Raw genomic sequence first — 57,671 nt, 5'->3', positions numbered from 1 at the left:
ACCACCGATCTGCGCACCGCACGCCGACGCCTGCGCGAGGTCGAGGACCGCGAGCAGGAGCCCATCGCCATCATCGGGATGAGCTGCCGCTACCCGGGCGGGGTCGAGTCGCCGGAAGACCTCTGGCAGCTGGTGTCCGAGGGCCGCGACGCCGTGGTGGAGTTCCCGTCCGACCGCGGCTGGGACGTCGAATCGCTCTACGACCCCGACCCGGACCACGCGGGCACCTCGATCACCCGGCACGGCGGCTTCCTCCAGGGAGCCACGGGCTTCGACCCGGCGTTCTTCGGGCTCAGCCCGCGCGAGGCTCTGGCGACGGACCCGCAGCAGCGGCTGCTCCTCGAAACCTCCTGGGAGGCGTTCGAGCGCGCCGGCATCGACCCGGCGCAGGCCAGGGACACCAGGACCGGCGTGTTCGCGGGCGTCATGTACAACGACTACGCGACACGCCTTCCGCAGGCGCCCGAAGGGTTCGAGGGCTTCCTCGCCAACGGCAGCGCGGGCAGCATCGCCTCCGGCCGGATCGCCTACACGCTCGGCCTCGTCGGGCCCGCCGTGACGGTGGACACGGCGTGCTCGTCGTCGCTCGTCGCCCTGCACCTCGCGATGGTGGCGCTGCGCCGCGACGAGTGCTCCCTCGCGCTCGCGGGCGGTGCCACCTTCATGTCCACGCCGCGTACGTTCGTCGAGTACAGCAGGCAGCGCGCCCTGTCCGTGGACGGCCGCTGCAAGGCGTTCTCCGACAGCGCCGACGGCACCGGCTGGGGCGAGGGCGTCGGCATGCTCCTGGTGGAGCGGCTTTCCGACGCGCAGCGCAACGGACACCCCATTCTCGCGGTCGTCCGTGGCTCGGCGGTGAACCAGGACGGCGCCTCCCACGGCCTGACCGCACCGAACGGCCCGTCCCAGCAGACGGTGATCAATCAGGCGCTGAAGAGCGCACGCCTCACCCCCGCGCAGGTGGACGCCGTCGAGGCGCACGGCACCGGCACCACACTCGGCGACCCGATCGAGGCGCAGGCCCTCATCGCGACCTACGGCGCCGAGCGGGACGCGGACCGGCCGCTGTGGCTGGGCTCGCTGAAGTCGAACATCGGTCACTCCCAGGCGGCGGCCGGGGCCGGCGGCATCATCAAGATGGTCATGGCGATGCGGCACGGCGTGCTGCCCAAGACCCTGCACGTCGACGAGCCGAGCAGCCACGTCGACTGGTCGGCGGGCGCCGTGGAGCTGCTGACGGAGGGTCAGCAGTGGCCGCGGACGGATGAACCGCGCCGCGCCGGTGTCTCCTCGTTCGGCGTCAGCGGCACGAACGCCCACGTCATCCTGGAGGAGGCACCCGCTACCGAACCGGCACCCGCAGTGGCCGACGATCTGACGGCCCCGGCCGTCACTCCGTGGGTGCTGTCCGCCCGGACCCCCGACGCGCTGCGCGCGCAGGCCGACCGTCTCCGGTCCGCCGTGGAGACCTCCGCCGACTTCGACCCCGCGGGCATCGGCTACTCACTGGCCACGACACGCTCCCTGTTCGAGCACCGCGCCGTACTCCTCGCCGAGGACCGGACCACCACCACCGACCGTCTCGCCGCGCTGGCCGAGGGGCGGGGTGGCTCCGGTGTCGTGGTCGGTGAGGCGACACCGCATCGGGTGGGTTTTCTGTTCTCGGGTCAGGGTTCGCAGCGGTTGGGTATGGGGCGTGAACTGGCTTCCCGTTTCCCGGTGTTCGGTGCGGCTCTGGATGCTGTGCTTGCGGAGTTCGGGCCTGAGGTCCGTGAGGTGTTGTTCGGTGAGGATGCCGACGCTCTGAATGAGACGGGGGTGACGCAGCCCGCGCTGTTCGCGGTTGAGGTGGCGTTGTTCCGTCTTCTTGAGTCGTGGGGTGTGCGCCCGGATGTGCTGGCGGGGCACTCGATTGGTGAGCTGGCCGCCGCGCATGTGGCTGGTGTGTGGTCGCTGACTGACGCCGTGAAGGTGGTGTCGGCGCGGGGTGCGCTGATGCAGGCCCTGCCGTCCGGTGGCGCGATGGTCGCGATTCAGGCGTCCGAAGACGAGGTCGCCGCGGATCTGCCGGAGACGGTGGGCATCGCTGCGGTGAACGGCCCGAACTCGGTGGTCATATCCGGTGTCGCCGCCGATGTCGAGGCGGTGGCCGAGCGGTGGCGCGAGGCGGGTCGGAAGGTGTCTCGCCTGAAGGTCAGTCATGCGTTCCACTCGCCGTTGATGGAGCCGATGCTCGACGAGTTCCGTCGGGTTTTGGAAGGCGTGTCGTACGAGGTGCCCGCGCTCCCCATCGTGTCGACGCTGACCGGTGAGCGGGCGACGGCCGAGGAGTTGACCTCGCCGGAGTACTGGGTGCGGCACGTGCGCGAGCCCGTGCGGTTCCACGACGCGGTGGTGGCACTGCGCGAGCAGGGTGTCGACGTCTTCCTGGAGGTCGGTCCCGGTGGCGTGCTCTCCGGTCTCGGGCAGCTCAACGCCCCGGAGGCCGCCTTCGTACCCGTGCTGCGCGGCGACCGCCCCGAACTCGTCGCCCTGACCACCGCCATCGGTCAACTGCACGTACGCGGTGTCCCGGTGGACCTGGCCGCCCTCTTCGACGGCAGCGGCGCCGGCCGGGTCGACCTGCCGACGTACGCGTTCCAGCGCGAGCACTACTGGCTGGACGCACCGGCCGTCGAGGAGAGCGCCGAGCGGATATCGCCGGTGGACGCGCGGTTCTGGGCGGCCGTGGAGGAGGGCGACCCCGCGGATCTCGCCCGCACGCTCGGTGTGTCGTCCGACGACCCGCTGAGTGCGGTGCTGCCCCGCCTGTCCGCGTGGCGCCAGAAGCAGCGGGACCGGTCCACCGCCGATGGCTGGCGGTACCGGGTCGAATGGCGGTCGGTGGCCGCCGGGAACAGGCGACTGGACGGTGCCTGGCTGGTCGTCGCTCCGACCGGTGAAGAGCGCGCCGAGTGGGTGCGCGAGTCGCTGACGCGCAATGGCGCGGACGACGTGCACGTGCTGCGTGTGGACGCGGGAGCGGTCGACTGGGCGGAGCAGTTGGGCGGTCTGCCGTCCATGAACGGCGTTGTCTCGCTGTTGGGGTTCGCCGAGGCGGGTGCGTCGACTGTGCCCGTGGGTGTCGCGGCCACGGTCGGGCTGCTGCAGGCTCTCGGCGACAGGGACGTACCGCTGTGGTCCCTGACATCGGGCGCGGTTTCGGTGGGCGGGAGTGACACCGTCGCCGGGTTCGAGCAGTCGATGCTGTGGGGTCTCGGCCGGGTCGCCGCGCTGGAACACCCCGGCCGCTGGGGCGGCCTGGTCGACCTGCCCGAGACGCAGGACGACCGGACCGGTGATCTGCTGGCTTCCGTGCTCGCCGAATCGGCAGAAGGCTCCGCCGAGACGATCGGCGAGGACCAGATCGCCCTGCGCGGCAACGAGATCCTCGGCCGCAGACTGGTGCCCGCCCCGCTGGGCGACGCCTCCGGGGAGAGCTGGTCGCCGCGCGGCACGGTCCTGGTAACCGGCGGCACCGGCGCCCTGGGCGGCCACGTGGCGCGCTGGCTTGCCACGCACGGAGCCGAGCACATCGTCCTTGCCGCCCGTCGTGGCAGGGCCGCCGCCGGGGCCGAGGAACTGGAGGCCGAGCTCGTCGAGTCGGGCGCCCGGGTCACGTTCGCCACCTGTGACGTGGCCGACCGGGACGCCGTCGCGGCGATGCTGGAGAGCGTCCCGCCGCTCGACGCGGTCGTGCACACGGCGGGCGTCGAGCGCTCGGCAGCCCTCGCCGACCTCGACCCGGACGACCTCACCGGGTTCGCCGAGGTCCTTGCGGCGAAGGCTGACGGCGCGCGGAACCTGCATGAGTTGCTCGCCGACACACAGTTGGACGCGTTCGTGCTGTTCTCGTCCATCGCCGGTGTGTGGGGCAGCGGCGGCCAGGCCGCCTACGGGGCCGCCAACGCCTACCTGGATGCCCTCGCGGACCACCGCAGGGCGGCGGGCCTTCCCGCCACAGCCGTCGCATGGGGCCCGTGGGGCGGTGGCGGCATGGTCGAGGACTCCGGGCAGGCCACCCACCTCCAGCGCCTCGGCCTGACCACCATGGCCCCCGACGCGGCGCTCGCGAGTCTCGGCTCGGCCATCGAGAACGGCGACGGCAAGATCACCGTCGCCGACGTCGACTGGACCCGGTTCGCCGGAGCCTTCATGGCGCAGCGTCCGAGCGCGCTCCTGAGTGAACTCCGCGAGGTCCGGGCCGCGTTCGACACGGCTCCCTCCGAGCGGAGCAGCGGAACGTCGGCTCTCGCGCAGCGCCTCGCGGGTCTTGACGAGTCCGAGCAGGAGCGGCAGCTCACCGACCTCGTACGGTCCGAGGCCGCCGCGGTACTCGGTCATTCCTCCGCCGACGCCTTCTCCGCGACTCGCGCCTTCAGGGAACTCGGCTTCGACTCGTTGACGGCCGTGGAACTGCGCGCCCGGCTCAGCCAGTCTACCGGCGTCGCCCTGCCCGCGGCCGTGGTGTTCGACTATCCGACGGCCGCCGCCCTGGCCGCCTACCTCCGCGTGGAACTGTCCGGAGCGACCCCTGCCGCCTCCGTCCCCAACGCCGTCTCCGGCGTGACCGACGAGCCGATCGCGATCGTGTCGATGGCCTGCCGGTTCCCGGGCGGTGTGGCGAGCCCCGAGGACCTGTGGCAGGTGCTCCTGTCGGGCGAGGACGCCGTGACGGAGTTCCCCACCGACCGCGGCTGGGACGTCGAGGCGCTGTACAACCCCGACCCGGACACGGCGAGCGTCGGCACGTCGTACTCCCGCATGGGCGCGTTCCTCGACCACGTCGCGGACTTCGACCCGACGCTCTTCGGGATCTCGCCGCGCGAGGCCCTTGCGATGGACCCGCAGCAGCGACTGCTCCTGGAGACCTCCTGGGAGGCGTTCGAGCGGGCGGGCATCGACCCGAACTCACTGCGGGGCAGCAGGTCGGGTGTGTTCGTCGGCACCAACGGCCAGGACTACACGACGCTGATGATGGCCGCGCCGGACAGCGTCGACGGCTACTTCGGCACCGGCAGCGCGGCAAGTGTCATCTCCGGCCGCCTGTCGTACACCTTCGGTCTCGAAGGCCCCGCGGTGACGGTGGACACGGCGTGCTCCTCGTCGCTGGTGGCCCTGCACCTGGCGGTACAGGCCCTGCAGAAGGGCGAGTGCGAGCTGGCGCTCGCGGGCGGCGTGACGGTGATGTCGACGCCCGCCGCGTTCGTGGAGTTCAGCCGCCAGCGCGGACTTTCGGTCGACGGCCGCTGCAAGGCCTTCGGGGCTGACGCGGACGGCACAGGCTGGGGCGAGGGCATCGGCATGCTGCTCGTCGAGCGCCTCTCGGACGCCCGGCGCAAGGGCCACCAAGTCCTCGCGGTCGTACGGGGATCCGCCGTCAACCAGGACGGCGCGTCCAACGGCCTGACCGCTCCGAATGGTCCCTCGCAGCAGCGCGTCATCCGGGCCGCGCTGGAGGCAACAGGCCTCACGCCGTCCGATGTGGACGCGGTCGAGGCGCATGGCACGGGTACCAAGCTGGGTGACCCGATCGAGGCGCAGGCGCTGCTCGCCACGTATGGCCAGGACCGTCCCGCCGACCGGCCGCTGTTGCTCGGCTCGATCAAGTCGAACATCGGTCACACGCAGGCCGCTGCCGGTGTCGCGGGCGTGATCAAGATGGTCATGGCGATGCGGGAGGGTGTGCTGCCGAAGACGCTGCACGCGGATGAGCCGTCACCGCATGTGGACTGGTCGGCGGGTGCGGTGGAGCTGCTCACCGATCGGCGTGAGTGGCCTGCTGCGGACCGGCCGTGGCGGGCGGGTGTGTCGTCGTTCGGGTTCAGCGGTACGAACGCCCACGCCATCATCGAGCAGGCCCCGGTAGCCGAACCCGAGGCAGCTCCGGAGCCGCTGCCGGCGGGCACGGTCGTCCCGTGGATGTTGTCGGCCAAGAGCCCCGAGGCGCTGCGGGAGCAGGCCGCACGGCTCAAGTCCTTCGTGGACGGAACGTCGGACCTTGCAGTGGCGGACGTGGCCCGTTCGCTGACGTTCTCGCGGGCGGCTCTTGAACACCGTGCGGTGGTGGTCGGCGCAGAGCTCGCCGAGTTCCAGTCGGCTCTGACCGCGCTGGCCGAGGGGCGGGGTGGCTCCGGTGTCGTGGTCGGTGAGGCGACACCGCATCGGGTGGGTTTTCTGTTCTCGGGTCAGGGTTCGCAGCGGTTGGGTATGGGGCGTGAACTGGCTTCCCGTTTCCCGGTGTTCGGCGAGGCTCTGGACGCCGTGCTTGCGGAGTTCGGGCCTGGGGTCCGTGAGGTGTTGTTCGGTGAGGATGCCGATGCGCTGAATGAGACGGGGGTGACGCAGCCTGCGTTGTTCGCGGTTGAGGTGGCGTTGTTCCGGCTTCTTGAGTCGTGGGGTGTGCGCCCTGATGTGCTGGCGGGGCACTCGATCGGTGAGCTGGCCGCGGCGCACGTGGCGGGTGTGTGGTCGCTGGCGGATGCCGCTGTTGTTGTGTCGGCGCGTGGTGCGTTGATGCAGGGGCTGCCGTCCGGTGGTGCGATGGTGGCGATCCAGGCGTCCGAGGTCGAGGTCGCGTCGGATCTGTCGGAGACCGTCGGTATCGCAGCGGTGAACGGCCCGACATCCGTGGTTGTTTCCGGTGTCGCCGCTGACATCGAGACGGTGGCCGAGCGGTGGCGCGAGGCGGGTCGGAAGGTGTCTCGCCTGAAGGTCAGCCATGCCTTCCACTCCCCGCTGATGGAGCCGATGCTCGACGACTTCCGCCGGGTCCTTGAAGGCGTCTCGTACGAGGTGCCCGCACTCCCCATCGTCTCGACGCTGACCGGTGTCCGCGCGTCCGCCGAGGAGCTGACGTCGCCCGGCTATTGGGTGCGGCACGTGCGGGAGTCGGTGCGGTTCGCCGACGCCGTCGGCACGCTCGTGGACGAGGGTGTGACGACGTTCGTCGAGGTCGGTCCCGGCGGCACACTGTCCGCCCTTGGCCAGGAGTCCGCGTCGGAAGCAGCCTTCGTACCCACGTTGCGTGGCGATCGCCCGGAGGCGGTCTCCGCGACGACGGCTGTCGGGCAGTTGCACGTACGCGGTGTCGAGGTGGACTGGGAGGCGTTCTTCGCGGGTCGTGGCGCGCGGCGCGTCGACCTGCCGACGTACGCCTTCCAGCGTGAGCGCTTCTGGCTGGACACTCCGGACGTGGACGACGCCGTCAAGGGCGCCGAGCGGATATCGCCGGTCGAGGCGCGCTTCTGGGAGGTCGTGGAAGAAGGCGACATCGCGGATCTCGCCCGCACGCTTGACGTGTCGTCCGACGACCCGTTGAGCGCCGTGCTGCCCCGCCTGTCCGCGTGGCGCCGCAAGCAGCGGGACCGGTCCACGGCCGATGGCTGGCGGTACCGGGTCGACTGGCGGTCGGTGGTCGCCGGTAGTCGGAAGCTGGACGGTGCCTGGCTGGTCGTCGCGGCGGCCGGTGAGGAGCGCGCCGCATGGGTCGGTGATGCGCTGATCCGCAATGGTGCGGACGTGCATGTCCTGTACCTGGACCCGGAAGGAGTCGACTGGACGGAGCAGTTGGGCGGTCTGCCGTCCTTGGCCGGAGTCGTCTCGCTGCTGGGGTTCGCCGACGCGGGTGCGTCGACTGTGCCCGTGGGTGTCGCGGCCACGGTTGGGCTGCTGCGGGCTCTGGGCGACAGGGACGTACCGCTGTGGTCCCTGACGTCGGGCGCGGTTTCGGCGGGCGGGAGTGACACCGTCGCCGGGTTCGAGCAGTCGATGCTGTGGGGCCTCGGCCGGGTCGCCGCGCTGGAGCAGCCGGCCCGCTGGGGCGGTCTCGTGGATCTGCCCGAGACGCAGGACGACCGGACCGGTGATCTGCTGGCTTCCGTGCTCGCCGGGACGAGCGGCGAGGACCAGGTCGCGCTGCGCGGTGGCAAGATCCTGAGCCGCAGACTGGTCACCGCGCCGGTGAGCAAGGCGTCCGGCGACGGCTGGTCGCCGCGCGGCACGGTCCTTGTCACCGGCGGCACCGGCGCACTGGGCGCACACGTCGCCAGATGGCTGGTGGGCAAGGGCGCCGAACATCTCCTGCTGACCAGCAGGCGTGGGCCTGAGGCCGATGGTGCGGATGAGCTGCGTGCGGAGCTGACCGCGCTGGGCGCCCGGGTCACGATCGCGGCCTGTGACGCGGCCGACCGGGATGCGCTGGCCGACGTGCTCGCGTCCGTACCCACCGAGTTCCCGCTCACCGCGGTCGTGCACGCGGCAGGCATCGAGCGCTCGGCCGCCATCGCCGACCTCGACCCGGACGACCTCGCCGAGTTCGCCGACGTACTGACGGCGAAGGCCGACGGCGCGCGGAACCTGCATGAGCTGCTCGCCGACACGCAGTTGGACGCGTTCGTGCTGTTCTCGTCCATCGCCGGTGTGTGGGGCAGCAGCGGGCAGGGCGCGTATGCGGCTGCCAACGCCTACCTCGACGCCCTCGCCGAACACCGCAGGGCGGCGGGCCTTCCCGCCACGGCCGTCGCATGGGGCCCGTGGGGCGGCGGCGGCATGGTCGCGACCGACGAGCAGGCCACGCAGCTGCACCGCTGGGGCCTTGCGACGATGGACCCGGATGTTGCTGTCGCCGGTCTGGCCACGGCCCTTGAGCGTGACGGTGACGGGAACGTCGTCGTCGCCGACGTCGACTGGACCCGGTTCGCGGGTACGTTCATGGCGCAGCGCCCGAGCGCGCTCCTCGGCGAACTCCCCGAGGTCCGCGCCGCGTTCGACGCCGCCCCCTCGGAAAAGGGCAGCACGTCGGCTCTCGCGCAGCGCCTCGCGGGTCTGGACGCAGCCGAGCAGGAGCGTCAGCTCACCGATCTGGTCCGCTACGAGGCTGCCGCGGTCCTGGGTCACGTGTCCGGCGACGCCTTCTCCCCGACGCGTGCGTTCAAGGAGCTCGGCTTCGACTCGTTGACGGCCGTGGAACTGCGCGCACGGCTCCGCGAGGCCACGGGCATCGCCCTGCCCGCGACCCTGGTGTTCGACTACCCGACGCCCGCCGCCCTGGCCGCCTATCTGCGCGGCGAGCTGTCCGGTGTGGACGCGACGCTCACCGCCTCCACCCCTGTCGCCGTCTCCGGCGTGACCGACGAGCCGATCGCGATCGTGTCGATGGCCTGCCGTTTCCCCGGCGGTGTGACAGGACCGGAGGGCCTGTGGGACTTCCTCCTGTCGGACGGCGACGCGGTGACGGAGTTCCCCACCGACCGCGGCTGGGACGTCGAGGCCCTGTACAACCCCGACCCGGACGCGGTGGGGACCACGTACCTGCGCTCCGGCGCGTTCATGTCGGACGTGAGCGGGTTCGACGCGGGCTTCTTCGGTATCTCGCCGCGCGAGGCCCTTGCGATGGACCCGCAGCAGCGCCTGCTGCTCGAGACCTCCTGGGAACTCCTCGAGCGCGCCGGGGTCGACTCGGCGTCGCTGCGCGGTGAGCGCGTCGGCGTGTTCGTCGGGTCGAACGCTCAGGACTACGGCCTTGTCCTCGGCGACGCCGCCGAGGATGTGGGCGGCTATGTGGCGACCGGCAACGCGGCCAGCGTGGCCTCGGGCCGCCTGTCGTACACGTTCGGCTTCGAAGGCCCCGCCGTCACGGTGGACACGGCGTGCTCGTCGTCCCTGGTGGCTCTGCACCTGGCGGTGCAGGCGCTGCGGACGGGGGAGTGCGAGCTCGCCCTTGCCGGTGGCGTGACGGTGATGTCGACGCCGGGTGCGTTCATCGAGTTCAGCCGCCAGCGCGGACTGTCGTTGGACGGCCGGTGCAAGGCGTTCGGCGCGGGCGCCGACGGCACCAGCTGGGGCGAGGGCGTCGGCATGCTCTTCGTCGAGCGGCTCTCTGACGCCCAGCGCAACGGGCACCCGGTCCTTGCCGTCATCCGTAGTTCGGCGGTGAACCAGGACGGCGCGTCGAATGGTCTGACCGCGCCGAACGGTCCCTCGCAGCAGCGCGTCATCCGCCAGGCGCTCGCCAGCGCGGGCCTCACGCCGTCCGATGTGGACGCGGTCGAGGCGCATGGCACGGGTACGAAGCTGGGCGACCCGATCGAGGCGCAGGCCCTCCTTGCCACTTACGGCCAGGACAGGCCCGTTGACCGGCCGTTGTTGCTCGGCTCGGTGAAGTCGAACATCGGCCACACCCAGGCCGCCGCGGGTGTCGCGGGCGTGATCAAGATGGTCATGGCGATGCGGCACGGCGTACTGCCCCGCACGCTGCACGCGGATGAGCCGTCACCGCACGTGGACTGGTCGGCGGGTGCGGTGGAGCTGCTCACCGATCGGCGTGAGTGGCCTGCTGCGGACCGGCCGTGGCGGGCGGGTGTGTCGTCGTTCGGGTTCAGCGGTACGAACGCCCACGCCATCATCGAGCAGGCCCCGGTAGCCGAACCCGAGGAAGCTCCGGAGCCGGCGCGTGAGGGTGGCCTGGTGCCGTGGGTGCTCTCGGCGGGCGACGAGGGCGCGTTGCGTGGCCAGGCCGAGCGCCTGCTGTCCCTGCTGGACGAGCACGCACCGGTCGACATCGGCTACTCGCTCGCGGCATCACGGTCGGTCCTTGACCACCGTGCCGTGGTGATGGCCGCCGACCGGTCCGAGTTCCTTGCGGCCTTGACGGCCGTGGCCGACGGCCGGACGACCGGTGCCGTGGTCGCGGGAGTCGCAGGCGAGCCCGGCCGGGTGGGATTCCTCTTCTCGGGCCAGGGTTCGCAGCGGCTCGGCATGGGCCGCGAACTGGCGTCCCGTTTCCCGGTGTTCGCCGAAGCACTGGACGAGGTTCTTGACGCGTTCGACCCGCAGGTGCGCGAGGTGCTGTTCGGCGAGGACGCCGACGCACTGAACGAGACCGGGGTGACCCAGCCCGCGCTGTTCGCCGTCGAGGTCGCCCTCTTCCGCCTCCTGAAGTCCTGGGGCGTGCGCCCCGATGTGCTGGCCGGTCACTCGATCGGTGAGCTGGCGGCGGCGTACGTGGCTGGTGTGTGGTCGTTGACGGATGCCGTGAAGGTGGTGTCGGCGCGGGGTGCGCTGATGCAGGCGCTGCCGACGGGTGGCGCGATGGTCGCGATCCAGGCCGCCGAGGCCGAGATCGCCTCCGACCTGCCGGAGACCGTGGGTATCGCCGCCGTCAACGGCCCGAACTCGGTCGTCGTCTCCGGTGTCGCCGCTGACGTCGATGCCGTCGCCGAGCGGTGGCGTGAGGCGGGGCGCAAGGTGTCACGGCTGATGGTCAGTCACGCGTTCCACTCGCCGTTGATGGAGCCGATGCTCGACGAGTTCCGTCGGGTTTTGGAAGGCGTGTCGTACGAGGCTCCCGCGCTCCCGATCGTCTCGACGCTGACAGGCCGGTTGGCCACCGCCGAAGAGCTCGCCTCGCCCGACTACTGGGTGCGGCACGTGCGCGAGTCCGTGCGGTTCCATGACGCGGTGGTGGCGCTGCGTGAGCAGGGCGCCGAGGTGTTCGTCGAGGTCGGTCCTGGCGGGACGTTGTCCGCGCTGGGGCTTGGCGGTGCGCCGGATGCGGTGTTCCTGCCCGCGCTGCGTGCGGACAGGTCCGAGGAGGCCGCGCTGGTGACCACGGTTGCCGCGCTGCATACCCGGGGTGTGACGGTCGACTGGGCCGCGTACTTCGCCGACAGCGGCGCCCAGCGCGTTGACCTGCCGACGTACGCCTTCCAGCACCAGCGCTACTGGATGGAGGCTCGGCCCGCCGTCGTCGAGGCCGCCACGAACGCGGACGAGGCGAAGTTCTGGGCCGCGGTGGACAGCGAGGAGGCGACCGCGCTCGCGTCGTCCCTGGGCATCACCGACGACGGGGCCACCGACTCGCTGCGCGCCGTGCTGCCGCTCCTGACGTCGTGGCGGCGTCGGAGCCACGAGAAGTCCACCCTTGACAAGTGGCGTTACACCGTCGGCTGGAAGTCGGTCGGTGTCCCCGCGACGAAGCCGCCCTCGGGCATCTGGCTGGTCGTGGCGCCCACCGGTGACGAGCGCGCCGCCGCGCTGGGAGAGCTGCTCGCGGCCGGTGGCCTGGCATTCGCCGTGGTCGAAGCCGACACGGCGACGAGCACGGACCGCGCGGGCCTTGCCGACGCGCTGCGCGCTGCCGTCACGCAGGTTCTCGCGAGCGAGGAAGAGATCGGCGGAGTCCTGTCGCTGCTGGCGTTCGACGAGTCGCCGCACTCCGACCACCCCGCTGTGCCGAACGGCGTGGCAGCCACCCTCGCGCTGATCCAGGCCCTCGGCGACGCGGACGTACAAGCGCCCCTGTGGTGTGCGACATCGGGTGCGGTGGCGGCGGTCGCGGACGACGCGGTCGCCGGGTTCGCGCAGTCGATGGTGTGGGGTCTCGGACGGGCCGCCGCGCTGGAACTCACCTCCCGCTGGGGCGGGTTGGTCGACCTTCCGGAGACGGTGGACGAGCGGGCGGCAGCACGGTTGTGCGGGCTGCTCGGCGGGTCGGAGGACCAGGTCGCCGTACGCGGGTCCGGTGTGCTCGCACGCCGCATCCGCCGGGCCGACCCGCTGGCCCCGGGCTCCGGCTCCGGCTGGACGCCGCGCGGCACGGTACTGGTGACCGGCGGTCTGGGCGCCCTTGGCGCCAGGGCCGCGCGCTGGTCCGCGGCGCACGGCGCCGAGCACCTCGTCCTCGTGAGCCGTCGCGGCATCGAGGCCGAGGGGGCGGCGGAGTTGGAGGCCGAGCTCGTCGACCTCGGCGCACGCGTCACGGTCGCCGCCGTCGACATCGCCGACCGGGACGGGCTCGCGGCCCTGCTCGACGGCCTGGCAGCCGCCGGAGACCAGGTCGACGCCGTCGTGCACACCGCGGGACTCAACGACAGCACCCCTGTCGAGGACACCGACCTCGCGCGCTTCGCCGACGTGGTCGGCGCCAAGGTGGCGGGCGCCGCGCATCTGCACGAACTGCTCGCCGACACACCGCTCGACGCGTTCCTCTCCTACTCCTCGATCGCCGGCATCTGGGGCAGCGGCGGCCAGGTCGGCTACAGCGCGGCCAACGCCTACCTCGACGCCCTCGCCGAGCACCGCACCGCACACGGCCTGCCGGGCACAGCTGTCGCCTGGGGTCCCTGGGGCGGGGGCGGCATGGCCGACGACGAAGCGCAGCGGCAACTCTCCCGGCGCGGGCTCCTGGCCCTTGAGCCCGAACTCGCGCTGGGCGCCATCGCCGACGCCGTCGGCGGCGGCACGGCGAGCACCGTCGTGGTGGACGTCGACTGGGAACGGTTCGCTCCCGCGTTCACCATCGGCAGGCCGAGCCCGCTGCTCACCGACCTCGCCGAAGCACGTGACGCGATCACGGGCCGGACCGCCGGGGCCGAAGGGGCTGCCGGATCCGCGGGGTCGGACGGGTCCGATCGGGAGGGTGCGGAGCTGCGTGGCCGGCTCACCGGTCTTGACGCGGCCAAGCAGGGCGAACTCGTACGCGGCCTGGTGGTGGCGCAGGCGGCCACCGTCCTCGGACACACCACGGCCGGTGCCGTCGATCCCGAACGGGCCTTCCGCGACCTGGGCTTCGACTCGCTGACCGCCGTGGAACTGCGCAACGGCCTCGCGGCCGCGTCCGGCCTGACCCTGCCCGCGACCGTGGTCTTCGACTACCCCACTCCCGCCGCGCTCGCCGACCACCTGCTGTCGGCGGTCCTGGAACCGCACGGCGAGTCGCCCCTGGCACCGACACCGGACACCGCACCGCCGGCCGTGACCGACGAGCCCATCGCGATCGTGGCGATGACGTGCCGCTACCCCGGTGGCGTCACAAGCCCGGAGGACCTGTGGCAGGTGCTCCTGTCGGGCGGCGACGCGGTGACGGACTTCCCTGCCGACCGCGGCTGGGACCTGGAGGCCCTGTACGACCCGGACCCCGCGGGCATCGGCACGACGTACTCGCGCAGGGGAGCCTTCCTCGACCGTGTCGCCGACTTCGACGCGACCTTCTTCGGGACCTCGCCGCGTGAGGCCCTCGCGATGGACCCGCAGCAGCGGCTGCTCCTCGAAACCTCCTGGGAGGCGTTCGAGCGGGCGGGCATCGACCCGAACTCGGTCCGCGGCGAAAGGGTCGGCGTGTTCGTCGGCTCGAACGTGCAGGACTACGGCCTCGTCCTCGGCGATGCCGTCGAGGACGTGGGCGGGCATGTGGCGACCGGCAGCGCGGCGAGCGTCATGTCCGGCCGCCTGTCGTACACGTTCGGCCTCGAAGGCCCGGCCGTCACGGTGGACACGGCGTGCTCGTCGTCCCTGGTCGCCCTGCACCTCGCGGCGCAGGCGCTGCGGTCGGGGGAATGTGAACTTGCCCTCGCGGGTGGTGTGACGGTGATGTCGACGCCGGGTGCGTTCATCGAGTTCAGCCGTCAGCGCGGACTGTCCGTGGACGGCCGCTGCAAGGCGTTCTCCGACAGCGCCGACGGCACAGGCTGGGGCGAGGGCGTCGGCATGCTCATCGTCGAGCGTCTCTCCGACGCCCGGCGCAACGGCCACCAAGTGCTGGCCCTCGTACGGGGATCCGCCGTCAACCAGGACGGCGCGTCCAACGGCCTGACCGCCCCGAACGGTCCCTCGCAGCAGCGCGTCATCCGCCAGGCGTTGGCGAGCGCGGGCCTCACGTCGTCCGATGTGGACGCGGTCGAGGCGCACGGCACCGGCACCACACTCGGCGACCCGATCGAGGCGCAGGCCCTGCTCGCCACCTACGGCCAGGGCCGCCCCGACGACCGCCCGCTGTTGCTCGGCTCGGTGAAGTCGAACATCGGTCACACGCAGGCCGCCGCCGGTGTCGCCGGTGTCATCAAGATGGTCATGGCGATGCGGCACGGCGTACTGCCGCAGACGCTGCACGTCACCGAACCGTCGTCGCACGTGGACTGGTCGGCCGGAGCGATGGAACTGCTCACCGACCGGCGCGAGTGGCCCGCCGTGGACCGGCCGTGGCGGGCGGGTGTGTCGTCGTTCGGGTTCAGCGGAACGAACGCGCACACCATCATCGAGCAGGCCCCCGAGACGACATCCCCCGCAATCGAATCGGCGGAGCCGTCGGAACCCGTTGTCGTGCCGTGGATCCTTTCGGCGCGATCCGCCGAAGCACTGCGGGAACAGGCTTCCCGCCTCCGCGAACAGTTCGAGGGCGCCGACACGACCGTGTCGGTCGCCGACATCGCCCACTCGCTGCGGTCCCGCTCGGTGTTCGACCACCGGGCCGTCGTGGTGGGTCTCGGCCGGGAGGAGTTCAGCACCGGTCTCGCCGCCCTGGCCGAAGGCCGCGAGGCGCCGAACGTCGTGACGGGTGCGGCCGAGAACCGCGGCACCGGCACGGTGTTCGTGTTCCCCGGCCACGGCACGCAGTGGGTCGGCATGGCCCTTGAACTCCTCGACTCCTCACCGGTGTTCCGTACGCGGATGGAGGAGTGCGCGGAGGCACTGGGCGAGTACGTCGACTGGTCGCTCCTCGACGCGATCCAGGACCCCGCCCTGATGGAGCGTCTCGACGTCGTTCAGCCCGCCCTGTTCGCCGTGATGGTGTCCCTCGCCGCCACCTGGCGGTCCTGGGGCGTCGAGCCGAGCGCCGTACTCGGCCACTCCCAGGGCGAGATCGCCGCGGCGTGCGTCGCGGGCGCCCTGTCCCTGAAGGACGCGGCACGCCTCGCCGTCCTGCGGAGCAAGGCGCTGACCGCCCTCGCGGGCCAGGGCGGCATGGTCTCCGTCGCGCTCGGCGTGGACGACGTACGGGAACTCATCGCGAGGTGGGAAGGACAGCTCGCCGTCGGCGTGGTGAACGGCCCCGCGTCGGTCGTCGTCTCCGGTGACGTCGCCGCGCTGGACGAGCTGATGGAGGTCTGCGCCGAACAGGGCGTATGGGCGCGGCGGGTCCAGGCGGACTACGCCCCGCACTCCCACCACGTCGAGCAGGTCGAGGCGGAGATCCTGGAGGGCCTTGCGGACGTGGCGCCGCGTTCCGGCGACGTGCCGTACTACTCGCCGCTGACCGGCGGCTGGCTGGACACCTGTGACCTGGACGCCTCGTACTGGTACCGCAGCCTGCGGCAGACGGTGGAGTTCGCGGACTCCGTCTCCACCTTGGTGGCGGAAGGCTTCACCACCTTCGTCGAGGTCAGCCCGCACCCGGTCCTGGTGGCCGGGCTCGGCGAGCTGGCCGGTGCCGACGGCCTTGTGGTCGGCTCACTGCGGCGCGGCGACGGCGGCAAGGACCGGCTCCTCAACTCGGCCGCCAGGCTGTTGGTGCGAGGCGGCCGGGTCGCCCTGCCGCTCCCCGAGGCAGCCCGGCGCGTGGACCTTCCCACGTACCCGTTCCAGCGCCTGCGCTTCTGGCCCACGACGGCGCACACCGCGTCCGGCGACGTGACATCGGCAGGACTCGGCCGGGTGGACCACCCCCTGCTCGCGGCCGTCACCGAACTCGCGGACTCCGAGGGCCTCGTGTTCAGCGGCAGGCTGTCCCTGCGCACCCACCCCTGGCTCGCCGACTACCGCGTCCTGGACACCGCTGTGCTCCCCGGCGCGGCCTACGTGGAGCTCGCACTGCGCGCCGGTGACCACGTCGGCTGCGCGTCCCTGGACGACCTGGTCCTCGAAGCGCCCCTGGTGCTGCCCGAACGGGACGGCGTCCAGATACGACTCAGCCTCGACGGCCCTGACGCGTCGAGCGCGACGGACGCATCGGGCTCCGGCAGCCGGACGTTCACTGTGGACTCCCGAGGCGACGACGGCGGGGAGTGGACCCGCCACGCCACCGGCACCCTGACGGCCGAGGCACATCCCGTCACCGACGACCTCGTCGTCTGGCCTCCGAGCGAGGCCGAACCGGTCGACCTGGACAGCCACCACGCCACCGTCGCCGCCTCCGGCCTCGACCACGGCCCGGCCTTCCAGGGCCTGCGTGCCGCCTGGCGCAAGGGCGACGAGGTGTTCGCCGAAGTGGCGCTGCCGGACGGCATCGCCGACGAGAGCTTCGGCCTGCACCCGGCTCTCCTGGACGCCGCGCTGCAAGCCGTCGGACTCAGGGTGAGCTCGGACGGGCTGCCGTTCTCGTGGGCCGGAGTACGACTCCTCGCGACCGGCGCGACTGCCCTGCGGGTCCGGTTGACGCCGGTCGGCGTGGACTCTGTGGCGGTGCTCGTCGCCGACGGCTCGGGCGAACCGGTCGCCGCCGTCGACGAGCTGAGCCTGCGCCCCCTCTCCGCCGACCAGCTCAACGCCGCTCGCTCCGCCCACCGGGACTCGCTGTTCGAGGTGAAGTGGGTCCCGATGCCGGACGCCGCTCCCGAAACCGGCACCTGGGCGGTCATCGGCGGCGACACCGCCCGCCTCGCCCACGCGCTCACCGCGGCCGGCGAACCGGTGGACGAACACGCCGACCTGGCCGCGCTCCTGGCCGCCGTCGACGCGGGCGCACCCGTACCGCGCCACGTGGCCGTGACACCCGGCGAGAGCGCGACAACCCCCCGGGAGGCGACGCACCACACTCTCGACCTGCTCAAGTCCTGGCTCGCGGACGACCGGTTCGCCGCATCGCAGCTCGTGTTCCTGACGAGCGGCGCGGTGCCGACAGGACCGGACGAGGCCGTACCTGACCTGGTGCGCGCTCCCGCGTGGGGCCTGGTGCGGTCGGCGCAGTCGGAGCACCCGGAGCGGTTCGTCCTCGTCGACGTGGACGCCCTCGCCGACGTGGACGACTTGGACGACTTGGACGACCTGGTCGACACGGCCGGGAACGAGAAGTCGCTGCGCAGGCTGCCCGCCGCCGTGGCGACCGGGGAACCGCAGATCGCCGTCAGGAACGGCACCGCCACGGTGGCCAGGCTCGCGCGGCTCGCCGCTCCGGCCGACGCCCCCGAGCAGACGGCGTTCACCCCCGAAAGCACCGTGCTGATCACCGGCGGTCTCGGCGTGCTCGGCGGCGTGACCGCACGGCACCTCGTCACCCGCCACGGAGTCAGGGACCTGGTACTGACCGGCAGGCGCGGCCTGGCCACACCGGGCGCGGAGGAACTGCGCCGGGAACTGGCCGAACTGGGCGCGCGCGTCACTGTCGTGGCGTGCGACGTGAGCGACCGCACCGCGGTAGCCACGCTCCTTGCCGAGCACCCCGTGACCGCCGTGGTCCACACGGCGGGCGTCCTCGACGACAGCATCATCGAGTCCCTGACCCCGGAGCACGTCGACACGGTGTTCGGGCCCAAGGCCGACGCGGCGCTGCACCTGCACGAACTGACCCTGGGCACTGACCTCACGGCATTCGTACTGTTCTCCGCCGCAGCCGGTGTGTTCGGCGGCCCCGGCCAGGGCAACTACGCGGCAGCCAACGCGTTCCTCGACGCCCTCGCACAGCACCGCAGGGCCGCCGGGCTCCCCGCGACTTCGCTCGCCTGGGGCCTGTGGGCCGAGGCAAGCGGCATCACAGGGCACCTCGACGACGCCGACGTACAGCGGATGGCGAGGGGCGGCATGACCCCGCTGTCCTCCGCCGACGGCATGGCACTGTTCGACGCGGCGCACACGACCGGCACCGCGACCGCGTTGCCCGCCGCGATCGACCTGGCCGCGCTGCGGGCCCACCCGGAGCAGGTACGGCCGCTGCTGCGCGGCCTGGTCCCGACACCTGCCCGCAGGACCGCACGGTCCGGCGATGGCTCCGGCCCGGTCCCGCTGGCCCAACGGCTCGCCGGCCTCACCGAGGCGGAGCAGGACCGGACCCTCGTGCAGCTCGTCCGCACCCACACCGCGGCCGTGCTCGGCTTCCCCGGACCGGACGCCGTCGAGGCGGATCGGGCGTTCAAGGAACTCGGCTTCGACTCGCTCACCGCCGTGGAACTGCGCAACAGGCTCGACGCCGAGGTCGACTCGCGACTGCCCGCCACCCTGGTGTTCGACCATCCGAACCCGGCGGCACTCGCGGCCCATCTCCGGACAACGGTGCTCGCAGGCGACGGCACACCGGCCGCCGCAGTGCTCGGCGAGCTGAACAAGCTGACGGTCACCATCTCCAAACTCGACCCCAACGACGCTCTGGCCGGGGACATCCGGCTGCGGCTGCGCTCGCTCCTGTCCACCTGGGACGAGAGCGAACCCGAGCCCGCGGCGGACGACTTGACCTCGGCAACCCTCGACGACGTCTTCGACATCATCGACGACGAACTCGGAAGGTCCTGACCCGCAGGTACGGACTCTCACCAACCTGATCTGACCTGACGACCTGATCTGACCCGACGACCTGATCTGACCTGAGCTGCCCGGTGCGGACTCTCATCAAGACGGGTACGGACTCTCACCCAGAGGGGTATCAAGCACATGCCGACCGACGACAAGGTCCTCGACTATCTGAAGCGCCTGACCGCAGACCTGCGGCAGACGAAGCAACGTCTCCGTGAGGTCGAGGAGAAGGACAGCGAGCCGATCGCGATCGTCGGCATGAGCTGCCGTTTCCCCGGTGGTGTCGAGTCGCCGGAGGACCTGTGGCGTCTTGTCGAGTCCGGTGCGGACGCGGTCGCCGGGTTCCCCGCCGACCGTGGGTGGGACCTGGAGTCTCTGTACGACGCGGACCCCGACCACACGGGCACCACCTACGCCCGTGAAGGTGGGTTCCTGTACGACGCGACGGAGTTCGACCCCGCCTTCTTCGGGATCTCCCCGCGTGAGGCCGCCGCGATGGACCCGCAGCAGCGGCTGCTCCTCGAAACCTCCTGGGAGGCGTTCGAGCGGGCGGGCATCGACCCGGCATCGCTGCGCGGCAGCAGGTCGGGCGTGTTCGTCGGCACCAACGGCCAGGACTACGCGGCGCTGCTGATGGCCGCGCAGGAGGAAGTCGAGGGGTACGCGGGCACCGGTATCTCGGCGAGCATCATCTCCGGCCGCCTGTCGTACACCTTCGGTCTCGAAGGCCCCGCCGTCACGGTGGACACGGCGTGCTCCTCCTCGCTGGTGGCCCTGCACCTGGCGGTACAGGCATTGCACAAGGGCGAGTGCGAGCTTGCGCTTGTCGGCGGCGTGACGGTGATGTCGACGCCGGGCTCGTTCATCGAGTTCAGCCGCCAGCGCGGCCTCGCCCCCGACGGCCGGTGCAAGGCGTTCTCCGACAGCGCCGACGGCACCGGTTGGGGCGAGGGCGCGGGCATGCTGCTCGTGGAGCGCCTCTCGGACGCCCAGCGCAACGGCCACCAGGTGCTTGCGGTGGTACGTGGTTCGGCGGTGAATCAGGACGGTGCGTCCAATGGTCTGACGGCGCCGAACGGTCCGTCGCAGCAGCGGGTGATCCGCCAGGCCCTCGCGAGTGCGGGCCTGACACCGTCCGACGTGGACGCCATAGAGGCGCACGGCACGGGTACGAAGCTGGGCGACCCGATCGAGGCGCAGGCGCTCCTTGCCACCTACGGCCAGGACCGTCCCGCGGACCGCCCGCTGATGCTGGGCTCGATCAAGTCGAACATCGGCCACACCCAGGCCGCCGCGGGCGTGGCGGGCGTGATCAAGATGGTCATGGCTATGCGGCACGGCGTACTGCCGAAGACGCTGCACGTCACCGAGCCGTCGTCACACGTGGACTGGTCCGCGGGTGCGGTGGAGCTCCTTACGGACACCCGGTCGTGGCCGGAGACCGGTCAGCCGTGGCGGGCCGGTGTGTCGTCGTTCGGCGTGAGCGGCACGAACGCGCACACCATCATCGAGCAGGCCCCGGAAGTCGAGCAGGCCGCGCCCCTCGAGGAGTCGGCTCCCGCCGTCGCCTCTAGGACGGTCGGGTTCGTGCCGTGGGTGCTGTCGGCGCGCAGCGCGGAGGCGCTGCGGCAGCAGGCGGAGCGGGCGCTCTCCGGTGGGCTCGGTCTGGACCCGGTGGATGTCGGCTTCTCCCTCGCGACGACGCGGGCGTCCCTTGAACAGCGTGCGGTGGTCATCGCGGGCGATGCGGAGACCCGCCTCGCTGCTCTGACGGCGCTGGCCGAGGGTGGTCAGGCGGCGGGGGTGGTGACGGGCAGCACCGTTGCCGGTCTGGTGGGCTTCCTCTTCTCGGGCCAGGGGTCGCAGCGGCTCGGTATGGGTCGTGAGTTGTCTGAGTGCTTCCCGGTGTTCGGCGAGGCTCTGGACGCTGTGCTTGCGGAGTTCGGGCCTGAGGTCCGTGAGGTGTTGTTCGGTGAGGATGCCGACGCACTGAACGAGACCGGGGTGACGCAGCCCGCGCTGTTCGCGGTCGAGGTGGCGTTGTTCCGCCTTCTCGAGTCGTGGGGTGTGCGTCCCGATGTGCTGGCGGGGCACTCGATTGGTGAGCTGGCCGCCGCGCATGTGGCGGGTGTGTGGTCGCTGGCGGATGCCGCTGCTGTTGTGTCGGCGCGGGGTGCGCTGATGCAGGCGCTGCCGTCCGGTGGTGCGATGGTGGCGATCCAGGCGTCCGAGGCCGAGGTCGCCGCGGATCTGCCGGGGACTGTGGGAATTGCTGCGGTCAACGGCCCATCGTCGGTGGTCGTTTCCGGTGTTGCCGCTGATGTTGAGGTTGTTGCGGAGCGGTGGCGCGAGGCGGGGCGCAAGGTGTCACGGCTGAAGGTCAGTCATGCGTTCCACTCGCCGTTGATGGAGCCGATGCTGGACGAGTTCCGCCGGGTCCTTGAGGGTGTCTCGTACGAGGCTCCAGCGATCCCGATCGTTTCGACGCTGACGGGCCGGCCGGCCACTGCTGAGGAGTTGACCTCGGCGGAGTACTGGGTGCGGCACGTGCGGGAGTCGGTGCGGTTCGCCGACGCCGTGAGCACGCTCGTGGACGAGGGTGTGACCACGTTCGTCGAGGTGGGTCCTGGCGGGACGCTGTCCGCCCTTGGGCAGGAGTCGGCTCCGGAGGCCGGGTTCGTGCCGGTGCTGCGGAACGATCGCCCGGAGGAGGCGGCGGTGACCGCCGCGATCGCGGAAGCGCACGTGCGGGGCGCTCACGTGGACTGGGCCGCCTATTTCGAGGGCAGTGGCGCGCGGCGGGTGGATCTGCCGACGTACGCCTTCCAGCGTGAGCGCTTCTGGCTGGACGTGCTGCCCTCGGTCGGCGATGTCACGGCGGCCGGACTGGGGTCGGCGGATCATCCGTTGCTGGGTGCGGCTGTCACGGTGGGCGGCACGGACGGCGTGTTGCTGACGGGTCGGCTGTCGGTCCAGTCGCATCCGTGGCTCGCTGATTATGTGGTGCGGGGTTCGGTGTTGTTGCCTGCTGCCGCGTTCGTCGAGTTGGCGGTGCGGGCGGGGGATCAGGTCGGGTGCGATCTGGTGGAGGAGTTGGCGCTGGAGGTGCCGCTCGTCCTGCCGGAGAGTGGTTCGGTTCGGGTGCAGGTGTGGGTCGGTGCGGCGGATGAGTCGGGTCGGCGTGAGCTGAGTTTCCATTCCAGTGTGGGTGACGCGGACGATGGTCGTTCGTGGACGCGGCATGCCACGGGTGTGCTGCGTGAGGGCGACCGCTCTGGTGGGGCTTCGCTGATCGAGTGGCCGTCGGCTGGTGCGAAGGCCGTACAACTGGGCGGGTTCTACGGTGAGTTGGAGGAGTCGGGCTTGGGATATGGCCCGGTGTTCCAGGGGCTGCGGTCCGCTTGGCGCAAGGGCGATGAGGTGCTCGCCGAGGTTGCGTTGCCGGACGGTGTGAAGGTCGAGGGCTTTGGTCTGCATCCGGCGTTGCTGGACGCGGCGCTGCATGCGATCGGCCTGGCGGGTGGCGGCGCTGACTCTGGTGACTTGCCGTTCTCGTGGTCGGGTGTACGGCTGCATGCCTCGGGTGCGACGGCGCTGCGGGTGCGGCTGACCCCTGTGGGGTCGGACGGATTCTCGTTGGCCGTGGCGGATGGTGCGGGTGCCCCGGTCGCGACCGTGGACTCGCTGGTGCTGCGTCCGGTGTCGCTGGACGAGATCGCCGGTGGCGGTCAGGACGACGCGCTGTTCGGCGTCGACTGGGTGACGGCTCCTCGGATTGACGGTGAGGTACCGACGGTCGAGTGGACCGACCTGGAGGCGCTGGCGGGGTCGGCGGAGCTGGCCGACTTTGTGGCTCTTTCGTGCCCGGTCACGTCGGAGGCAGACCCGGTGGCCGGTGCGCATGAGGCGGCGCACTGGGCGTTGAACGCGGTCCAGTCCTGGCTCGGTGACGAGCGCTTCGACGCGTCGCGTCTGGTTGTCGTGACCCGTGGCGCGATCGCCGTCACGGCTGATGAGGACGTGCGTGACGTCGCGCAGGCGGCGGTGTGGGGTCTGGTGCGCTCTGCCCAGTCGGAGAACCCGGACCGGATCGTCCTGGTCGACCTCGATGAGGAGACGGCCTCGCTGGAGGCGCTGGCGTCCGCTCTGGCCACGGGTGAGCCGCAGGTGGCGGTGCGTGCGGGTGCTGTCAGTGCGCCGCGTCTGGCCAGAGCCCGTCAGGCTGTGGTGGACGACCCGGGCTTTGGTTCGGGTGCGGTGCTGGTCACCGGTGCGACGGGCACGCTCGGCGGCCTTGTCGCCCGGCACTTGGTCGCGGAGCGAGGCGTACAGAGCCTGCTCTTGGTGAGCAGGCGCGGTGGCACCGCCGAGGGCGCCGAGGAACTGCGTGCCGAACTGGTCGCGCAGGGCGCCGAGGTCGCGTTTGCCGCATGTGACGTGGCCGATCGTGAGGCCCTCGAGGCTCTCCTTGCCGAGCACGAGATCTCCGCCGTCGTACACACCGCCGGTGTGCTGGACGACGGCACCATCGGTTCACTGACGCCTCAGCGGATCGACGGTGTGTTCCGGCCGAAGGTCGACGCGGCCTGGCATCTGCACGAACTGACCCGTGACCTGGACCTGTCCGCGTTCGTACTCTTCTCGTCCGCCGCCGGTGTGTTCGGCGGCGCGGGGCAGGGCAACTACGCGGCCGCCAACGCGTTCCTCGACGCACTCGCACAGCACCGCCGCACAGCGGGGCTGCCCGCCACATCGTTGGCGTGGGGCCTGTGGGCGGATGCGGATGGCATGGCGGGCAGTCTCGACGAGGCTGATGTGCGGCGCATCACCAGCGGCGGCGCGATGCCGATCGACGCGGCCGAGGGCCTGGCGCTTTTCGACGCGGCGGGCTCGACGGGGCGTGCCGCGCTGGTGCCGATTCCTCTCGACCTGCCGGTGTTGCGTCGGCAGGCGCGTTCGCAGCCGGTGCCGCATCTGATGCGCGGCCTGGTCCGTGGCGCTGCGCGTAGGACGGTTGAGTCTGGTTCGGTTGTTGCCGGGTCTGCGTTGGCGCAGTCGCTGGCGGGTCTGTCCGCCACGGAGCGGGAGAAGACGCTCCTTGATCTCGTACTCGGGCACGTGGCCGTGGTGCTTGGCCATGGTTCGGCGCAGGCCGTCGGTGCCGATCGTGCGTTCAAGGAGCTGGGCTTTGACTCGCTGAGCTCGGTGGAGCTGCGTAACCGGCTGAACGCGGCGACCGAGCTGGCTCTGCCGGCCACGCTGGTCTTCGATTACCCGACCCCTGCCGCGCTGACGGCGCATCTCGGCGCCGAGTTGCTGGGTGGTGTGGTCGATGTCGTGGCCAATGATCCGGTGGCGATGGTGGCTGACGAGCCGATCGTGATCGTCGGGATGAGTTGCCGTTTCCCGGGCGGGGTCGAGTCGCCGGAGGACTTGTGGCGCTTGGTGGCCGGAGGCGGCGACGCGGTGTCGCAGTTCCCGACGGATCGCGGCTGGGACGTGGAGTCGCTCTATGACCCCGACCCTGAGCAGTCGGGCACCACCTACACCCGTATGGGTGCCTTCCTGGACGGTGTCGCGGACTTCGACCCGGCGTTCTTCGGGATCTCGCCGCGCGAGGCCGCGGCGATGGACCCCCAGCAGCGGCTGCTCCTGGAGACCTCCTGGGAGGCATTCGAGCGGGCGGGCATCGACCCGAACTCCCTGCGGGGCGGCAGGTCGGGTGTGTTCGTCGGTACCAACGGTCAGGACTACGCGGCGTTGCTGATGGCCGCGCAGGAGGAAGTCGAGGGGTACGCGGGCACCGGCATCTCGGCGAGCGTCATCTCCGGCCGCCTGTCGTACACGTATGGCTTCGAAGGCCCTGCGGTGACGGTGGACACGGCGTGCTCGTCGTCCCTGGTGGCGCTGCATCTGGCGGTGAACGCGCTGCACAAGGGCGAGTGTGAACTGGCGCTGGTCGGCGGCGTGTCGGTGATGTCGACGCCGGGCTCGTTCATCGAATTCAGCCGCCAGCGTGGCCTGGCTACGGACGGCCGTGTCAAGGCGTTCGCCGATGCCGCCGACGGCACCGGTTGGGGCGAGGGTGTCGGCATGCTGCTCGTGGAGCGCCTCTCGGACGCTCAGCGCAACGGCCACGAGATCCTTGCCGTCGTACGGGGATCCGCCGTCAACCAGGATGGCGCGTCGAACGGTCTGACCGCGCCGAACGGTCCCTCGCAGCAGCGCGTGATCCGCCAGGCGTTGGCGAGTGCGGGCCTGGAGTCGGCCGATGTGGACGCCATGGAGGCGCACGGGACCGGCACCACGCTCGGCGACCCGATCGAGGCCCAGGCGCTGCTCGCCACCTACGGCCAGGACCGCCCTGCCGACCGGCCGCTGTTCCTTGGCTCGGTGAAGTCCAACATCGGCCACACGCAGGCCGCCGCCGGTGTCGCAGGCGTCATCAAGATGGTCATGGCGATGCAGCAGGGGGTGCTGCCGCAGACGCTGCACGTGGATGAGCCGACCTCACAGGTCGACTGGTCGGCCGGCGACGTCGAGCTCCTCACCGAGGCCCGCCCCTGGCCGGAGACTGACCGGCCGCGCCGGTTCGGTGTGTCGTCGTTCGGCTTCAGCGGCACGAATGCGCACACCATCATCGAGCAGGCCCCGGCCGTCGAGGAAGCGACTCCCGTTGTAGAGCCCGTGCCCATAGGCGTTGTGCCGTGGGTCCTTTCGGCCCGGAGCGCCGAAGCATTGCGGGAACAGGCGGCGCGGCTGCTCTCCGGCGCGATCGACCTGAACCCGGTGGATGTCGGCTCCTCCCTCGCGATGACGCGGGCGTCACTCGAAGAGCGTGCGGTCGTCATCGCCGACGATGCGGAGACCCGGCTGGCCGCTCTGACGGCGCTGGCCGAGGGCAGGCAGGCGTCGGGTGTGGTGTCCGGTTCCGTCGCCGGCGGGCTGTTGGGCTTCTTGTTCTCGGGTCAGGGTTCGCAGCGGCTGGGTATGGGCCGCGAACTGGCTCCCCGTTTCCCGGTGTTCGCCGAGGCTCTCGATGCCGTGCTGGGCGCGTTCGACCCGCTGGTGCGTGAGGTGATGTTCGGTGAGGATGCCGACGCGCTGAACGAGACGGGGGTGACCCAGCCCGCGCTGTTCGCGGTCGAGGTTGCGCTGTTCCGTCTCCTTGAGTCGTGGGGGGTTCGCCCCGACGTGCTGGCGGGGCACTCGATCGGTGAGCTGGCAGCGGCTCACGTGGCTGGTGTGTGGTCGCTGACCGATGCCGCCAAGGTGGTGTCGGCGCGTGCCGGGTTGATGCAGGCGCTGCCGTCCGGTGGTGCGATGGTCGCGATTCAGGCGAGCGAAGCCGAGGTCGCCGCGGATCTGCCGGACACCGTGGGCATCGCCGCGGTCAACGGGCCGACGTCGGTGGTCATTTCCGGTGCCGACACCGATGTGGAGACGGTCGCCGAGCGCTGGCGTGCGGTGGGCCGGAAGGTGTCTCGCCTGAAGGTCAGCCACGCCTTCCACTCGCCGTTGATGGACCCGATGCTCGACGAGTTCCGCCGGGTGCTCGAGGGTGTTTCGTACGCGGCTCCCGAGATCCCGATCGTTTCGACGCTGACGGGCCTCCCGGCTTCTGCTGAGGAACTTGCCTTGCCGGAGTACTGGGTGCGGCATGTGCGCGAGTCCGTGCGCTTCCACGACACGATCCTGGCGCTGCGTGAGCAGGGTGTCGGGGTGTTCGTAGAGGTCGGTCCGGGTGGGACATTGTCCGCGCTGGGGCTTGGTGGTGCGCCGGACGCGGTGTTCCTGCCCGCGTTGCGTGCGGACCGGGCCGAGGATGCCGCGCTGGTTACTGCGGTGGCAGCGCTCCACACGAGGGGTGTGGCGGTCGACTGGGCCGCGTACTTCGCGGGCAGCGGCGCCCGGCGCGTAGACCTGCCGACGTACGCCTTCCAGCACCAGCGCTACTGGCTGGACGTGCAGGCCGAGGGGCGCACCGGGCGTCTGTCGCCGGCGGAGACACGGTTCTGGGAAGTCGTCGAAGACGGTGACCTCGCTGACGTCGCCCGTACGTTGGATGTGGCGTCGGACGCTCCGTTGAGTGCGGTGCTGCCGAGGCTTTCCGCGTGGCGCAAGGAGCAGTTGGGGCGCTCCACTGTTGATGGTTGGCGGTATCGAGTCGAGTGGCGGTCGGTGGCTGCTGGGTCCGGGCATCTGGAGGGTGCTTGGCTGGTTGTCGCGCCCGTTGGTGAGGGCCGTGCGGAGTGGGTTCGTGAGGCGTTGGTCCGTAACGGTGCGGACGTCCATGTCCTGGCGGTGGAGCCGGGGTCGGTCGACTGGGCGGAGCAGCTGGCTGACCTGCCGACTCTGAGTGGTGTGGTATCGCTGCTTGGTCTCGCTGACGCGGGCGCATCGGCTGTGCCGGTGGGTGTGGCGGCCACGGTTGGGTTGCTGCAGGCGCTCGGTGACAGGGACGTATCGCTGTGGTGCGTGACGTCTGGTGCGGTGTCGGCGGGCGCGGACGACGTGGTTGCCGGGTTCGAGCAGTCGATGTTGTGGGGCCTGGGCCGGGTGGCCGCGCTGGAGCAGTCCGCCCGCTGGGGCGGCCTGATCGATCTGCCCGAAGCGCAGGACGAGACGACCGGTGATCTGCTGGTCTCGGTGCTTGCCGGGTCAGGTGGTGAGGACCAGGTCGCGATGCGCGGCGGCGAGATTCTGGGACGCAGACTGGTACCCGCACCGCTGGGCACGAAGCCCGGGGCGGGCTGGTCGCCGCGTGGGACGGTCCTGGTCACAGGCGGTACCGGTGCGCTCGGCGCGCACGTCGCGAGGTGGTTGGTGGGCAAGGGCGCCGAGCACTTGCTGCTGACCAACAGGCGCGGACTGGAGGCCGATGGCGCGGAGCAGCTGCGCGCGGAGCTGACCGAGCTGGGAGCCCAGGTCACCATCGCGGCCTGCGACGTCGCCGATCGCGACGCCCTGGCGGATGTGCTGGCGTCGGTTCCCGACGAGTTCCCGCTCACTGCGGTGGTGCATGCGGCGGGTGTTGAGCGTTCTGGTGTTCTGGCCGATCTTGATCCGGCTGATCTGGGTGGGTTCGCCGAGGTGTTGTCGGCGAAGGCGGATGGCGCGCGGAATCTGCATGAGCTGCTGGGGGAGCGGCAGTTGGATGCGTTTGTGCTGTTCTCCTCCATTGCTGGTGTGTGGGGCAGTGGTGGGCAGGGTGCGTATGCGGCGGCCAATGCCTATCTGGATTCTCTTGCTGAGCACCGTCGGGCGGCGGGTCTGCCGGCGACGGCGGTGGCGTGGGGTCCGTGGGGTGGCGGTGGCATGGTCGCGGGGGCCGGTCGGGATGCGGCGGCGCAGTTGAAGCGCCGGGGTCTGCCGACGATGGCTCCGGCGGTGGCGATCGCGGGTCTGGCCACGGCCCTTGAGCACGGCGACGGGAATGTCGTCGTGGCTGATGTGGACTGGGAGCGGTTCGCGGGTACGTTCATGGCGCAGCGGCCGAGTGCGTTGCTGGGGGAACTGCCGCAGGTGCGGGCTGCGTTCGAGGCGACGTCGGCGAACAGCGGGATGTCGGAGCTGGCGCAGCGCCTGGCCGGTCTGGACGTAGCGGAGCAGGAGCGGCAGCTCACGGAGCTGGTCCGCTATGAGGCGGCCGCGGTGCTGGGCCATGTATCGGGTGACGCCTTCTCCGCCTCCCGTGCGTTTCGGGAGTTGGGCTTTGACTCGCTGACGGCGGTGGAGTTGCGGGCCCGGCTGAGTGAGGCCACCGGTGTCGCGCTGCCCGCCACGCTGGTCTACGACTACCCCAACGCCGCCGTACTGGCCGCCTACCTGCGCACCGAACTGTCGGGTGTGGACGTGGCCGTCCCCTCCGCTGCCACCTCCACCTCTGGTGTGACCGATGAGCCGATCGCGATCGTGGCGATGGCCTGCCGTTACCCCGGTGGTGTGTCGAGCCCGGAGGATCTGTGGCGGGTGTTGCTCTCCGGTGGGGACGCGGTGTCGGAGTTCCCGACTGATCGTGGTTGGGACCTGGAGGCGTTGTACGACCCCGACCCGGATGGAGTGGGGACCTCGTATTCGCGTTCGGGCGCGTTCCTGGAGGACGTGGGCGGGTTCGATGCGGACTTCTTCGGTATCTCGCCTCGTGAGGCGCTTGCGATGGACCCGCAGCAGCGGTTGCTGCTTGAGACCTCCTGGGAGGCGTTCGAGCGAGCGGGGGTCGACTCGGCGTCGCTGCGCGGTGAGCGCGTCGGCGTGTTCGTGGGATCGAACGTGCAGGACTACGGGCTCGTGCTGGGCGGGGCCGCCGAGGATGTGGGCGGCTACGTGGCTACCGGCAACGCGGCCAGCGTGGCCTCGGGTCGTCTGTCGTACACCTTCGGCTTCGAAGGCCCCGCGGTGACGGTGGACACGGCGTGCTCCTCTTCCCTGGTGGCACTGCACCTGGCGGTGCAGGCGCTGCGGTCCGGTGAGTGCGAACTGGCCCTCGCGGGTGGCGTGACGGTGATGTCGACGCCGGGTGCGTTCGTCGAGTTCAGCCGCCAGCGTGGTCTTGCTGAGGATGGTCGCTGCAAGGCGTTCGCGGCCGGCGCTGACGGCACCGGTTGGGGTGAGGGCGTCGGCATGCTGTTCGTCGAGCGCCTCTCGGATGCTCAGCGCAACGGCCATCAGGTGCTTGCAGTGGTACGCGGTTCGGCGGTGAACCAGGATGGCGCGTCCAATGGCCTGACCGCGCCGAACGGTCCCTCGCAGCAGCGGGTGATCCGCCAGGCGCTCGCGAGTGCGGGCCTGGCTCCGGCTGACGTGGACGTGGTCGAGGCGCACGGCACCGGTACGAAGCTGGGTGACCCGATCGAGGCCCAGGCGCTCCTCGCCACCTATGGCCAGGACCGCAGCGGTGAGCCGCTGTTGCTTGGGTCGGTGAAGTCGAACATCGGTCACACGCAGGCCGCCGCCGGTGTGGCGGGTGTGATCAAGATGGTGATGGCGATGCGTCACGGTGTGCTGCCGCGCACCCTGCACGTGGACGAGCCGTCGCCCCACGTCGACTGGTCCGCAGGTGCGGTGGAACTCCTCTCGGAGGAGCGCCCCTGGCCCGAGACCGGCCAGCCGTTGCGCGCTGGTGTGTCGTCGTTCGGGTTCAGCGGCACCAACGCGCACACCATCATCGAGCAGGCTCCCGTGCTCGAGCAGGAGGAAGCTCCGGCGCCGGTACGTGACGGCGGGTTGGTGCCGTGGGTGCTTTCGGCGGGCGACGAGGGCGCGTTGCGTGGCCAGGCCGAGCGGCTGTTGGCCGTGGCGGACGAGCACGCGCTCGTTGACATCGGCTACTCGCTCGCGACGACGCGGTCGGCGTTGGACCACCGTGCGGTGATCGTGGCTGCTGACCGGTCCGAGTTCCTGGCTGCTCTGGCCGATGTGGCCGAGGGCCGGACGACCGGCGCGGTGGTTGCGGGAGTGGCTGATGAGCCTGGTCGGTTGGGCTTCTTGTTCTCGGGTCAGGGCTCGCAGCGGTTGGGCATGGGGCGTGAACTGGCGTCCCGTTTGCCGGTGTTCGGCGAGGCTCTGGACGCTGTGCTTGCGGAGTTCGGGCCTGAGGTCCGTGAGGTGTTGTTCGGTGAGGATGCCGATGCGCTGAATGAGACGGGGGTGACGCAGCCCGCGCTGTTCGCGGTCGAGGTGGCGTTGTTCCGGCTTCTTGAGTCGTGGGGTGTGCGTCCCGATGTGCTGGCGGGGCACTCGATTGGTGAGCTGGCCGCCGCGCACGTGGCGGGTGTCTGGTCGCTTACCGACGCCGTGAAGGTGGTGTCGGCGCGTGGTGCGCTGATGCAGTCCCTGCCGTCCGGTGGTGCGATGGTCGCGATTCAGGCGTCCGAGGCCGAGTTGGCGTCGGATCTGTCGGAGACCGTCGGTATCGCAGCGGTGAACGGCCCGACATCCGTGGTTGTTTCCGGTGTTGCCGCTGATGTTGAGGCGGTGGCCGAGCGGTGGCGCGAGGCGGGTCGGAAGGTGTCTCGCCTGAAGGTCAGCCATGCCTTCCACTCGCCGTTGATGGAGCCGATGCTCGACGAGTTCCGCCAGATCCTTGAGGGCGTCTCGTACGAGGTGCCCGCGCTTCCGATCGTGTCGACGCTGACCGGTGAGCGGGCGACGGCCGAGGAGTTGACCTCGGCGGAGTACTGGGTGCGGCACGTGCGTGAGTCGGTGCGGTTCGCCGACGCCGTGAGCACGCTCGGCGCCGAGGGTGTGACGACGTTCGTCGAGGTCGGTCCCGGCGGCACACTGTCGGCCCTTGGCCAGGAGTCCGCGCCGGAAGCAGCCTTCGTACCAGTACTGCGTGGTGATCGCCCCGAGGCAGTGGCCGCTACGACTGCCGCAGGACAGCTCCACGTGTCCGGCGTACGGGTGGACTGGGAGGCGTTCTTCGCCGGTCGTGGCGCGCGGCGCGTGGACCTGCCGACGTACGCCTTCCAGCGTGAACACTTCTGGCCCGACGTGCTGCCGATGATCGGAAACGTCGCGGCGGCCGGGCTCGGTTCGGCGGATCACCCGCTCCTTGGCGCGACCGTCACCCTCGGTGGCACGGATGGGGCGCTGCTGACGGGCCGGTTGTCGGTCCAGTCGCATCCGTGGCTTGCTGACTATGTGGTGCAGGGTTCGGTGCTGCTGCCCGGTACGGCGTTTGTCGAGCTTGCGGTGCGGGCGGGGGACCAGGTCGGGTGCGACCTGGTCGAGGAGTTGACGCTGGAGGCGCCGCTCATCCTGCCGGAGAGCGGTTCGGTGCGGCTGCAGGTGTGGGTCGGTGCGGCGAATGAGGCGGGCCGGCGGGAACTGAGTTTCCATTCCAGCGTGGGTGACGACGACGGTCGCTCGTGGACACGGCATGCCACGGGTGTGCTGCGTGAGGGCGACCGCTCCGGTGGGGCCTCGCTGGTCGAGTGGCCGCCTGCGGGCGCGGAGGCCGTGGACCTGGACGGCTACTACGACCGCATGGTCGCGGGCGGCTTGAAATATGGCCCGGTGTTCCAGGGATTGCGTTCGGCCTGGCGCAGCGGGGACGAGATGTTCGCCGAGGTCGCGCTGCCGGACGGTGTGAAGGCTGAGGGCTTTGGCCTGCACCCGGCTCTGCTGGACGCGGCGCTGCATGCGAGCGAACTGATGACGGACGGCGATGCCGATCAGCTGCCGTTCTCGTGGTCGGGCGTGCGACTGCATGCCTCGGGCGCGACGGTACTGCGGGTGCGGCTGGCGCCTAGCGGCGCTGACGGAGTGGCGCTGACGGTCGCTGACGGCTCCGGTGCTCCGGTGGCCACGGTCGACTCGTTGGTGCTGCGCCCGGCGTCGTTGGACCAGTTCGCCGGTGACGGGCAGGGCGACGATGCGTTGTTCGGTCTCGACTGGGTGTCGATGCCTCTGTTCGACGGTGACGTACCGACGGTCGAGTGGACCGACCTGGAGGCGCTTGCGGGGGCGGCGGAACTGCCTGACTTCGCCGTTCTGCCGTGCCCGGTCACTTCCGGGTCCGACCCGGTTGCCCGTGCGCATGAGGCGGCGCACTGGGCGCTGAACACGGTCCAGTCCTGGCTCAATGACGAGCGCTTCGACGCATCGCGCCTGGTCATCGCGACCAACGGCGCGATCACCGCGACAGACGATGACGACGTGCGTGACGTCGCTCAGGCGGCGGTGTGGGGGCTGGTGCGCTCCGCCCAGTCGGAGAACCCGGACCGGATCGTGCTGGTCGACCTCGATGGGGAGACGGCTTCGCTGGACGTGCTGGCGTCCGCGCTGGCCACGGGTGAGCCGCAGTTGGCGGTGCGTGCGGGTGCTGTCAGTGCGCCGCGTCTGGCCAGGGCCCGCCGGTCCGTGGTGGATGACCCGGGCTTTGGTTCGGGTGCGGTGCTGCTCACCGGCGCGACCGGCACGCTCGGCGGCCTTGTCGCCCGGCACTTGGTCGCGGAGCGGGGCGTGCGCAATCTGCTGCTGGTGAGCAGGCGCGGTGCCACCGCCGAGGGCGCGGAGGAGCTGCGTGCCGAACTGGTCGCACAGGGCGCCGAGGTGACGTACGCGGCCTGCGACGTGGCCGACCGCGAGACCCTCAAGGCTCTCCTTGCCGAGCACGAGATCTCCGCCGTCATCCACACGGCGGGCGTGCTGGACGACGGCACCATCGGCTCCCTTACCCCCGAGCGGATCGACGGGGTGTTCCGCCCCAAGGTCGACGCGGCCTGGCACCTCCACGACCTGACCCGCGACCTGAACCTGTCCGCGTTCGTACTGTTCTCCTCGGTGGCGGGCATCCTCGGTGGCCCCGGCCAGGGCAACTACGCGGCGGCCAACACCTTCCTGGACGCACTCGCCCACCACCGCCGCGCTCTCGGCCTGGCCGCGACCTCGCTCGCGTGGGGCCTGTGGGCCACGGCGGACGGCATGGCGGGCAGCCTGGATGAGGCCGACGTACGGCGCATCACCAGCGGCGGCGCCATCCCGATCGGCGCGACCGAGGGTCTGGCGCTGTTCGACGCGGCAGGTTCCACGGGACGGGCCGCGCTGGTCCCGGTCCCTCTCGACCTGGCGGAGCTGCACCGGCAGGCGCGAACCCAGCCCGTGCCGCACATGCTGCGCGGCCTGGTGCGTGGCACCGCGCGCAGGACGGTCGAGTCGGGCCGGGCCGTTGCCGGGTCCGCGCTGGCGCAGTCGCTGGTGGGGCTGCCCGTCGAGGAGCGGGAGAAGCTCCTGCTGGACCTCGTGCTCGGCCATGTGGCCGTGGTCCTCGGTCACGGCTCGGCACAGGCCATCGCTCCCGACCGTGCGTTCAAGGAACTGGGCTTCGACTCGCTCAGCTCCGTCGAACTGCGCAACCGTCTCAACGCTGCCACCGAGTTGACACTGCCCGCCACGCTGGTCTTCGACTATCCGACCCCTGCCGCACTCGCCGCTCACCTCGGCGCCGAGCTGCTGGGCGGCGTGGTCGATGTCGTGACCGACGAGCGCGTCGCGATGGTGGCGGACGAGCCGATCGTGATCGTCGGTATGAGTTGCCGTTTCCCGGGCGGGGTCGAGTCGCCGGAGGACCTGTGGCGTCTGGTGGCCGGAGGCAGGGACGCGGTGACGCAGTTCCCGACGGACCGCGGCTGGGACATGGACTCGCTCTATGACCCCGACCCCGAACAGTCCGGCACCACCTACAGCCGCATGGGCGCCTTCCTGGACGACGCCGCGGACTTCGACCCGGCGTTCTTCGGCATCTCGCCGCGCGAGGCGCTGGCCATGGACCCCCAGCAGCGACTGCTCCTCGAAACCTCCTGGGAGGCCTTCGAGCGGGCGGGCATCGACCCGAACTCACTGCGGGGAAGCCGGTCCGGAGTCTTCGTGGGCACCAACGGCCAGGACTACGGCACGCTGTTGATGGCCTCGCGGGACAACGTCGACGGATACGCGGGTACCGGCAACGCGGCGAGCGTCATCTCGGGCCGGCTGTCGTACACGTTCGGCCTCGAGGGCCCTGCCGTCACCGTCGACACGGCGTGCTCGTCGTCCCTGGTCGCCCTGCACTGGGCGAGCCAGTCGCTGCACAAGGGCGAGTGCGAACTGGCGCTCGTCGGTGGCGTGACGGTGATGTCGACGCCGGGTGCGTTCATCGAATTCAGCCGCCAGCGTGGCCTGGCTGCGGACGGCCGGGTCAAGGCGTTCGCCGATGCCGCCGACGGCACCGGTTGGGGCGAGGGCGTTGGCATGCTGCTCGTGGAGCGCCTTTCGGATGCTCAGCGCAACGGCCACGAGATCCTTGCCGTCGTACGTGGCTCCGCCGTCAATCAGGACGGCGCGTCCAACGGCCTCACCGCGCCGAACGGTCCCTCGCAGCAGCGCGTGATCCGCCAGGCGTTGGCGAGTGCGGGCCTGGAGTCGGCCGATGTGGACGCCATGGAGGCGCACGGCACCGGCACCACACTCGGTGACCCGATCGAGGCCCAGGCGCTCCTCGCCACCTACGGCCAGGACCGCCCCGGCGACCGGCCGCTGTGGCTCGGCTCGGTGAAGTCCAACATCGGCCACACGCAGGCCGCTGCCGGTGTCGCGGGTGTCATCAAGATGGTCATGGCGATGCGGCACGGCGTACTGCCGCGCACCCTCCACGTGGACGAACCGTCGTCGCACGTGGACTGGTCCGCCGGTGCGGTGGAACTGTTGACGCAGGAGCGTCCGTGGCCGCAGACCGGCCAGCCGTGGCGGGCGGGAGTGTCCTCGTTCGGTGTGAGCGGCACGAACGCACACGTCATCGTCGAGCAGGCTCCGGCGGGCGCGGAGGAGCAAGCCCCGGTGCCGGAGCCGGTGAGTGACGGCCTGGTGCCGTGGGTGCTCTCTGCCCGGAGCCCGGAGGCGCTGCGGGAGCAGGCCGCACGGCTCAAGTCCTTCGCCGACGCGGCTCCCGAACTCTCCGTGGCGGACGTGGGCCGTGCGCTGGTGTCCTCGCGGGCGGTGCTCGAGCACCGTGCCGTGGTGGTCGCCGACGAGCGGTCGGAGCTGCTGGCCGCCTTGGCGGCCGTGGCCGAGGGCCAGGCGACCGGTGCCGTGGTCACAGGAGCGGCCGGCGAACCTGGCCGGGTGGGATTCCTGTTCTCGGGTCAGGGTTCGCAGCGGCTCGGCATGGGTCGCGAACTGGCCGCCCGTTTCCCGGTGTTCGCCGAGTCCCTGGACGCCATCCTTGCGGAGTTCGACCCGCAGGTGCGCGAAGTTCTCTTCGGTGCGGACGCCGACGCTCTGAACGAGACGGGCGTGACGCAGCCCGTGTTGTTCGCCGTCGAGGTCGCACTCTTCCGCCTCCTGGAGTCCTGGGGCATCCGGCCGGACGTGCTGGCCGGGCATTCGATCGGTGAACTGGCCGCGGCCCACGTGGCCGGTGTCTGGACGCTGGCCGATGCCGCCAGAATCGTCTCGGCACGGGGCGCGCTGATGCAGGCGCTGCCGTCCGGTGGTGCGATGGTGGCGATCCAGGCGACGGAGGCCGAGGTCGCGACTGACCTGCCGGAGACCGTGGGTATCGCCGCGGTCAACGGCCCGACATCGGTGGTCGTCTCCGGAGTGGCCGCTGACGCCGAAGCAGTCGCCGAACGCTGGCGCGAGGCGGGCCGGAAGGTAACCCGTTTGAAGGTCAGTCATGCCTTCCACTCGCCGCTCATGGAGCCGATGCTCGACGACTTCCGTCAGGCGCTGGAAGAGGTGTCCTACGAGGCTCCCTCGTTCCCGGTCGTGTCGACGCTGACCGGCGCGCGGGCCTCCGTCGAGGAGCTGACCTCGCCGGAGTACTGGGTGCGGCACGTGCGTGAGTCGGTGCGGTTCGCCGATGCCGTGAGCACGCTCGTCGCCGAGGGCGTGGGCACGTTCGTCGAGGTCGGCCCGGGCGGGACGTTGTCGGCCCTTGGCCGCGAGTCCGCGCCGGAGGCAACCTTCGTACCGGTACTGCGGAACGACCGCCCCGAGGCGGTGGCCGCCACGACCGCCGCAGGGCAGCTCCACGTGCGTGGCGTCCGAGTGGACTGGGACGTGTTCTTCGCCGGTCGCGGCGCACAGCGCGTGGATCTGCCGACGTACGCCTTCCAGCGCGAGCGCTACTGGCCCGACGTGCTGCCGATGATGGGTGATGTCTCGGCGGTCGGGCTCGGTTCGGCGGAGCACCCGCTCCTTGGTGCGGCTGTCACGGTGGGCGGCACGGATGGTGTGCTGCTGACCGGTCGACTGTCGCTCCAGACTCACCCGTGGCTGGCTGACTCCCTCGTTCAGGGTTCGGTGCTGCTGCCCGGTGCTGCGTTTGTCGAGCTTGCGGTGCGGGCTGGGGATCAGGTCGGGTGCGATCTGGTGGAGGAGTTGACGCTTGAGGCGCCGCTCGTCCTGCCGGAGAGCGGTTCGGTGCGGGTGCAGGTGTGGGTCGGTGCCGAGGACTCGTCCGGTCGGCGCGAGCTGAGCTTCCACTCGAGCCCCGGTGACACCGATGACGGTCGTTCGTGGACCCGCCACGCCACCGGCGTGCTGCGTGAGGGCGGTCGCTCTGTCGGGGCCTCACTGGTCGAGTGGCCGCCCGCGGGCGCGGAGGCCGTCGACCTGGACGGCTACTACGACCGCATGGTCGCAGGCGGCTTCGGCTACGGGCCGGTGTTCCAGGGACTGCGCTCGGCCTGGCACAGGGACGAGGAGGTGTTCGCCGAGGTCGCGCTGCCGGACGGTGTGGGAGTGGACGGTTTCGGCCTGCACCCGGCGCTGCTGGACGCGGCGTTGCACGCGATCGGCCTGGCGGACGGCGACGGTGAATCCGGCGGCCTGCCGTTCTCGTGGTCCGGCGTGCGGCTGCATGCCTCGGGTGCGACGGCGTTGCGGGTGCGGTTGGCGCCCACAGGCGCAGACGGAGTGACGCTGACGGTCGCTGACGGCTCCGGTGCTCCGGTGGCCACGATCGACTCGCTGGTGCTGCGACCGATGGCGGCGAAGCCGTCGCGGCAGGACCGGGATTCGCTGTTCGGCGTCGACTGGGTGTCGGCCGCTCCGTTCGACGGTGACATACCGACGGTCGAGTGGACCGACCTGGAGGCGCTCGCGGGATCGGCGGAACTGCCTGACTTCGTGGCTCTGCCCTGCCCCGTGGCCTCGGGGACCGACCCGGTCGCCGACGCACATGAGGCGGCGCACTGGGCGCTGAACGCGGTCCAGTCCTGGCTCGACGACGAGCGGTTCGATGTATCGCGCCTGGCCATCGTGACCAATGGCGCGATCGCCGCGACAGACGATGACGACGTACGAGATGTCGCGCAGGCGGCGGTGTGGGGTCTGGTGCGCTCCGCCCAGTCGGAGAACCCGGACCGGATCGTCCTTGTCGACCTCGATGAGGAGACCGCCTCGCTGGACGTGCTGGCGTCCGCGCTGGCCACCGGCGAGCCGCAGTTGGCGGTGCGGTCCGGAGAGGTTCACGTGCCCCGCCTGGCCCGGGTGCGGCAGTCCGTGGTCGACGATCCCGGCTTTGGTTCCGGTGTGGTGCTGGTCACCGGCGCGACGGACGCGCTCGGCAGCCTCGTGACCCGGCACTTGGTCGCGGAGCGAGGCGTGCGCAACCTGCTCCTGGTGAGCAGGCGCGGCGCCACCGCCGAGGGCGCCGAGGAACTGCGCGCCGAACTCGTCGCGCAGGGCGCCGAAGTGACGTACGCGGCCTGCGACGTGGCCGACCGCGAGACCCTCAAGGCTCTCCTTGCCGAGCACGAGATCTCCGCAGTCGTCCACACCGCCGGCGTGCTGGACGACGGCACCATCGGCTCGCTGACCCCGGACCGGATCGACACCGTCTTCCGGCCCAAGGTCGACGCGGCCTGGCACCTGCACGACCTGACCCGCGACCTGGACCTGTCCGCGTTCGTACTGTTCTCCTCGGCGGCCGGCACCCTCGGTGACCCCGCCCAGGGCAACTACGCGGCGGCCAACACCTTCCTGGACGCACTCGCCCACCACCGCCACACCGCTGGCCTGCCCGCCACATCCTTGGCGTGGGGCCCGTGGGTGGACGCCGACCCGAACGGCACGGCAGGCACCCTCGACGAGGCCGAAGGCCTGGCGCTGTTCGACGCGGCGGGTTCCACAGGGCGTGCCACGCTCGTCCCGGTCCCCCTCGACCTGCCGGTGCTGCACCGGCAGGCGCGTTCCCGGCCCGTGCCGCACCTGCTGCGCGGTCTCGTGCGGGGCACCGTGCGCAGGGCAGCCGAGTCCGCGGCCGCCGCGTCCGCGCTGGCGCAGTCCCTCGCGGGGCTGACCGAGGCGGAGCGGGAGAAGGCGCTGCTCGACCTCGTGCTCGGTCACGTGGCCGTGGTACTCGGCCACAGTTCGGCGCACGCCGTCGTACCCGACCGGGCGTTCAAGGAGCTCGGGTTCGACTCGCTGACCGCCGTCGAGTTCCGCGACCGGCTCAACGCGGCGACCGAGCTGCGCCTGCCCGCCACGCTGGTCTTCGACTACCCGACACCTGCCGCACTCGTCGCGCACCTCGGCGCCGAGCTCGCCGGTACGCCCGTCGCCGCGGCGCGCACCCGTACGACCGTCTCCGTGACCGACGAGCCGATCGCGATCGTCGGCATGAGCTGCCGCTACCCCGGAGGCGTCGCATCGCCCGAGGACCTGTGGCGGCTCGTCCTCGACGGTGGCGACGCCATCAGCGAGTTCCCCGGAAACCGCGGCTGGGACCTGGACGCGATCTACCACCCGGACCCCGACCACATGGGCACCACCTACACCCGCGAGGGCGGCTTCCTGCACGACGCCGACCTGTTCGACCCGACGTTCTTCGGGATCTCGCCCCGCGAAGCCCTTGCCATGGACCCGCAGCACCGGCTGCTCCTGGAGACCTCATGGGAGGCCTTCGAGCGCGCCGGCATCGACCCGAACTCGGTGCGGGGACGCGACATCGGCGTCTACGCCGGTACCAGCATCCAGGACTACGCCACGCTCCTCGGCGCGAGTGAGGAGAGTGTCGAGGGATACGTCGGTACGGGCAACGCGGCGAGCGTCACGTCCGGGCGGCTGTCCTACACGTTCGGTCTCGAGGGACCTGCCGTGACGGTCGACACCGCGTGCTCCTCGTCCCTCGTGGCCCTGCACCTGGCCGTGCAGGCGGTGCGGTCGGGCGAGTGCTCGATGGCCCTTGCCGGTGGCGTGGCGGTGATGACGACTCCGGGCGCGTTCATGGACTTCAGCCGCCAGCGCGGCCTGTCCGCCGACGGCCGCTGCAGGCCGTTCTCGTCGGACGCCGACGGGACCGGCTGGGGCGAGGGCGTCGGGATGCTCGTACTGGAGCGTCTGTCCGACGCCCGGCGGAACGGGCACCGAGTGCTCGCCGTAGTGCGGGGCACCGCGGTGAACCAGGACGGTGCGTCCAACGGTCTGACCGCTCCGAACGGTCCTTCGCAGCAGCGGGTGATCCGCCAGGCGCTTGCGAGCGCGGGCCTGGAGTCGGCCGATGTGGACGCCATGGAGGCGCACGGCACCGGTACCACACTCGGTGACCCGATCGAGGCGCAGGCGCTGCTCGCCACCTACGGCCAGGACCGCCCCGCCGACCAGCCGCTGTGGCTCGGATCGCTGAAGTCCAACATCGGCCACACCCAGGGCGCGGCCGGAGTCGGCGGCGTCATCAAGATGGTCATGGCGATGCAGCACGGTGTACTGCCGAAGACGCTGCACGTCGCCGAGCCGACTCCGCAGGTCGACTGGTCGGCCGGTGACATCGAGCTCCTCACCGAGGCCCGCCCGTGGCCGGACATCGACCGGCCGCGCCGGTTCGGTGTGTCGTCCTTCGGATTCAGCGGTACCAACGCGCACGCCATCATCGAGCAGGCACCGGTCACCACCCGGGCCGCGGTATCGAAGGGCGCCCCGGACTCGTCCGCGCTGCCGCTGCTGGTATCGGCTCGGGGCGATGACGCCCTGCGGGCACAGGCAGGGCGCCTGCGCACCCACCTTGTGGCGCACCCGGAGCTCAACCCGCTCGATGTCGCAAGCACGCTCGCGGAGACGCGAGCCGCCCTGAACCACCGGGCGGTCGTCGTCGGGCAGGACCGCGACGGCCTCCTCGCGGCCCTCGACGCACTCGCCGGTGGAAGGACCGCCAACGGTCTTGTCTCCGGCGTCGCAGCGGGGCGCCGGGCGGCGTTCCTGTTCTCGGGTCAGGGTTCGCAGCGGCTCGGTATGGGCCGCGAACTTGCCGCCCGTTTCCCGGTGTTCGCCGAGGCCCTGAACGCCGTACTGGGTGAATTCGACCCGGCAGTCCGTGAAGTGCTGTTCGGTGAGGACGCCGACGCCCTGAACGAGACCGCCGTGACGCAGCCCGCGCTGTTCGCGGTCGAGGTCGCGCTCTTCCGGCTCCTCGAGTCCTGGGGTGTCCGGCCCGAGGTCCTTGCCGGCCACTCGATCGGCGAGCTGGCAGCGGCCCACGTGGCCGGAGTCTGGTCGCTGGCCGACGCCGCCGCCGTGGTGTCGAGCCGGGGCCGTCTGATGCAGGCGCTGCCCGAGGGCGGCGCGATGTTCGCGGTCCAGGCGACCGAGGCCGAGATCCTGCCGGAGCTGACCGACACCGTGGGCATCGCCGCGGTGAACGGCCCGACGTCCGTGGTGCTCTCGGGCGTCGCCGCCGATGCCGAGGCCATCGCCGATCGCTGGCGTGAGACCGGGCGGAAGGTGACGCGGCTCCGCGTCAGTCACGCGTTCCACTCGCCGCTCATGGAGCCGATGCTCGACGAGTTCCGCCAGGTCCTTGAGGGCGTGTCGTACGAGGCTCCCGCGCTCCCGATCGTGTCGACGCTGACCGGAGTGCGGGCGACCGCCGAGGAGCTGACCTCGCCGGAGTACTGGGTGCGGCACGTGCGCGATGCGGTGCGGTTCGCCGACGCCGTCGGCACGCTGCGGGACCAGGGCGTGGACACGTTCCTGGAGATCGGCCCCGGCGGAGTGCTCACCGCGCTCGGCCAGGAGACCGCGCCGGACGCCGTGTTCGTGCCCGCGCTGCGCGCCGACCGGTCCGAGACGCTCGAACTGGTAACAGCAGCAGGGAAGTTGAACGTACTCGGTGTCACCGTCGACTGGACGGAGCTGACCTCCGGGGGCGCACACATCGACCTGCCCACCTACGCCTTCCAACGGCAGAGGTTCTGGCCGACCGTGGCCGCGGCCCCCTCCGGCGACGTCTCGGGGGCCGTCGACGCGCGATTCTGGGCGGCGGTGGCCGACGGCGACCTCGGTGAACTCGCGGACGAGCTTGCCGTGTCCCTCGACGACCCGATCAGCGCCGTGCTGCCCCGCCTTTCGTCGTGGCGGCAGGAACAGGCCGAGAACTCCGCGGTCGACGGCCTGCGCTACCGCGTCACCTGGCAGTCGGTGAGCGAGCCCCCCGCGGCACTCACGGGCACCTGGCTCGTGGTCAGCCGGGACGGTGCCGGTGAGGAATCCGTCGCCGCCGCGCTGAGCAGGCACGGGGCGCGCGTGGTTCCCGTACGGACCGGTGGGGCGGTGGACCGGGAATCCCTGGCGGCCCTGATGGCGACCGAGGCCCGGACAGCGACCGGGGAACCCGTCGCGGGTGCCCTCTCCCTGTTCGCGCTCGACCCCGAACTGCCGTCCGGCGGCCTGCACCCCACCCTCGCCCTCGTCCAGGCCCTCAGCGACATCGGCCTCGCAGCCCCGCTGTGGTGCGCCACACGAGGCGGAGTCGCCATCGGCGGCTCCGACGCACCCGCGGGACCCGACCAGGCGATGGTGTGGGGATTCGGCCGGGTCGTCGCCCTGGAACACCCCGAACGCTGGGGTGGCCTCGTCGACCTGCCCGCCACACTGGACGAGCGCAGCGGCGCCCGCCTCGCGGGTGTCCTCTCCGGAACCAACGGAGAGGACCAGGTCGCGCTCCGCGCCAGCGGGGTGTACGGCCGACGGCTCCAGCCCGTGTCATCGGCACGCCTCGACGACTGGGACCCCACCGGCACGGTGCTCGTCACCGGCGGCACCGGCTCGCTCGGCGGCCACGTCGCCAGGTGGCTCGTGGCGAAGGGCGCCGAGCACCTGCTGCTGACCAGCAGGCGCGGAATGAAGGCCGACGGCGCGGAGGAGCTGCGCGCGGAGCTGACCGCGCTGGGCGCCCGTGTCACCATCGCGGCCTGCGACGTCGCCGACCGGGACGCGCTCGCGGACCTGCTCGCGTCGGTCCCCGCCGAGTTCCCGCTCAACGCGGTCGTCCATGCGGCGGGCACTCTGGACGACGGCGTACTGTCCGCGCTCACCCCGGAGCGGCTCGACGCCGTACTGCGGCCGAAGGCCCACGCCGCGGCCAACCTCGACGAGCTCACCCGCGACCTGGACCTGTCGGCGTTCGTGATGTTCTCCTCGGTGTCCGGCACGTTCGGTGCGGCGGCCCAGGGCAACTACGCGCCCGCCAACGCCTTCCTCGACGCACTCGCGGAACAGCGCGTGGCCGCGGGTCTGCCCGCCACCGCCGTCGCGTGGGGGCCCTGGGGCGGCGGCGGCATGGCCGACGGGCAGCTCGGCGAACAGCTGCGCCGCCGCGGCCTTGCCCCGCTGGAGCCCGAGCAGGCCGTCGCCGCCCTTGACCGGGCCGTCCGCCAGGGCGACCCGACGGCCCTGGTGGCGGACGTCGACTGGAGCGTGTTCGCCCCGGCCTTCACATCGGTACGGCCGAGCCCGCTGCTCCAGGAACTGCCCGGCGTGCAAGGCCCCCAGGGTTCTGCGGACGCATCGGCTCCGGTCGACGCGATGGCCAAACTCACCGCGCTGTCCGGCCCCGAGCGCGAACGCGCCGTCCTCGACATGGTGCGGGAGCTGGCCGCCGCCGTCCTCGGACACGAGGGCACCAAGCTGGTCGAACCCGGCCGGGCTTTCCAGGAGTTGGGCTTCGACTCGCTCACCGCGGTCGAGTTCCGCAACGTCCTCAACGCCACCACCGGTCTCAGCCTGCCCGCCACGCTCGTCTTCGACTTCCCCACGCCGTCCGCGCTCGCCGCGTACGTCCTCGAAGGGTTGCCCGGAGGCGGGACACCGACCATCGACAGCGAACTGGACCGCCTGGAGTCCACGCTGTCCCTCCTCACACCGGGCGACGAGCAGAGCGCGGGTGTCGGAGACCGCCTCCGTGCCCTGCTGTCCATGTGGGACGAAACGCACAACCGCACGGAACCCGCCGAGTCCGGAACGGACGCGCGTACCGCGTCGGCGGATGAGCTGCTCGCGCTGCTCGACGAACAACTCGGCAATTCCTGAGCACGAGCCGCTCCCGCTGCTCCTTCCACCACTCCTCTCGCTGCTCGACGAACTACTCGGTAGGTCCTGAGCCGATGAACTCACCTGAAGGGTCCCAAGACATGTCCAACGAGGAGAAGTACCTCGACTACCTCCGCCGAGCCTCCGTGGACCTCCAGGAGGCGCGCGGCAAGCTGCGCGAGGCCGAGGATCGCGAGGCCGAGCCGATCGCGATCGTCGGCATGGGCTGCCGGTTCCCCGGGGGCGTCCGGTCGCCGGAGGACCTGTGGCGTCTTCTCCAGGACGGCGAGGACGCCGTATCCGAGTTCCCCACCAACCGTGGCTGGGACCTGGAAGCGCTCTTCGACGACGACCCCGACCGCCAGGGCACCTGCTACACGCGTGAGGGCGCCTTCATCCACGACGTGCCGGACTTCGACCCGGCGTTCTTCGGTATCTCGCCGCGCGAGGCCGCCGCGATGGACCCGCAGCAGCGGCTGCTCCTCGAAACCTCCTGGGAGGCGTTCGAGCGGGCGGGCATCGACCCGCACGCGCTCCGCGGCAGCAAGTCGGGCGTTTTCGTCGGCACCAACGGCCAGGACTACTTGGCACGCCTGCTGACCGGAGCGCCGGACGGCTACGAGGGCTACCTCGGCACCGGAAACGCGGCGAGCGTCATCTCCGGCCGGCTTTCCTACACCTTCGGTTTCGAAGGCCCCGCGCTGACGATCGACACCGCATGCTCGTCGTCCCTTGTCGCCATGCACCTCGCGGTGCACGCACTGCGGCACGGCGAGTGCCCGATCGCCCTCGCGGGCGGCGTCACCGTGATGTCGACGCCGGGCGTGTTCATCGACTTCAGCCGCCAGCGCGGCCTGGCCACGGACGGCCGCGTCAAGGCGTTCGCCGATGCCGCCGACGGCACCGGCTGGGGCGAGGGCGTCGGCCTGCTCGTGCTCGAGCGCCTCTCGGACGCGGAGCGCAACGGACACCCCGTCCTCGCGGTGATCCGTGGCTCGGCGGTGAACCAGGACGGCGCGTCGAACGGTCTGACCGCGCCGAACGGCCCTTCCCAGCAGCGCGTGATCCGCCAGGCCCTGGCGAGCGCACGGCTCTCCGCGGCGCAGGTGGACGCGGTCGAGGCGCACGGTACGGGTACGAAGCTTGGTGACCCGATCGAGGCGCAGGCGCTCCTCACGGCCTACGGCCAGGACCGGCCCGCCGACCGGCCGCTGTGGCTCGGCTCGATCAAGTCGAACATCGGTCACACGCAGGCCGCCGCCGGAGTCGCCGGTGTCATCAAGATGGTCATGGCGATGCGGCAGGGCGTGCTGCCGAAGACGCTGCATGTGGATGAGCCGTCGACGCACGTGGACTGGTCCGCCGGTGCGGTGCAGCTGCTGACCGAGTCGCGTCCGTGGCCGGAGACCGGCCAGCCGTGGCGGGCGGGCGTGTCGTCGTTCGGTGTGAGTGGCACGAACGCGCACGTCATCGTCGAGCAGGCTCCGGTGGTGGAGCAGCAGGAGGCTCCGGCACCAGTAGGTGATGGCGGCCTTGTGCCGTGGGTGTTGTCGGCGCGGAGTGCCGAGGCGCTGCGGGAGCAGGCCGTACGGCTCAAGTCCTTTGTGGACGAGGCGTCGGATCTGCCGGTGGCGGACGTGGGCCGTGCGCTGGTGTCGTCGCGGGCGGTGCTCGAGCACCGTGCGGTGGTGGTGGCCGGTGAGCGGTCGGAGTTCCTGGCCGCCTTGTCGGACGTGGCGGAGGGCCGCTCGACGGGCGCCGCGGTCACGGGGCTTGCCGACGCTCCCGGTCGGCTGGGTTTCCTGTTCTCGGGTCAGGGTTCGCAGCGGCTGGGCATGGGGCGTGAGTTGTCCGCCCGTTTCCCGGTCTTCGCCGAGGCTCTGGACGCCGTGCTTGCGGAGTTCGGGCCTGAGGTCCGTGAGGTGTTGTTCGGTGAGGATGCCGACGCCCTGAACGAGACCGGGGTGACGCAGCCTGCGCTGTTCGCGGTCGAGGTGGCGTTGTTCCGCCTGCTTGAGTCGTGGGGTGTGCAGCCCGATGCCCTGGCCGGTCACTCGATCGGTGAGCTGGCAGCGGCTCACGTGGCTGGTGTGTGGTCGCTGGCGGATGCCGTGAAGGTGGTGTCGGCGCGAGGTGCGCTGATGCAGGCGCTGCCGTCCGGTGGTGCGATGGTCGCGATCCAGGCGTCCGAGGCCGAGGTCGCCGCGGATCTGCCGGAGACGGTGGGCATCGCTGCGGTGAACGGCCCGAACTCGGTGGTCATATCGGGTGTCGCCGCTGATGCGGAGGCGGTTGCGGAGCGGTGGCGTGGGGCCGGGCGGAAGGTGTCTCGCCTGAAGGTCAGTCACGCCTTCCACTCGCCGTTGATGGAGCCGATGCTGGACGAGTTCCGCCAGGTCCTTGAAGGCGTTTCGTACGAGGCGCCGGCGCTCCCGATCGTGTCGACGCTGACCGGCGTCCGCGCGTCCGCCGAGGAGTTGTCGTCGCCGGAGTACTGGGTGCGGCACGTGCGCGAGTCGGTGCGGTTCGCCGACGCCGTGAGCACACTCGTTGACGACGATGTGACGACGTTCGTCGAGGTCGGCCCGGGCGGCACACTGTCCGCCCTTGGCCAGCAGTCTGCGCCGGAGGCCGGGTTCGTGCCGGTGCTGCGCAACGACCGCCCGGAGGCGGTGGCCGCCACGACCGCCGCAGGCCAGCTCCATGTGCGCGGCGTCCGAGTGGACTGGGAGGCGTTCTTCGCCGGTCGCGGCGCGCGGCGGGTGGATCTGCCGACGTACGCCTTCCAGCGTGAGCGCTACTGGCTGGACGCTGTCCCCGTCGACATGGATGTCGAGCGTCTTTCGCCGGTGGAGGCGAAGTTCTGGGGCGTTGTGGAGGACGGTGATATTGCCGATCTCGCTCGTACGTTGGATGTGGCGTCGGATGCTCCGTTGAGTGCGGTGTTGCCGAGGCTTTCTGCGTGGCGTAAGGAGCAGCAGGGCCGTTCGACTGTTGATGGTTGGCGGTATGGGGTCGAGTGGCGGTCGGTGGAGGCTGGGTCTGGGCGTCTGGAGGGTGCCTGGCTGGTTGTCGCGCCGACTGGCGAGGACCGTGCGGAGTGGGTTCGTGAGGCGCTGGTCCGCAATGGTGCGGACGTGCGTGTCGTGGAGGTGGACCCGGCATCGGTTGACTGGGCGGAGCAGCTGGCCGATGTGTCGGCTCTGAGCGGTGTGGTTTCGCTGCTGGGACTCGCGGATGCGGGTGATTCAACCGTGCCTGTGGGTGTGGCGGCCACGGTTGGTCTGTTGCAGGCGCTCGGTGAGTCGGATGTGCCGTTGTGGTGCGTGACGTCGGGTGCGGTGTCGGCGGGTGCGGATGATGTGGTTGCCGGGTTCGAGCAGTCGATGGTGTGGGGTCTTGGCCGGGTGGCCGCGCTGGAGCAGTCGGCCCGCTGGGGCGGCCTGATCGATCTGCCCGAAGCACAGGACGAGACGACCGGAGACCTTCTCGCATCCGTCCTCGCGGAACCGAACGGCGAGGACCAACTCGCCCTGCGCGGCAACGGGATCCTCGGCCGCAGGCTGGTGCCCGCGCCGATGAACACGGACACCCCCGGCGCAGGCTGGACGCCGCGCGGCACGGTACTGGTGACCGGTGGACTCGGTGCCCTGGGTGGTCACGTGTCGCGCTGGCTGGCTGGGCACGGAGCCGAGCACGTCGTCCTGGTGAGCCGTCGCGGACAGGCCGCTGATGGAGCCGCGGAGTTGGAGTCCGAGCTCGTCGATCTCGGCGCGCGCGTGACGTTCGCCGCCTGCGACATGACGGACAGGGAGTCCGTCGCCGAACTCCTTGAGAGCATTCCGTCGCTCACTGCGGTGGTGCATGCGGCGGGTGTTGAGCGTTCTGGTGTTCTTGCGGATCTTGATCCGGCTGATCTGGGTGGGTTCGCCGAGGTGTTGTCGGCGAAGGCGGATGGCGCGCGGAATCTGCATGAGCTGCTGGGGGAGCGGCAGTTGGATGCGTTTGTGCTGTTCTCCTCCATTGCCGGTGTGTGGGGCAGTGGTGGGCAGGGTGCGTATGCGGCGGCCAATGCCTATCTGGATTCGCTTGCTGAGCACCGTCGGGCGGCGGGTCTGCCGGCGACGGCGGTGGCGTGGGGTCCGTGGGGTGGCGGCGGCATGGTCGCGGGGGCCGGTCGGGATGCGGCGGCGCAGTTGAAGCGTCGCGGGCTGCCGACGATGGCTCCGGCGGTGGCGATCGCGGGCCTGGCCACGGCCCTTGAGCACGGCGACGGGAATGTCGTCGTGGCTGATGTGGATTGGGAGCGGTTCGCGGGTACGTTCATGGCGCAGCGGCCGAGTGCGTTGCTGGGTGAGCTGCCGCAGGTGCGGGCTGCGTTCGAGGCGACGTCGGCGAACAGTGGGATGTCGGAGCTGGCGCAGCGCCTGGCCGGTCTGGACGTAGCGGAGCAGGAGCGGCAGCTCACGGAGCTGGTCCGCTATGAGGCGGCCGCGGTGCTGGGCCATGTATCGGGTGACGCCTTCTCCGCGTCTCGTGCGTTTCGGGAGCTGGGTTTTGACTCGCTGACGGCGGTGGAGCTGCGGGCCCGGCTGAGTGAGGCCACTGGTGTCGCGCTGCCCGCCACGCTGGTCTACGACTACCCCAACGCCGCCGTACTGGCCGCCTACCTGCGCACCGAACTCTCCGGCGTCGTCCCCACCGCCTCCACGTCCGTGGCCGTGTCGAGCGCTACCGACGAGCCGATCGCGATCGTGGCGATGACGTGCCGCTTCCCGGGTGGTGTGTCGAGCCCGGAGGACCTGTGGGACGTAGTCCTGTCGGGTGGGGACGCGGTGTCGGAGTTCCCGACCGATCGTGGTTGGGACCTGGAGGCGTTGTACGACCCCGACCCGGATGGAGTGGGGACCTCGTATTCGCGTTCGGGCGCGTTCCTGGAGGACGTGGGCGCGTTCGACCCGGCGTTCTTCGGTATCTCGCCGCGTGAGGCCCTTGCGATGGACCCCCAGCAGCGACTGCTCCTGGAAACCTCCTGGGAGGCGTTCGAGCGGGCCGGTATCGACCCGAACTCGCTGCGCGGTGAGCGCGTCGGCGTGTTCGTGGGATCGAACATGCAGGACTACGGCTGGGTGCTCGGCGCGGCTGCCGACGACATGGGCGGCTACGTGGCGACCGGCAACGCCGCCAGCGTGGCCTCCGGACGCCTGTCGTACACCTTCGGTCTTGAGGGACCTGCGGTGACGGTGGACACGGCGTGCTCCTCGTCGCTGGTCGCCCTGCACCTGGCGGTGCAGGCGCTGCAGCGGGGTGAGTGCGAACTTGCCCTCGCGGGTGGTGTGACGGTGATGTCCACGCCCACCTCGTTCGTCGAGTTCAGCCGCCAGCGCGGGCTCGCTGTGGACGGCCGGTGCAAGGCGTTCGCGGCCGGCGCTGACGGCACCGGTTGGGGTGAGGGCGTCGGCATGCTGTTCGTCGAGCGCCTTTCGGACGCTCAGCGCAACGGACACCAAGTCCTCGCCGTCGTGAAGGGATCCGCCGTCAACCAGGATGGCGCGTCCAATGGCCTGACCGCGCCGAACGGTCCCTCGCAGCAGCGGGTGATCCGCCAGGCGCTCGCGAGTGCGGGCCTCACGTCGTCCGATGTCGATGTGGTCGAGGCGCACGGCACGGGCACCAAGCTGGGCGACCCGATCGAGGCCCAGGCGCTCCTCGCCACCTACGGCCAGGACAGGCCCGCCGACCGGCCGCTGTGGCTCGGCTCGATCAAGTCGAACCTCGGTCACACGCAGGCCGCCGCGGGCGTGGCAGGCGTGATCAAGATGGTCATGGCGATGCGACACGGCGTACTGCCCAAGACCCTGCACGTGGACGAGCCGTCGCCCCACGTCGACTGGTCCGCAGGTGCGGTGGAACTGCTCACTGACGAGCGTGAGTGGCCCGCAGCGGACCGGCCGTGGCGGGCGGGTGTGTCGTCGTTCGGATTCAGCGGCACCAACGCGCACACCATCATCGAGCAGGCTCCCGCGATCGAGCAGGAGGAAGCTCCTGCGCCGGTACGTGACAGCGGCCTTGTGCCGTGGGTGCTTTCGGCGCGGAGTGCTGAGGCGCTGCGCGAGCAGGCGGCACGGCTCAAGTCCTTCGCGGACGCGACTCCCGAGCTGACCGTGGCGGACGTGGGCCGTGCACTGGTGTCCTCGCGTGCGGTGCTCGAGCACCGCGCCGTGGTGGTCGGTGCGGACCGGTCGGAGCTGCTGACCGCTCTGGAGGCTGTGGCCGAGGGCCGGACGACCGGCGCGGTGGTCGCAGGGGCGGCCGATGAGCCCGGCCGGTTGGGATTCCTCTTCTCGGGTCAGGGTTCGCAGCGGCTCGGCATGGGTCGTGAACTTGCCGCCCGTTTCCCGGTGTTCGCTGAGGCCCTGGATGAGGTTCTTGGCGCGTTCGACCCGCTGGTGCGTGAGGTGTTGTTCGGTGAGGATGCCGACGCGCTGAACGAGACGGGGGTGACGCAGCCCGCGCTGTTCGCGGTCGAGGTGGCGCTCTTCCGTCTCCTCGAGTCGTGGGGTGTGCGCCCCGACATGCTGGCGGGCCACTCGATCGGCGAGTTGGCAGCGGCCCACGTGGCTGGTGTCTGGTCGCTTACCGACGCCGTCAAGGTGGTGTCGGCGCGGGGTGCGCTGATGCAGGCGCTGCCGTCCGGTGGCGCGATGGTCGCGATTCAGGCGTCCGAAGACGAGGTCGCCGCGGATCTGCCGGAGACCGTGGGCATTGCTGCGGTCAACGGCCCCACCTCAGTGGTCGTTTCCGGTGTCGACATCGACGTGGAGACGGTCGCGGAGCGCTGGCGCGAGGCAGGCCGGAAGGTGACTCGCCTGAAGGTCAGCCACGCGTTCCACTCGCCGCTCATGGAGCCGATGCTCGACGACTTCCGTCAGGCGCTGGAAGAGGTGTCCTACGAGGAGCCCGCGCTTCCGATCGTGTCGACGCTGACCGGTGAGCGGGCTACGGCCGATGAGCTGACGTCGCCGGAGTACTGGGTGCGGCACGTGCGCGAGTCGGTGCGGTTCGCCGACGCCGTGACCACGCTCGTCGCCGAGGGCGTGGGCACGTTCATTGAGGTCGGCCCGGGCGGGACGCTGTCCGCCCTGGGCCAGCAGTCGGCTCCGGAGGCCGGGTTCGTGCCGGTCCTGCGCAACGACCGCCCGGAGGCGGTGGCCGCTACGACCGCCGCAGGCCAACTCCACGTGCGCGGTGTGCGGGTGGACTGGGACGTGTTCTTCGCCGGTCACCGTGCACGGTGGGCGGACCTGCCGACGTACGCCTTCCAGCGCGAGCGCTTCTGGCCCGACGTACAGCCGATCATCGGAAACGTCGCGGCGGCCGGGCTCGGTGCCGCAGAGCACCCGCTCCTCGGCGCCACCGTCACCCTCGGCGGCACGGACGGCGTGCTGCTGACCGGCCGGCTGTCGGTCCAGACCCACCCGTGGCTGGCCGATCACGAGATCTTGGGCTCGGTGCTGCTGCCCGGTACGGCGTTCGTCGAGCTGGCGGTGCGGGCGGGTGACCAGGTCGGGTGCGACCTGGTGGAGGAGTTGACGCTGGAGGCGCCGCTCGTCCTGCCCGAGAACGGGTCCGTGCGGGTGCAGGTGTGGGTCGGCGCCGAGGACTCGTCCGGCAGGCGCGAGCTGAGCTTCCACTCCAGCCCCGGTGACACCGACGACGGCCGTTCGTGGACCCGCCACGCCACCGGCGTGCTGGGGGCGGCAGATCGCTCCGTCGGGGCCTCGCTGGTCGAGTGGCCGCCCGCAGGCGCGGAGGCCGTGGACCTGGACGGCTACTACGACCGCATGGTCGCGGGCGGCTTCGGCTACGGACCGGCGTTCCAGGGTCTGCGTTCGGCCTGGCGCAGCGGGGACGAGATGTTCGCCGAGGTCGAGCTGCCGGACGGTGTGAAGGCTGACGGTTTTGGCCTGCACCCGGCGCTGCTGGACGCGACGCTGCAAGCCATCGGCCTTATGGGCGAGGCCGACGCTCCCGGCAAGCTGCCGTTCGCATGGTCGGGCGTGCGACTGCATGCCTCGGGTGCGACGGCGCTGCGGGTCCGACTGGCACCTACCGGTGCTGACGGAGTGGCGCTGACGGTCGCTGACGGCTCCGGTGCTCCGGTGGCCACGGTCGACTCGCTGGTGCTGCGCCCGGCCGCACCGGTCCAGGGCGCCGGTGACGACCGGGATGACGCGCTGTTCGGCGTCGACTGGGTGTCGGTACCCCTGTCCCACAGCGACGTACCGGCAGATGTACCGACGGTCGAGTGGACCGACCTGGAGGCGCTCGCGGACGCGGCGGAACTGCCTGACTTCGCCGTTCTGCCGTGCCCGGTCACTTCCGGGTCCGATCCGGTGGCCGGTGCGCACGAGGCGGCGCACTGGGCGCTGAACACGGTCCAGTCCTGGCTCAATGACGAGCGGTTCGACGCATCGCGTCTGGTCATCGCGACCAATGGCGCGATCGGCGCCACCGACGATGACGACGTACGAGATGTCGCTCAGGCAGCGGTGTGGGGCCTGGTGCGCTCCGCCCAGTCGGAGAACCCGGACCGGATCGTGCTGGTCGACCTCGATGAGGAGACGGCCTCGCTGGACGTGCTGACGTCGGCGCTGGCCACGGGTGAGCCGCAGTTGGCGGTGCGTGCGGGTGCTGTCAGTGCGCCGCGCCTGGCCAGGGCCCGCCGGTCCGTGGTGGACGAGCCGGGCTTTGGTTCGGGTGCGGTGCTGCTCACCGGCGCGACCGGCACGCTCGGCGGCCTCGTCGCCCGGCACTTGGTGGCCGAGCGGGGCGTGCGCAACCTGCTGCTGGTGAGCAGGCGCGGTGCCACCGCCGAGGGCGCGGAAGAGCTGCGCGCCGAACTGGTCGCGCAGGGCGCCGAGGTGACGTACGCGGCCTGCGACGTGGCCGACCGCGAGTCCCTCCAGGCTCTCCTTGCCGAGCACGAGATCTCCGCAGTCGTCCACACGGCGGGCGTGCTGGACGACGGCACCATCGGCTCCCTCACCCCCGAGCGGATCGACGGGGTGTTCCGCCCCAAGGTCGACGCGGCCTGGCACCTCCACGACCTGACCCGCGACCTGGAACTGTCCGCGTTCGTGCTGTTCTCGTCCGCCGCCGGTGTGTTCGGTGGCGCGGGGCAGGGCAACTACGCGGCGGCGAACGCGTTCCTGGACGGGCTCGCCCAGCACCGCCGCGCGGCCGGTCTCGCCGCGACCTCGCTCGCCTGGGGCCTGTGGGCCTCGGGCGGCGGCATGGCGGGCAGCCTCGACGAGGCCGACGTACGGCGGATCACCAGCGGCGGCGCGATCCCGATCGACGCGGCCCAGGGTCTTGCGCTGTTCGACGCGGCGACCTCCACGGGGCGCGCGCTCCTCGCGCCGGTTCCCCTGGACCTGTCGGTGCTGCAGAAGCAGGCCCGCTCCCATCCCGTACCGCACCTCCTGCGCGGCCTGGTGCGCGGCACCGCGCGCAGGACCGTCGACCCCGCCGCAGCCAGGACCGCCCTCGCGCAGTCCCTTGCCGGCATGACCGAGGCCGAGCGCGAGAAGGCACTGCTCGACCTCGTCCGTACCACCGCCGCCGCTGTGCTCGGCCACAGCTCGGCGCATGCCGTCGCACCCGGCCGCGCCTTCCAGGAACTGGGCTTCGACTCGCTCAGCTCCGTCGAACTGCGCAACCACCTCAACGCGGCCACCGAGCTGCGCCTGCCCGCCACGCTGGTCTTCGACCACCCGAACCCGGCCGCTCTCGCCGCGTTCATCGGCACCGAAATCGCGGGCGTGCCCGTCGTCGTGGCGCCCACCCGCAAGACCGGCGCCGTGACCGACGAGCCGATCGCGATCGTCGGCATGAGCTGCCGCTACCCCGGAGGGGTCGAATCGCCCGAGGACCTGTGGCGACTCGTCCTCAACGGTGACGACGCCATCAGCGAGTTCCCCGTCAACCGCGGCTGGGACCTGGACGCGCTGTACAACCCGGACCCCGAGCACATCGGGACCTCGTACACCCGCGAGGGCGGCTTCCTGCACGACGCCGACCTGTTCGACCCGACGTTCTTCGGGATCTCGCCCCGCGAGGCCCTCGCGATGGACCCGCAGCAGCGACTGCTCCTGGAGACCTCCTGGGAGGCCTTCGAGCGCGCCGGTATCGCCCCGGAGACGGCGCGGGGCAGCGCGACCGGCGTGTTCGCGGGTGTGATGTACCACGACTACGTGGCCCGGCTGCGTTCCGTCTCGGAGGACGTCGAGGGCTACCTCGGCACCGGCGGGGCAGGCAGCGTCGCCTCCGGCCGCGTCGCCTACGCACTGGGCCTTGAGGGTCCGGCCGTCACCGTCGACACCGCGTGCTCCTCGTCCCTCGTGGCCCTGCACTGGGCCATCCAGGCGCTGCGCCAGGGGGAGTGCTCGATGGCGCTCGCCGGTGGCGTCGCCGTGATGGCCACCGCCAGCACGTTCGTCGACTTCAGCCGCCAGCGCGGCCTGTCCGCCGACGGCCGCTGCAAGTCGTTCTCCGACGACGCCGACGGGACCGGCTGGGGCGAGGGCGTCGGCATGCTCCTCGTGGAGAGGCTCTCGGACGCCCGCCGCAACGGACACCCCGTCCTTGCCGTCATCCGTGGTTCCGCGGTGAACCAGGACGGTGCGTCCAACGGTCTCACCGCGCCCAACGGCCCGTCGCAGCAGCGCGTCATGCGACAGGCGCTCGCGAGCGCGGGCCTGACCCCGTCCGACGTGGACGCGGTCGAGGCGCACGGCACCGGCACCACACTCGGTGACCCCATCGAGGCCCAGGCCCTCCTTGCCACCTACGGCCAGGACCGCACCGGCGAGCCCCTGTGGCTCGGCTCGATCAAGTCGAACATCGGCCACACGCAGGCCGCCGCAGGTGTCGCGGGTGTGATCAAGATGGTCATGGCGATGCGGGAAGGTGTGCTGCCGCAGTCCCTGCACGTCGGCGAGCCCTCAACGAACGTGGACTGGTCCGCGGGCGACGTCGAGCTCCTGACCGAGGCGCAGCCGTGGCCGGAGACCGGCCGCCTGCGCCGGGCCGCTGTGTCGTCGTTCGGCGTGAGCGGGACGAACGCGCACACCATCATCGAGCACGTGCCGAGCGAGGACCGCCGTCCGGCCCCGGCCAGCGGCGCCCCGGTCGGCGGCGCTCCGACCGACGGCGTCCTGCCGTGGGTGCTGTCCGCACGGAGCCCGGAGGCGCTGCGCGAGCAGGCGATCCGGCTGCGCGAGCACGTCACGGGCGAGCAGATCGCGGGAGAGTACGTCACGAACCAGCCGGGAGCGGGTGCGCTTGACGTCGGCTACTCGTTGGCGACGACGCGATCGGCCTTCGACCACAGGGCCGTTGTCGTGGGCGACGATCGCGCGACGCTCCTCGACGGGCTCACCGCACTGGCCGAGGGACGGCCGTTCCCCGGACTGGTCGCCGGGTCCGTCGCCGTGGGCGGTGTGGGCTTCCTGTTCTCGGGTCAGGGTTCGCAGCGGCTGGGCATGGGCCGCGAACTGGCTGCCCGTTTCCCGGTGTTCGCCGCGGCCCTGGACGAGGTCCTTGGCGCGTTCGACCCGCAGGTGCGTGAGGTGTTGTTCGGTGAGGATGCCGACGCTCTGAACGAGACCGGGGTGACGCAGCCCGCGCTGTTCGCAGTCGAGGTGGCGCTGTTCCGTCTCCTCGAGTCGTGGGGTGTGCGCCCCGACATGCTGGCGGGCCACTCGATCGGCGAGTTGGCAGCGGCCCACGTGGCTGGTGTCTGGTCGCTTACCGACGCCGTGAAGGTGGTGTCGGCGCGGGGTGCGCTGATGCAGGCGCTGCCGTCCGGTGGCGCGATGGTCGCGATTCAGGCGTCCGAAGACGAGGTCGCCGCGGATCTGCCGGAGACCGTCGGTATCGCTGCGGTCAACGGCCCCACCTCGGTGGTCGTCTCAGGCATCACCGCTGACGTGGAGACGGTTGCCGAGCGGTGGCGCGAGGCGGGCCGCAAGGTCACCCGCCTCCGCGTGAGCCACGCGTTCCACTCCCCGCTCATGGAGCCGATGCTCGACGAGTTCCGCCAGGTCCTTGAGGGCGTCTCGTACGAGGCTCCCGCGCTCCCGATCGTGTCGACGCTGACCGGCGTCCGCGCGTCCGCCGAGGAGCTGACCTCGCCGGAGTACTGGGTGCGGCACGTGCGTGAGTCCGTGCGGTTCGCCGACGCCGTCGGCACGCTCGTGGACGAGGGCATGGCGACCTTCGTCGAGATCGGCCCGGGCGGGACGCTCTCCGCCCTTGGCCAGGATTCGGCTCCGGAGGCCGGGTTCGTGCCGGTGCTGCGCAACGACCGCCCGGAGGAGCCCGCGCTGGTCTCCGCTGTGGCCCAACTGGGCACGTGGGGCGCACGGGTGGACTGGGAAGCCTTCTTCGCCGGTCGCGGCGCACACCGCGTCGACCTGCCCACGTACGCGTTCCAGCACCAGAGCTACTGGCTGGACGCCGGGGTGTCGGCAGGAGACCTGGACGCCGCGGGGCTCGGCTCGGCCGGTCACCCGCTGCTCGGCGCGTTCGTCGACACGGCAGACTCGGACGGGCAGATCTTCACCGGCCGGTTGTCGGTGGCGACCCACCCGTGGCTGGCCGATCACGTGATCCAGGGCTCGATCCTGCTGCCCGGCACGGCGTTCCTCGAGCTTGCGGTGCGCGCCGGTGATCAGGTCGGGTGCGACCTGGTGGAGGAGCTGACGCTTGAGGCGCCGTTGGTGGTGCCCGAGCGCGGTGGCGTACGGGTGCAGGTGCAGGTCGGCGTGTTGGACGAGTCCGGTCGGCGTGCGGTGACGGTGCACGCGCGGGACGACGGCGGTGACCTGTGGGTGCGGCATGCGAGCGGTGCGCTCGTGAGCAGCACCGAGGTGCCGTCGGCCGACGTCGGCGCCTGGCCGCCGGCCGGGGCCGAGGCCGTGGACCTCGACGGTCTCTACGACCGTATGGCCGACGGCGGTTTCGGCTACGGACCGGTGTTCCAGGGTCTGCGGGCCGCGTGGCGCAAGGGCGACGAGGTGTTCGCCGAGGTCGCGCTTCCGGACGGTGCGGGGGTGGACGGCTTCGGTCTCCATCCGGCGCTCCTCGACGCCTCGCTGCACGCCATCGGCCTGATGGGCGAGGCGGACGGTCCCGGCAAGCTGCCGTTCTCGTGGTCGGGTGTACGACTGCACGCCTCGGGCGCGACGGTACTGCGGGTGCGGTTGGCGCCCGCCGGGGCGGACGGGGTGTCGTTGGCGGTCGCTGACGGCTCCGGCGCTCCGGTGGCCACGATCGAGTCGCTGGTACTGCGGCCGGTGACGGCGGCGACGCTGTCGCGGCAGGGCCTGGATTCGCTGTTCCGCCTGGACTGGGTGCCCGCCGCCGTGTCGGCAGGGAACGCCGGTCCGGTGGCGGAGTTCGCGGACTGGGCGGCCGTGCGATCGGCCCTCGACGCGGGCGAGTCGCTGACGGAGAACGTCGTGGTGCGGTGCGCGGACTCCGACGACGTGGACGGCGTACGCGCTCGGACGCTGAGTGCCCTTGAGCTGGTGCAGGGCTGGCTGGCCGATGACCGG

Annotated in this window: 3 protein-coding genes (2 of these 3 cut by a window edge); all 3 read left to right on the top strand. The window is 71.2% G+C overall.

The window, feature by feature from the left end:
• Positions 1-19,257, top strand: partial view of a type I polyketide synthase gene (locus tag ACWFRJ_RS41715; RefSeq protein ID WP_453543799.1) — the 3' portion only. Its footprint begins 99 nt before the window's first position; only the last 19,257 of its 19,356 coding nucleotides appear in the window; its start codon lies beyond the left edge, outside the window; its stop codon occupies positions 19,255-19,257.
• Positions 19,258-19,386: 129 nt separating this feature from the next.
• Positions 19,387-44,049 (top strand): type I polyketide synthase, encoded by a 24,663-nt coding sequence (locus tag ACWFRJ_RS41710; RefSeq protein WP_453543809.1) that lies wholly within the window; start codon positions 19,387-19,389, stop codon positions 44,047-44,049.
• Positions 44,050-44,150: 101 nt separating this feature from the next.
• Positions 44,151-57,671 carry the 5' portion of a type I polyketide synthase gene (locus ACWFRJ_RS41705; protein ID WP_453543797.1) on the top strand. It continues 6,621 nt past the right edge of the window, so 13,521 of the gene's 20,142 nt are visible here — the first part of the coding sequence; the start codon lies at positions 44,151-44,153; the stop codon falls past the right edge of the window.

The organism is Streptomyces sp. NPDC055239, from assembly GCF_053606205.1.
This window is presented reverse-complemented; position numbering and strand designations above follow the sequence as displayed.